The sequence below is a fragment of the Fervidicella metallireducens AeB genome (assembly GCF_000601455.1).
Lineage (GTDB): Bacteria > Bacillota > Clostridia > Clostridiales > Caloramatoraceae > Fervidicella > Fervidicella metallireducens.
This window is the reverse complement of the sequence record NZ_AZQP01000008.1, coordinates 1-57,671: the sequence shown is the minus strand read 5'-3', so window position 1 is coordinate 57,671 and position 57,671 is coordinate 1. Positions and strand designations below refer to the sequence as shown.

At 32.0% G+C, this 57,671-nt stretch carries 53 protein-coding genes, 1 tRNA gene, 5 pseudogenes and 2 riboswitches (1 of these 61 running past the window's edge); of the genes and pseudogenes, 17 read left to right on the top strand and 42 right to left on the bottom strand.

Annotated features, from left to right (window positions below):
* Window positions 1-499, bottom strand: partial view of an NCS2 family permease gene (locus Q428_RS04020; protein WP_035378427.1) — the start only. 875 nt of this gene lie to the left of the window's left edge; only the first 499 of its 1,374 coding nucleotides appear in the window; it begins with the start codon at window positions 497-499; its stop codon lies beyond the left edge, outside the window.
* 108 nt (window positions 500-607) lie between these two features.
* Window positions 608-709, bottom strand: a riboswitch (purine riboswitch).
* 741 nt (window positions 710-1,450) lie between these two features.
* On the opposite strand from Q428_RS04020, the gene Q428_RS04015 reads away from it, so the two are divergent.
* Genes Q428_RS04015 through Q428_RS03990 form a run of 6 tightly spaced genes read left to right on the top strand, consistent with a single transcriptional unit; the run spans window position 1,451 to window position 6,312 of the window.
* Complete coding sequence (locus Q428_RS04015) at window positions 1,451-3,145, top strand: NADH-quinone oxidoreductase subunit 5 family protein (protein ID WP_201769243.1); 1,695 nt, start codon at window positions 1,451-1,453, stop codon at window positions 3,143-3,145.
* A complete protein-coding gene (locus tag Q428_RS04010) occupies window positions 3,142-4,023 on the top strand; it encodes a respiratory chain complex I subunit 1 family protein (RefSeq protein ID WP_035378423.1) in 882 nt (293 codons plus the stop codon). The genes Q428_RS04015 and Q428_RS04010 overlap by 4 nt, the downstream gene beginning before the upstream one ends.
* A gap of 17 nt (window positions 4,024-4,040) precedes the next feature.
* Window positions 4,041-4,505 (top strand): NADH-quinone oxidoreductase subunit B family protein, encoded by a 465-nt coding sequence (locus Q428_RS04005; protein ID WP_035378421.1) that lies wholly within the window; start codon window positions 4,041-4,043, stop codon window positions 4,503-4,505.
* The gene (locus tag Q428_RS04000) at window positions 4,505-4,870 is read left to right on the top strand and encodes an NADH-quinone oxidoreductase subunit C (protein ID WP_051514909.1); all 366 of its coding nucleotides are present in this window, start codon (window positions 4,505-4,507) and stop codon (window positions 4,868-4,870) included. Before Q428_RS04005 ends, Q428_RS04000 begins: the two co-directional genes overlap by 1 nt.
* Window positions 4,871-4,884: 14 nt before the next feature.
* On the top strand, window positions 4,885-5,961 hold the full coding sequence (locus tag Q428_RS03995; protein ID WP_035378420.1) for a hydrogenase large subunit: 1,077 nt from the start codon (window positions 4,885-4,887) through the stop codon (window positions 5,959-5,961).
* Between the two features lie 15 nt (window positions 5,962-5,976).
* Window positions 5,977-6,312: a 4Fe-4S dicluster domain-containing protein gene (locus tag Q428_RS03990; protein ID WP_035378413.1), complete on the top strand. Its 336-nt coding sequence runs from the start codon at window positions 5,977-5,979 to the stop codon at window positions 6,310-6,312.
* A gap of 101 nt (window positions 6,313-6,413) precedes the next feature.
* Here Q428_RS03990 and Q428_RS03985 read toward each other — a convergent pair whose 3' ends face one another.
* The 4 genes from Q428_RS03985 to Q428_RS03970 form a co-directional block, all read right to left on the bottom strand.
* Window positions 6,414-7,256, bottom strand: coding sequence for a PRD domain-containing protein (locus tag Q428_RS03985; protein ID WP_035378411.1), 843 nt, complete (start codon window positions 7,254-7,256; stop codon window positions 6,414-6,416).
* A gap of 185 nt (window positions 7,257-7,441) precedes the next feature.
* On the bottom strand, window positions 7,442-9,145 hold the full coding sequence (gene ptsP / locus Q428_RS03980; RefSeq protein ID WP_035378409.1) for a phosphoenolpyruvate--protein phosphotransferase: 1,704 nt from the start codon (window positions 9,143-9,145) through the stop codon (window positions 7,442-7,444).
* A gap of 19 nt (window positions 9,146-9,164) precedes the next feature.
* On the bottom strand, window positions 9,165-9,425 hold the full coding sequence (locus Q428_RS03975) for an HPr family phosphocarrier protein (protein WP_035378408.1): 261 nt from the start codon (window positions 9,423-9,425) through the stop codon (window positions 9,165-9,167).
* A 13-nt stretch (window positions 9,426-9,438) separates the two neighbouring features.
* Window positions 9,439-9,918: a PTS sugar transporter subunit IIA gene (locus tag Q428_RS03970; protein WP_035378406.1), complete on the bottom strand. Its 480-nt coding sequence runs from the start codon at window positions 9,916-9,918 to the stop codon at window positions 9,439-9,441.
* A gap of 579 nt (window positions 9,919-10,497) precedes the next feature.
* On the opposite strand from Q428_RS03970, the gene ptsG reads away from it, so the two are divergent.
* A complete protein-coding gene (ptsG, locus tag Q428_RS03965) occupies window positions 10,498-12,003 on the top strand; it encodes a glucose-specific PTS transporter subunit IIBC (RefSeq protein WP_084478092.1) in 1,506 nt (501 codons plus the stop codon).
* 287 nt (window positions 12,004-12,290) lie between these two features.
* Here the strand turns inward: ptsG and Q428_RS03960 are convergent, their stop codons facing one another.
* From Q428_RS03960 to Q428_RS16275, 11 genes and pseudogenes are all read right to left on the bottom strand, one after another.
* Window positions 12,291-13,199 (bottom strand): transposase, encoded by a 909-nt coding sequence (locus Q428_RS03960; protein WP_035378404.1) that lies wholly within the window; start codon window positions 13,197-13,199, stop codon window positions 12,291-12,293.
* A gap of 262 nt (window positions 13,200-13,461) precedes the next feature.
* Window positions 13,462-13,908: a flavodoxin domain-containing protein gene (locus tag Q428_RS03955; RefSeq protein WP_035378402.1), complete on the bottom strand. Its 447-nt coding sequence runs from the start codon at window positions 13,906-13,908 to the stop codon at window positions 13,462-13,464.
* Between the two features lie 57 nt (window positions 13,909-13,965).
* Entirely contained in the window at window positions 13,966-14,427 is a 462-nt protein-coding gene (locus Q428_RS03950; protein WP_035378400.1) for a GNAT family N-acetyltransferase, read from the bottom strand.
* A gap of 110 nt (window positions 14,428-14,537) precedes the next feature.
* Window positions 14,538-15,245 carry a CPBP family intramembrane glutamic endopeptidase gene (locus tag Q428_RS03945; protein ID WP_035378399.1) on the bottom strand — a complete coding sequence of 236 codons (708 nt, stop codon included), beginning with the start codon at window positions 15,243-15,245 and terminating at the stop codon, window positions 14,538-14,540.
* A 177-nt stretch (window positions 15,246-15,422) separates the two neighbouring features.
* Window positions 15,423-16,340, bottom strand: a complete 918-nt coding sequence (locus Q428_RS03940) for a GNAT family N-acetyltransferase (protein WP_035378397.1) — start codon at window positions 16,338-16,340, stop codon at window positions 15,423-15,425.
* Between the two features lie 76 nt (window positions 16,341-16,416).
* On the bottom strand, window positions 16,417-16,626 hold the full coding sequence (locus tag Q428_RS03935; RefSeq protein WP_423219574.1) for an EAL domain-containing protein: 210 nt from the start codon (window positions 16,624-16,626) through the stop codon (window positions 16,417-16,419).
* Window positions 16,627-16,741: 115 nt separating this feature from the next.
* On the bottom strand, window positions 16,742-17,617 hold the full coding sequence (locus Q428_RS03930) for a hypothetical protein (RefSeq protein WP_242847762.1): 876 nt from the start codon (window positions 17,615-17,617) through the stop codon (window positions 16,742-16,744).
* Window positions 17,618-17,664: 47 nt separating this feature from the next.
* Window positions 17,665-18,155, bottom strand: a pseudogene (locus Q428_RS16500) (flavodoxin domain-containing protein).
* 33 nt (window positions 18,156-18,188) lie between these two features.
* Window positions 18,189-18,605, bottom strand: coding sequence for an FMN-binding protein (locus tag Q428_RS03920; RefSeq protein WP_035378393.1), 417 nt, complete (start codon window positions 18,603-18,605; stop codon window positions 18,189-18,191).
* A gap of 3 nt (window positions 18,606-18,608) precedes the next feature.
* The gene (locus Q428_RS14380; RefSeq protein ID WP_051514906.1) at window positions 18,609-19,205 is read right to left on the bottom strand and encodes a TetR/AcrR family transcriptional regulator; all 597 of its coding nucleotides are present in this window, start codon (window positions 19,203-19,205) and stop codon (window positions 18,609-18,611) included.
* 176 nt (window positions 19,206-19,381) lie between these two features.
* A complete protein-coding gene (locus Q428_RS16275; protein WP_278244863.1) occupies window positions 19,382-19,513 on the bottom strand; it encodes a hypothetical protein in 132 nt (43 codons plus the stop codon).
* A 250-nt stretch (window positions 19,514-19,763) separates the two neighbouring features.
* Between Q428_RS16275 and cbiM the strand changes: the two are divergent.
* The 4 genes and pseudogenes from cbiM (at window position 19,764) to Q428_RS03895 (ending at window position 23,544) form a co-directional block, all read left to right on the top strand.
* Window positions 19,764-20,731, top strand: a pseudogene (gene cbiM / locus Q428_RS03910) (cobalt transporter CbiM).
* 211 nt (window positions 20,732-20,942) lie between these two features.
* Window positions 20,943-21,731 carry an energy-coupling factor transporter transmembrane component T gene (locus Q428_RS03905; RefSeq protein WP_035378392.1) on the top strand — a complete coding sequence of 263 codons (789 nt, stop codon included), beginning with the start codon at window positions 20,943-20,945 and terminating at the stop codon, window positions 21,729-21,731.
* A 4-nt stretch (window positions 21,732-21,735) separates the two neighbouring features.
* Window positions 21,736-22,461 carry an energy-coupling factor ABC transporter ATP-binding protein gene (locus tag Q428_RS03900; protein WP_035378391.1) on the top strand — a complete coding sequence of 242 codons (726 nt, stop codon included), beginning with the start codon at window positions 21,736-21,738 and terminating at the stop codon, window positions 22,459-22,461.
* A gap of 225 nt (window positions 22,462-22,686) precedes the next feature.
* Window positions 22,687-23,544: a tetratricopeptide repeat protein gene (locus tag Q428_RS03895; RefSeq protein ID WP_035378389.1), complete on the top strand. Its 858-nt coding sequence runs from the start codon at window positions 22,687-22,689 to the stop codon at window positions 23,542-23,544.
* 57 nt (window positions 23,545-23,601) lie between these two features.
* On the opposite strand, the gene Q428_RS03890 is transcribed toward Q428_RS03895, so the two are convergent.
* The 3 genes from Q428_RS03890 to pepV form a co-directional block, all read right to left on the bottom strand.
* The gene (locus tag Q428_RS03890) at window positions 23,602-24,024 is read right to left on the bottom strand and encodes a (deoxy)nucleoside triphosphate pyrophosphohydrolase (protein ID WP_035378387.1); all 423 of its coding nucleotides are present in this window, start codon (window positions 24,022-24,024) and stop codon (window positions 23,602-23,604) included.
* A 39-nt stretch (window positions 24,025-24,063) separates the two neighbouring features.
* A complete protein-coding gene (locus Q428_RS03885) occupies window positions 24,064-25,455 on the bottom strand; it encodes an MBL fold metallo-hydrolase RNA specificity domain-containing protein (protein WP_035378385.1) in 1,392 nt (463 codons plus the stop codon).
* A 199-nt stretch (window positions 25,456-25,654) separates the two neighbouring features.
* Window positions 25,655-27,046: a dipeptidase PepV gene (gene pepV / locus Q428_RS03880; protein WP_035378383.1), complete on the bottom strand. Its 1,392-nt coding sequence runs from the start codon at window positions 27,044-27,046 to the stop codon at window positions 25,655-25,657.
* A 200-nt stretch (window positions 27,047-27,246) separates the two neighbouring features.
* Between pepV and Q428_RS03875 the strand changes: the two genes are divergently transcribed.
* From Q428_RS03875 to Q428_RS03865, 3 genes are all read left to right on the top strand, one after another.
* Window positions 27,247-27,534: a hypothetical protein gene (locus Q428_RS03875; protein WP_035378382.1), complete on the top strand. Its 288-nt coding sequence runs from the start codon at window positions 27,247-27,249 to the stop codon at window positions 27,532-27,534.
* Between the two features lie 149 nt (window positions 27,535-27,683).
* A complete protein-coding gene (yidA, locus tag Q428_RS03870) occupies window positions 27,684-28,490 on the top strand; it encodes a sugar-phosphatase (RefSeq protein WP_035378380.1) in 807 nt (268 codons plus the stop codon).
* Window positions 28,491-28,777: 287 nt separating this feature from the next.
* A complete protein-coding gene (locus Q428_RS03865) occupies window positions 28,778-30,508 on the top strand; it encodes an alkaline phosphatase (RefSeq protein WP_051514904.1) in 1,731 nt (576 codons plus the stop codon).
* A gap of 30 nt (window positions 30,509-30,538) precedes the next feature.
* Here Q428_RS03865 and pstA read toward each other — a convergent pair whose 3' ends face one another.
* From pstA to Q428_RS03840, 5 genes are all read right to left on the bottom strand, one after another.
* On the bottom strand, window positions 30,539-31,396 hold the full coding sequence (gene pstA, locus Q428_RS03860) for a phosphate ABC transporter permease PstA (protein ID WP_035378379.1): 858 nt from the start codon (window positions 31,394-31,396) through the stop codon (window positions 30,539-30,541).
* Window positions 31,393-32,310, bottom strand: coding sequence for a phosphate ABC transporter permease subunit PstC (gene pstC, locus Q428_RS03855; protein WP_084478088.1), 918 nt, complete (start codon window positions 32,308-32,310; stop codon window positions 31,393-31,395). Before pstC ends, pstA begins: the two co-directional genes overlap by 4 nt.
* 70 nt (window positions 32,311-32,380) lie before the next feature.
* A complete protein-coding gene (locus Q428_RS03850) occupies window positions 32,381-33,289 on the bottom strand; it encodes a phosphate ABC transporter substrate-binding protein (RefSeq protein ID WP_051514901.1) in 909 nt (302 codons plus the stop codon).
* A gap of 348 nt (window positions 33,290-33,637) precedes the next feature.
* On the bottom strand, window positions 33,638-34,546 hold the full coding sequence (locus Q428_RS03845) for a transposase (protein WP_035378376.1): 909 nt from the start codon (window positions 34,544-34,546) through the stop codon (window positions 33,638-33,640).
* A gap of 124 nt (window positions 34,547-34,670) precedes the next feature.
* On the bottom strand, window positions 34,671-35,399 hold the full coding sequence (locus Q428_RS03840; protein ID WP_035378374.1) for a ZIP family metal transporter: 729 nt from the start codon (window positions 35,397-35,399) through the stop codon (window positions 34,671-34,673).
* Window positions 35,400-35,747: 348 nt separating this feature from the next.
* Between Q428_RS03840 and asd the strand changes: the two genes are divergently transcribed.
* Both asd and Q428_RS03830 read left to right on the top strand, forming a co-directional pair.
* Window positions 35,748-36,833 carry an aspartate-semialdehyde dehydrogenase gene (gene asd, locus Q428_RS03835; RefSeq protein ID WP_035378371.1) on the top strand — a complete coding sequence of 362 codons (1,086 nt, stop codon included), beginning with the start codon at window positions 35,748-35,750 and terminating at the stop codon, window positions 36,831-36,833.
* Between the two features lie 77 nt (window positions 36,834-36,910).
* Window positions 36,911-37,372 (top strand): hypothetical protein, encoded by a 462-nt coding sequence (locus tag Q428_RS03830; protein ID WP_035378369.1) that lies wholly within the window; start codon window positions 36,911-36,913, stop codon window positions 37,370-37,372.
* Window positions 37,373-37,435: 63 nt separating this feature from the next.
* On the opposite strand, the gene Q428_RS03825 is transcribed toward Q428_RS03830, so the two are convergent.
* From Q428_RS03825 to Q428_RS03760, 15 genes and pseudogenes are all read right to left on the bottom strand, one after another.
* A tRNA-Ser gene (locus Q428_RS03825) sits at window positions 37,436-37,526 on the bottom strand.
* A gap of 84 nt (window positions 37,527-37,610) precedes the next feature.
* Complete coding sequence (locus tag Q428_RS03820) at window positions 37,611-38,054, bottom strand: hydrogenase maturation protease (RefSeq protein ID WP_051514900.1); 444 nt, start codon at window positions 38,052-38,054, stop codon at window positions 37,611-37,613.
* The gene (locus Q428_RS03815) at window positions 38,055-39,467 is read right to left on the bottom strand and encodes a nickel-dependent hydrogenase large subunit (protein ID WP_035378367.1); all 1,413 of its coding nucleotides are present in this window, start codon (window positions 39,465-39,467) and stop codon (window positions 38,055-38,057) included. It lies immediately after the preceding gene.
* Window positions 39,468-39,479: 12 nt separating this feature from the next.
* Window positions 39,480-40,385 (bottom strand): hydrogenase small subunit, encoded by a 906-nt coding sequence (locus Q428_RS03810; RefSeq protein ID WP_051514898.1) that lies wholly within the window; start codon window positions 40,383-40,385, stop codon window positions 39,480-39,482.
* A gap of 80 nt (window positions 40,386-40,465) precedes the next feature.
* Window positions 40,466-40,894, bottom strand: coding sequence for a cytochrome b5 domain-containing protein (locus Q428_RS14375; protein ID WP_051514897.1), 429 nt, complete (start codon window positions 40,892-40,894; stop codon window positions 40,466-40,468).
* 184 nt (window positions 40,895-41,078) lie between these two features.
* Window positions 41,079-42,185 carry an ABC transporter substrate-binding protein gene (locus Q428_RS15870; RefSeq protein ID WP_423219573.1) on the bottom strand — a complete coding sequence of 369 codons (1,107 nt, stop codon included), beginning with the start codon at window positions 42,183-42,185 and terminating at the stop codon, window positions 41,079-41,081.
* Window positions 42,162-42,925: pseudogene (locus Q428_RS15865) on the bottom strand (ABC transporter permease); the annotation flags it as partial. The gene Q428_RS15870 and the pseudogene Q428_RS15865, both read right to left, overlap by 24 nt.
* Window positions 42,919-43,743, bottom strand: a complete 825-nt coding sequence (locus Q428_RS03795; protein ID WP_035378363.1) for an ABC transporter permease — start codon at window positions 43,741-43,743, stop codon at window positions 42,919-42,921. The pseudogene Q428_RS15865 and the gene Q428_RS03795, both read right to left, overlap by 7 nt.
* A 3-nt stretch (window positions 43,744-43,746) precedes the next feature.
* Window positions 43,747-44,787 (bottom strand): spermidine/putrescine ABC transporter ATP-binding protein, encoded by a 1,041-nt coding sequence (gene potA, locus Q428_RS03790; RefSeq protein WP_035378361.1) that lies wholly within the window; start codon window positions 44,785-44,787, stop codon window positions 43,747-43,749.
* Window positions 44,788-44,811: 24 nt separating this feature from the next.
* Window positions 44,812-45,351, bottom strand: coding sequence for a helix-turn-helix domain-containing protein (locus tag Q428_RS03785; RefSeq protein ID WP_035378359.1), 540 nt, complete (start codon window positions 45,349-45,351; stop codon window positions 44,812-44,814).
* A gap of 1,100 nt (window positions 45,352-46,451) precedes the next feature.
* Window positions 46,452-47,378 carry an ABC transporter permease gene (locus tag Q428_RS03780; RefSeq protein WP_035378356.1) on the bottom strand — a complete coding sequence of 309 codons (927 nt, stop codon included), beginning with the start codon at window positions 47,376-47,378 and terminating at the stop codon, window positions 46,452-46,454.
* The gene (locus Q428_RS03775; protein ID WP_035378354.1) at window positions 47,378-48,436 is read right to left on the bottom strand and encodes an ABC transporter permease; all 1,059 of its coding nucleotides are present in this window, start codon (window positions 48,434-48,436) and stop codon (window positions 47,378-47,380) included. The genes Q428_RS03780 and Q428_RS03775 overlap by 1 nt, the downstream gene beginning before the upstream one ends.
* Window positions 48,429-49,948 (bottom strand): annotated as a pseudogene (locus Q428_RS03770) (ABC transporter ATP-binding protein). The gene Q428_RS03775 and the pseudogene Q428_RS03770 overlap by 8 nt, the downstream one beginning before the upstream one ends.
* A gap of 58 nt (window positions 49,949-50,006) precedes the next feature.
* Complete coding sequence (locus tag Q428_RS03765) at window positions 50,007-51,107, bottom strand: BMP family ABC transporter substrate-binding protein (RefSeq protein WP_035378352.1); 1,101 nt, start codon at window positions 51,105-51,107, stop codon at window positions 50,007-50,009.
* A 22-nt stretch (window positions 51,108-51,129) separates the two neighbouring features.
* Window positions 51,130-51,700 (bottom strand): annotated as a pseudogene (locus tag Q428_RS03760) (xanthine phosphoribosyltransferase).
* 96 nt (window positions 51,701-51,796) lie between these two features.
* A riboswitch (purine riboswitch) is annotated at window positions 51,797-51,898 on the bottom strand.
* Between the two features lie 315 nt (window positions 51,899-52,213).
* On the opposite strand from Q428_RS03760, the gene gltX reads away from it, so the two are divergent.
* Window positions 52,214-53,677: a glutamate--tRNA ligase gene (gene gltX, locus Q428_RS03755; protein ID WP_035378349.1), complete on the top strand. Its 1,464-nt coding sequence runs from the start codon at window positions 52,214-52,216 to the stop codon at window positions 53,675-53,677.
* Between the two features lie 79 nt (window positions 53,678-53,756).
* Here the strand turns inward: gltX and Q428_RS03750 are convergent, their stop codons facing one another.
* The 3 genes from Q428_RS03750 to Q428_RS03740 form a co-directional block, all read right to left on the bottom strand.
* The gene (locus Q428_RS03750) at window positions 53,757-55,469 is read right to left on the bottom strand and encodes an ABC transporter ATP-binding protein (protein ID WP_035378347.1); all 1,713 of its coding nucleotides are present in this window, start codon (window positions 55,467-55,469) and stop codon (window positions 53,757-53,759) included.
* Window positions 55,470-55,646: 177 nt separating this feature from the next.
* Complete coding sequence (locus Q428_RS03745) at window positions 55,647-56,480, bottom strand: hypothetical protein (RefSeq protein WP_035378344.1); 834 nt, start codon at window positions 56,478-56,480, stop codon at window positions 55,647-55,649.
* 120 nt (window positions 56,481-56,600) lie between these two features.
* Window positions 56,601-57,236, bottom strand: a complete 636-nt coding sequence (locus Q428_RS03740) for an undecaprenyl diphosphate synthase family protein (RefSeq protein WP_035378342.1) — start codon at window positions 57,234-57,236, stop codon at window positions 56,601-56,603.
* Window positions 57,237-57,671: the final 435 nt, after the last annotated feature.

Here is a 57,671-nt window from a genome sequence, read left to right as displayed (position 1 = left end):
CTATTATATTTCCACCCTTAAGACCAATAAGGGCAATAAACAAACCTATACCACCTGAAATAGCATATTTAAGATTTGTTGGGATTGCATCTACTATTTTTTCTCTTAAGGATGTAAGAGTTATTATAATAAACAATACCCCTGAGATAAATACTGCTGCAAGTGCCTGTTGCCATGTATAACCCATTCCCTTGACAACACTGAATGTGAAAAAAGCATTAAGCCCCATGCCAGGTGCCTGTGCAAATGGAACATTTGCGTATAATGCCATTATAAAAGTACCTACTGCCGCTGAAATACAGGTTGCTGTGAAAACTGCCCCCTTATCCATTCCAGTAGCACTTAAAATGTTAGGATTAACAATAACTATATAAGCCATTGCTAAAAAAGTTGTAATTCCTGCAATAACTTCTGTCTTTACATTTGTTTTTCTCTCAGAAAGTTTAAAAAACTTGTCTAATGATGATAGTAATCCTCTGTCCTTTTTGGATAATTCCATTTTACACCCTCCTTAAAGTAAGTCCTGTAGTAAGCCAGGTAGTTTTGAAACCACTTTTTAAATAAAAAACACCACGGAATGAGTAAATCCGGGTGGTCTTATAAGTAAGTTCCTAATGGATTTACCCATAGTAAGAAGATTATCGGTCTTCTTGTAGAAACTCCCGAACCATATTATCAGGATTATATGGATAGCAAATTATTTATATTGTACATTTCTTACACACTTATAATAACATCACCCTAGTATATAGTCAACATATTTCCATAAAATATTTTTATATTTCGTTATATTACGATATTTGAAGTTATTTATCCTTTTTATAATTCGTATTTGCTTTTAGTTCAAAATAATTTTAAAAAAAATTACTTTTTTTTCATAATTTATTGTTTTTTAGTATTTTTGGTACTATAATCAGATAGTAGTGGCTTTTTTGTTTCATTTTATAGGATTATGTATTTTTTTGTTTTAAGTAATACTCACACAGATTTTTGACATCCTGAAAACAGCCTTATGAAACATTGATTTACAGTTAATTAATGTCATAGGACTTTAAAAGTTTAAAATTTTTAAAGTCCTATACTTTATTTTTATCTAATTTATTTTATTTATAATAAATTTTTGGGGGGCTTTATTATGAAAAAAGTATAGTGTTCTAAAAAATTTCCTCATATACCGGAATTTGCTTTGATTATTCATAATATTTTAAATTTTATGGACAGGAGGAGTTTTATGGAACAGATAGTCTTATTACTATTACTAATACCTTTAATCTTTTCTATTGTTTTTATTTACAGCAATAAAAAACTTTACAAACCCTTATCATTTTTAATGTTTTTCATTTGTTCTATACTTTCTATTTTTTTAGCTTATAAAGGTTCATTAAGCATCCGACTAACAGGGCAAATATTTAAAATATCAGAAGGAATAATAACCCTTTCTGAAATTTTAATGATTCTCTATTTATTTAAAATCTCAGTAAAACATCACAAAATAGGAATTTTTATTCTTACTGTGATACAAACAATTATTACTTTATTCACAATATTTACACCAGATAAATCTGAAATCTTAACTGTTGGAATAGACAAGTTTTCTTTAGCAATGCTCTTGATAATCAATATTGTTGGTACTCTGATTGTTATCTTTGCAAATGGATATATATCTGAGTATGAACATCATCATGGTATTGAAAGCAAACAAAAGTTATTTTATCCAATAATTTGCCTGTTTTTATCTGCAATGAATGGACTTGTGGTAAGTGACTCTTTATCAATGGTTTATTTCTTTTGGGAAATAACCACAATTACTTCATTTATTCTTATCTCCTATAACGGAGATGATGAAGCATATAAAAGCGGATTTAGAGCACTATTTCTAAATCTTATTGGTGGTATATGCTTTGGCGTTGGAAATATACTTTTAAAAAAGATGCTGGATATAGATACCCTTTCAGGTATAATCCAACACGGTAGTATAAGCCTTAGTCTTATGTTACCTGTTTTCCTTTTATGTATTGCTGGCTTTGTTAAATCAGCACAAATGCCATTTCAAAGCTGGCTTTTAGGTGCCATGGTAGCACCAACCCCTGTGTCAGCTTTATTACACTCAAGCACAATGGTAAAGGCTGGTGTATATCTGATTGTCAAACTTTCACCTGCATATGCTGGCACCAGACTTGGAACTGTTATAGCTATTTACGGTGCTTTTACATTTTTCATCTGTTCTGCAATTGCAGTTGCACAAAGAAATGCAAAAAGAATTCTTGCATATTCTACAATAGCTAATCTAGGTCTTATTATATGCAGTGCTGGTATTGGCACTGGAGTTGCCGTTTCTGCTGCAATTATTCTCATTATATTTCATGCAATATCAAAGGCTCTACTTTTCCTTTGTACTGGTCAGATAGAGCATACAATTGGCAGCAGGGATATAGAGGATATGACTGGACTTATCCGTATTGCACCGGTTCTTTCAATACTTACATCCTTCGGAATAATTTCTATGATACTTCCTCCTTTTGGTGTCCTTGTTACTAAATGGATGTCAATTGAGGCTGCAGGCAGCAATCCTTTTGTTGCAAGCTTTTTAGTTTTAGGTAGTGCACTTACTACGCTTTATTATACAAAATGGCTGGGCTCAATATTAGCCTATCCGGTAACTGAACTCAAAGCCCAGGATAAAAAAGATTTCTGTATTTTCTTTCCTCTTTGGGCCCTTGGTTTTGGAGTATTGATGACAAGTATATTTATAACACCTATATTTAACAATTTCGTTTCCCCTGAAGTAAATAAGTTACTTAAAAAGAGTACAGACATGTATATAAAAAGAGGAGAAGTTGTTTCTAAACTAGGGACATTTAACGAAGCAATGGTATTTATCGCTTTAGGTCTTGTTGTTTTATTTGTAATTTTGATGAGAAGGTTAATGATCTCTTCTGCAAACATTAAAAGTATTTATATGTGTGGTGAAAACAATTTTGCAGAGGGAGAAAATTATTTCAGAAGCTGGAATGGCAAGTATGAAAAAGCTAAGGTTTCAAATCTTTATTTTGACAATATTTTAGACGAAAAAGCTCTCACAACCTTTGGATATGTTGTTTCATCTTCAATAATTATCATCTGCTTATTGGGGGGACTCAAATGATTACGTTAATTAATTTAAAAATCTTAATAAAACTTCTTTTGATTTTAATTTTACCACCTGTTATTGGTTGCATTCTATCTGGTATAGATAGAAAAGTGACAGCTCATCTTCAAGGAAGAGTGGGCCCTCCACTTTTGCAGCCTCTATATGATGTAATTAAGCTTTTTAATAAAGAGAATATTGTAGTTAACAAATATCAAAACGTCTACGTAATAACCTACTTTATATTCGTTGTATTAAGCCTTTTTATGCTTTTAATGAAAATGGATTTTCTAATGATTATATTTGTTTATACAATAGCAAATACATCTCTGATTGTAGGAGGTATGAGTACCGGTTCTCCTTACAGCAGAATTGGAAGTGTTCGTGAGACAATTTCTATGCTTGCATATGAGCCTATACTTTTATTTTACATAATAGGTATGTATATGCTCACTGGTTCATTTAAAATTTCAAAACTTGCCTATACAAATAAGCCTCTTTTATATTATTTACCTTTAATTTTTATAGCCATGCTTTTTATTATGACTATAAAATTCAAAAAATCACCATTTGATTTTTCAACATCCCATCATGCTCATCAGGAGCTTGTAAAGGGTATGTTTACCGAATACTCTGGACCAGCACTGGCTATAATTGAGGTTGCTCATTGGTATGAATATGTATTTCTATTGGGTCTGATTTTTCTATTTTGGTACACAAGTCCAATAATAGGTTTAATATTAGCCCTAATAACCTTCTTCCTTGAAATAGTCATTGATAATATTTGTGCAAGACTTTCCTGGGAATGGATGCTGAAATTTACCTGGACTATCATCATCGGTTTATCAATAGCCAATATTTTATTTATTTATCTGTATAACGTTAAAATACTATAGAAAAGAGGTTTTTGAGTATGGCTGGAATATCAAAAAACATAATGTCAAAATCACCTTGGGTTGTTCATGTAAACTGCAATAGCTGCAATGGATGTGATATAGAATTTCTTGCCTGTCTAACCCCAATATATGATGCCGAACGTCTTGGAATAATTAACGTAGGGACTCCAAAACAGGCAGATATTCTTGTGGTTACAGGATCTGCTAATTACAAAAATATTGACGTTCTTAAGAATATATATAATCAGATGCCAGAGCCTAAGGTTGTGGTTGCAGTTGGGGCATGTGCCTGTACAGGTGGAGTTTTTCATAGTTGCTACAACGTTATAGGTGGAATTGATGAGATACTTCCTGTTGATGTTTATGTACCTGGTTGTTGTCCAAAGCCAGAATCAATAATAGATGGACTTATTGAAGCCTCAAGAATACTGGAGGAAAAAAGAATAAAGATTAAAAATCCAGATAAAGGAGTTGCAATATAATGCTAGACAGAATGATTGATAATGTAACAACAGTTGAAAAGAAAAACCTCCTTGAAGCTGTTAATAATATGAAACTAAAAGGATATAGATTCGCAGCAATGACATGTGTACAGGAAAATGATATCTTCGAACTTGACTATCACTTTGATTTAAATTTTGAAATGGAACATATTAAAATTGTAGTAAATCAAACTGATGAAATTACAAGTATATCAAAAATTTTTCCTGCAGCATTTTTAATAGAAAATGAATATCAGGATTTATATGGACTAAAGTTTAAAGGACTGATTGTTGATTATAAGGGAGCCCTTTATTTAACTCCAAATAGTCCAAAAACACCAATGGTTAATAATAAGGCAGAATAGAAAGGAGCATAATTATGGCAAAGACAGTTATTCCCTTTGGACCTCAACATCCAGTACTTCCAGAACCTCTCCAACTTAAACTTGTCCTTGAAGATGATGTAGTTGTAGAGGCTATCCCAGCAATAGGCTATGTCCATAGGGGACTTGAAAAATTAACAGAACTTAAGGATTATGAACAAAGTGTATATATAGTTGAAAGAGTCTGTGGAATATGTAGTTTTATGCACTCCATGGCCTATACCAGAGGTATAGAAAGTATTATGAATATACAGATACCCCAACGTGCCGAATACATTAGAACAATACTTGCAGAAATTGCCCGTGTTCAAAGCCATCTGCTGTGGCTTGGGCTCTTAGCAGATTCATTTGGTTTTGAAAGTCTGTTTATGGAAACATGGAGATACAGGGAAGATATATTAGATATTATGGAAATGATTACAGGTAACAGGGTTATAATTTCAGCAAACAAGGTTGGTGGGGTAACCAAGGATTTTACTGATGAACACATCAAATTTATTTTAGATACCATAAACAGATTAGAGGAAAAAATTAAAGATGTAGAAAATGTATTTTTGAATAATTACACAGTTAAACAAAGACTTGCAGGTATAGGGATATTAACACCTGAAGATGCCAGAGAACTTGGAGCTTTAGGCCCAATAGCAAAGGGAAGCGGCATTCCACTGGATTTGAGAACCACAGGATATAGTGCCTATAAATACCTAGACTTTGAACCTATTGTGGACAACCATTGTGATTCATACGGAAGAACAGTAGTTAGAATAAAAGAGATTTATCAATCATTCCAATTGATACGTCAGGCTATTTCAAAGTTACCTTCCGGCGAAATTTTTATACCGGTAAAGGGATTACCAAATGGAGAAGTTATTTCAAGATTAGAGCAGCCCCGGGGTGAAGCTATCTACTATATTAAAACTAATGGAACCAAAACATTAAGCAGATTAAAAATAAGAACTCCAACCTTTGCAAATATACCTACTTTATTAAAGATGCTGCCAGGAAGCAGACTTCAGGATGTTCCTGTTATTGTACTTACAATTGATCCTTGTATCAGCTGTACTGAGAGATAGAAAGAAGGTGTTTTCATGGCCAATATGCTTAACATAGTATTAAAAAACTTTTTAAAGAAGCCAAAGACAAGACTCTATCCATTAAAAGAAAGGGACTCCTTTGAAAGAACAAGGCATAAGATACATTTTGAAACAGCAGATTGCATCCACTGTGGTATTTGCCAGCGTAAGTGTCCCGCCGATGCTATAAAAGTAAACAGAGCTGAAAAGATATGGGAGTTAAATGCCTATCGCTGTATAATCTGCGGCGAATGTGTAAATGTGTGTCCTAAAAAATGTATCACTATGCTTAATAAACGCAGGGACGTTGCTGAGAACAAAAAATACATCTCTATAAAAAAGGTTGATTAATCCTTCCAAGTTTCTTTCCCTGAAGACACAATAATCACCTTCATGCCTGTCTTGCATTAAGGACAAGTATGAAGGTGATTTTATATTCCTTGTTTATTTCATTATCTGTCAACACTGTTTAATAATCTGTTTAAATGTACCGCAATATATCCAACCTCATCCTCAGGAACATCTTTATTTATCTTTTCTGATATATATTGGCATATCTTCTTTGAAAGTTTATATTCCTTTTTTAGCTGACGTTTAACTGAAGATAATAGGATGTTTTCAAGAACTTTTCCGTTTTCTATTCTATAAAGGGCATATTTAAGATGGGAAATAAGCCTTGCATAATCAAGGGATTTTTCACTAAGGCTGATTCCTATCTCATTTTCAATAAACACCACTATATCCTTTATTAGTTTTGTATATTTTAAGCTGTCATTTACACTCTGGTTAACCCTTCCTGAATATATATGAAGGGTAATGAATCCCGCCTCACTCTCAGGTAATCTAATATTAAGTCTTTTTTCAATGAGTTCACAGGCTGATAAAGCAATTGCATATTCATTGGGGTACATTGTCTGTATCTCAAAAAGAAAAGGATTAACTATTTCAATGCCTTCTTTAATTCTATACAGAGCAAAATTTATATGATCTGCCAATGCAATATGTATATGGGTATTTAATTCTTCTCCAAGCCTTTTAGTTGCAAGGGCTATTATTTCCTCAGAAACTGCAACAATTTCTCTATCGATATCCTTAAGAATTCTTGTATAATTTTCCTTATCCTCATCTTCAATTGCAGCAAATCTCTGTTCAATTGTATCCTCATCAGTTATAAAATCACCCTTTTTCTTAGCAAATCCAATACCCTTACCTATAAGCACATATATTTTATTCTTTCTCTCAGTTATAACTACATTGTTACTTAAAACCTTGGATATAACATATTTTGACTCCATAGTAAGTACCTCAATATCTTTAAACTTTATGTTACTTAATAATATTATATCAAAAATAAAAAGAAATCATTATTATTATCAAAAATTTATATTCAGACAAAACAAATATTTCAAAAACGTTATTATTTAAGGACTAATAATTAATCCTCCTACTACAAATTATTAGTAAGAGGATTAATTATTATTTATACATTTTCTTCAATATATTTTTTTACTTCATCTCCTGAGCTTAACTTTAACACATCTTCAACCATTTTCTTTGTATCTTCATAGTTTAAACTTCGTATTAATTTTCTTGCTTTTAAAATTGAAGAAGCACTCATACTAAATTCATCTAACCCCATTCCTAAAAGCAGAGGAATAACCCTGAGGTCACCTGCCATTTCCCCACAGACACCAACCCATTTTCCTGCCCTGTGTGCATTGTCAATTACCAACTTTATCAGCCTTAATACCGCTGGATTAAATGGATCATAAAGGTATGAGATTTTTTCATTCATTCTGTCAACAGCAATGGTATATTGAATTAAATCGTTAGTACCAATACTGAAAAAGTCAACTTCTTTAGCTAAAATATCTGACATTATTGCTGCTGAAGGTATTTCTATCATTATTCCAATCTCTACATCATGACTATATGGAATATTTTCATTATCAAGCTCCTTCTTTACCTCATTGACAATTTTTTTAGCTTCCATTATTTCATTGTAGCCTGAAACCATTGGGAACATTATCTTCAGCTTTCCGTAAACGGAAGCCCTGAAAAGTGCCCTTAGTTGTGTTTTAAATATGTCCTTCCTATCAAGACATAATCTTATTGCCCTGTAACCTAAAAATGGATTCATTTCATCATCAATGGGCAGATAGGATAAATGCTTATCTCCACCAATATCTAAAGTCCTTATAATAACTGGGTTCCCTTTCATCTTAAGAAGGGCTTCCTTATATGCTGTAAACTGTTGTTCTTCTGTAGGCAATGTATCACTGGACATATAAAGAAATTCCGTTCTAAAAAGGCCAACTCCCTCTCCTCCGTTTGCCATAACCCTTTCTGCATCCTGTGGATTGCCTATATTCCCTGCAATTTCAACAACCCTGCCATCAACTGTTACAGATTCCAGCTCCTTAAGTAATTCCAGTTCTTTTTTTGTCTTTGCTATTTCTTCTTTCTTTTTAGTATAATTACTTATTGTTTCTTTATCAGGATTTATGATTATTTCACCATTTTCTCCATCAATAATCAGCATATCTCCGTGATTAATTGAAGCTGTAACCCCCTTTACACCAACAACTGCTGGAATTTCAAGGGATCTTGCCATGATTGCTGAATGTGATGTTCTTCCCCCTATTTCAGTAACAAAGCCAAGAACCTTTTCTTTATCCATCTGTGCTGTATCTGAAGGAGTAAGGTCTTTCACAATAACTATACATTCTTCATCAATCTCTGAAATTGAAGGATTGTTTCTATTTAAAAGTATGTTTAATAATCTTCCTCCAACATCCTTTATATCCGCTGCTCTCTCTCTCATATAGTCATTATCCATACTTTCAAAGATTGCTACAAACTGAGCTACTGTCTCATTTACCGCATATTCAGCAGCAACCTTTTCGTCGTCAATCTTCATCTCAATCGCATTTATAAACTCTGGGTCTTGGAGCATAAAAAGGTGTGCCTCAAATATCTGTCCCTTATCAGCTCCTAGTTTTTCTTCCGTTCTCTTTTTTAATTCCTCAAGATAATCAGCTGCAGTTTCAATCGCCTTCCTTAATCTGCTCTTCTGGTTATCTATATCCGTAATTTCAATTCTTTTAATATCTACTTTCTCTTCTTTAATTACATAAGCCCTTCCTATAGCAATTCCATGGGATGCCGCTATACCCTTTAGCATCTACATATCCCCCTTTAGATTATTCTAAACCTGTTAGTATTAGTTCAACCACTGCTGAAAGAGCTGTTTCTTCATCTTCTCCATTTGCCTTTACGATTATTTCCTCTCCCTTAGCAGCTGCCATAGTCATTATACTCATAATGCTCTTGGCATTATATTCCTTTTCACCCTTGATTAAAGAAATATTTGATTTAAATTTTGAAGCCTCTTTCACAATTAATCCTGCAGGTCTTGCATGTATACCAGTTTCATTTTGAATTACTATCTTTTTTTCTATCATCTTAATTCCTCCATTACTTTAAATTTATTGATGCAGCAATAAAATTTTTGTCTGCATTTCCATAATTGAAATTAATATCTTCAACAACATCCATATTAGTTATAACCATTGGTGTTACTGTTGATTTAGCCTTTTCCTTTATAAGTTCAATGTCAAAGGATATGAGCTTTTGCCCTGCCTTTACCTTGTCTCCAATCTCAACAAAGCTCTCAAAACCTTCCCCCTTCATCCCTACAGTATCTATACCTATATGAAGAAGTATTTCAAGTCCCTCTGCTGTTTTAATTCCTACTGCATGGTTTGTTGGAAATTTTTGAATAATCTCTCCATCAACAGGAGAATATAAAGCTCCCTCTGATGGTTCAAATGCCATCCCATCTCCTAACATTTTAGATGCAAAAACTTCATCAGGAACATCAGTTATTTTAACTGCTTTACCTATTACTGGAGATATGATATCTATTTTTTTCTTTTTCTTAAATAAACCAAACATCACTATTCCTCCCTGTTTAATTATTATGGAATACTTTTCTAGTATTTATTTATAAATTGAAAAAAGCAAACAAAAAAGCATGAGCAAAACCAGGATATAAATCCTAGTTTAAGCTCATGCCTGATCGTATCAGTAACACGCCTTTTTTATTTATTTTCATTTTATACTATTAATTTATAAAATTCAACATGTTTTTATAAATTTCTACACATTACAAATTTTATATTTTTTCTGTTAATTTTTTATCATGACACGAATGATATTATATTTTTTACATTAATTCAAGTTACAAATTTTTAACTATCCCTACAGATATTGATTTATCTAATTTTGCAGGTATTGAAATTTGATAATTTTTTGAATATTAATTATTGTGTTGCATTTACAGAAACCATTTGATATAATTCAAATTACTTCGACAAATAAATACAAAACTAAACTTATTTACGTGTTACTGATTAGATCAGGCATGAGTAAAAGGTTGAATAAAATGAGTATCATAAGAATATAATACTGTTCTTATGCATCCATTTTTCCACCTTTACTCATGCCTTTTTATTTTAACAAGGAGGTAAAAACATGAAAAAAACATTCGGTACACTTCAAAAAGTAGGTAAATCACTAATGCTTCCTGTTGCATTACTGCCGGCAGCGGGAATCCTTCTAGCCTTTGGAAATATGTTTCAAAATCCAAGTTTCCTGGCTAAAGCACCTTTATTTAACGCAACTTGGATTCAGGCCCTTGCCAGAGTAATGGAAAACTCGGGTGGAATTATTTTCAGCAATCTTCCTCTGTTATTTGCAGTAGGTGTTGCTGTCGGTCTTGCAGGTGGTGAAGGTGTTGCAGGTCTTGCAGCTATAGTTGGCTTTTTAATTATGAACACTACATTAGGACTTGTAACAGGTATTACAGCTGACATGGTTAAAGGTAATCCTGCATATGCTAGTGTTCTTGGGATTCCTACCCTTCAAACAGGAGTTTTCGGAGGTATTATAGTTGGTATCATGGCAGCTTATCTATATGGAAAATACTATGATATTGAGCTTCCTCCATACCTTGGTTTCTTTGCAGGTAAGAGATTCGTTCCAATTGTTACAGCTGCTGCATCAATAATTCTTGGAGTTGTAATGGTATTTGTATGGCCACCAATACAACATGGACTTAATTCATTTTCTCATTTAATGCTTGATAAAAACCAGACTTTAGCAGCCTTTGTATTTGGATTAATCGAACGTTCTCTAATCCCATTTGGATTACATCACATATTCTATAACCCATTCTGGTTCCAGTTTGGTGATTATGTAAATTCAGCTGGACAGCTTGTTCATGGTGACCAGGCAATATTCTTTGCTCAGCTAAAGGATAACGTACCTTTTACTGCAGGTACATTTATGACAGGAAAGTTCCCATTTATGATGTTTGGTCTTCCTGCAGCAGCATTAGCTATGTATCATGAAGCTAAACCAGAAAAGAAAAAAATGGTTGCGGGTATAATGCTTTCAGCAGCACTTACATCATTCTTAACAGGTATTACTGAACCAATAGAATTTACATTCTTATTCGTTGCACCAGCTTTATTTGCTGTGCATGCAGTATTTGCAGGACTTTCATTTATGTTAATGCAGATATTAAATGTAAAAATTGGTATGACCTTCTCAGGTGGAATTATTGACTTTATTTTATTTGGAGTTATACCAAACCGAACAGCTTGGTGGCTTGTAATACCAGTTGGTTTAGTTTTCTCCGTAATATATTATTTAGGCTTTAGATTTGCAATTAGAAAATTCAACATAAAAACTCCTGGACGTGAAGATGATACAGTTGAAGAAACTGATGCTGCATCTGGAAACGAACTAGCTGTTTCTATTCTTGAAGCACTAGGTGGCAAGGAAAATATTAAGCATCTTGATGCTTGTATTACTCGTCTTCGTGTATCTGTAAAGGATATAAAAAATGTTGATAAGAATAAATTGAAATCTCTTGGTGCCGCAGGTGTACTTGAAGTTGGAGACAATATTCAGGCAATCTTCGGACCAAAGTCTGACCAGATTAAGGAACAAATCAGAAAAGTTTCTGGACTATAAATTAAATACCCCCTTTACTGTTAATATAAAATCCTCCAAAATGTTTTTCATTTTGAGGATTTTTGATTTATGGGACATATACTTACTGTAATTGCATAGCCAAATGTATTTTATTAAATATCTCCATATGTCACTTTAAATAAAGTTTTGTAATTTCTTAATTTAGTATGACTTTATTTTCTCTTTTTGCTCAATTATTACTATGCTTGTCCATTTTTCATACTTTACTAAGATATTTGTTACTTTATCTTTTTTAAATACAATTGTTGAACTTGTTTTTTTAAAAATTAAGCATACTGTTCCATAAACTCATAAGTAATATTTTTATATTTCTCCTCATCTAAAAGCTTTACCCCAAGACTGCTGAGCTTTGAAACCCTGCTTTGGGTTATGTTTCCAAGGACGCGGCATATTTCACTGCATTTTAAGTTGCAAAGGCTTCTCATTAAAAGTACAGCCAGTGCCTTTGCTTCAACTATTTCTCTACAGTGTTTTGTATGTAGCTTTATTTTTTCAATTCCAAGTTTTGATGCGATAAATTCTAAAATCTCTTTAGTTTTAATGTTTCTTATTAATATCTTTCTTTCACTTCTGTATTCAGTTCCTTCACTTAAAAATTCAACTTCCTCTTTAAAAACCTTATCAGAACATTTATATACTAATTTCATATAGCTTTCTCTGGCTTTTTTAGGATTTTTGCTGAACATTCCCATAATAAAACCATCATCAACTAGTTCATAGGGGTCATGTCTTAAGCCTAGGTATATTGAAAGACTTGAAAACTCATATTTTTCTGGGCAGTCCTCATATCCCTTTATATCACAAGGGTTGTTGTGAACATATGCCGATAAGGCATAAAGATACATTTCGCTCTTTACCATTTTACTTTTAAATCTGTCTTGAAAAAGATGTCCATGTCTTCTATGTCTGTGGTTAAAATATTGTGCGTAGGAGAAATTTATGCTGTGCATTATCCTTGATATATCTGCTCCGTTGGCATCTATTATCAGATGCAGATGGTTATCCATAAGGCAGTAGCCATATACTCTGAATTCATAGGTCTTTTGATATTTTTTAACTAAAGATAAATAGTTAAGCTTATCCTCATTATCTTTAAATAAATCAACTTCACTAATACTTCTTGCCATTACATGAAAAATAGCGTCTTCCTTCTTTTGCCTTGCTAATCTTGGCATAAGAAAACATCTCCCTTCAAAGTTTACTCTGCAATTAGTATTTCCTTTGAAGAGAGATGTTATTCATTGCTTTATAACACTACTTATGTGTCCCTGAACATACAGTTAAGGATAATTTTTGAATATCTGAAATTAAAGATGGTACACTTGCCATAATCTGACCTCCTAATTTATGAATTTGACTTAATTGTCGCATACCCCAAAAATACATCAAATTTCAACTTTAAATTAAAACATAGCCTATTAAATTAATCCTAATTTATCATATTTGGTTTAATTTCTCAGCAAATGTTCTTGCTTTTTCCATATCTTTATTACTAGGATGTCCCTTTGAAATCCCTCCAATATACTTGAAAAAGCCATAAGTATCATAACCTTTACAAGAAAAATTTCCAACAATATCTGCATTATTATTCTTTAAAACATTAATTAGTTTATTATTATATTTTATATTACCTGTTCCACTAGTTGAAAAAACAAAAGTTTTTTTATTCTTAAAATCTGTACTTTCCGCTATATTAAAAATATTATTATGATGCTTACCATGGAAAATTCCTGATCCCAAACCAATTATATCATAGTTATCAAAACAAATTTGCTTTGCTTCAACAGCACTACAAATATCACAGTTCAATATTTTTTGAAATTCATTAACAATTTTTTTAGTATTCCCGTGATGAACTGATTCAAAAATAACTATACTTTTCAAAAAATCAACTCCCGTTCCACTCAAAAAATTATATTTATAATATTTAAGCTAAATATATTACCATAATTCCTTCAACATTCTTAATTCTTTAAAGGTTGTATCCCCAACCTTATATTCAAATGAATTCTTTTTATTAAATCCATATTTTTCATACAATTTAATAGCCACTTCATTATCTATTTCTACACTTGTATATAAATTTGCATTTGGAAATTTATCATGAAAATAATCTAAAAACTTTTCTAATGCTTTTGAACCAAATCCCTTGTTTTGATGGTTAATGTCAATCATGAATCTTGACAATGACCATCCCTTTAATTCTTCATCGTAATCATATAATAAAAATCCTACCATTTCATCACCATTATATATTCCCAATGGATATAATTCATCTTCATAAGAAGCTTGCACCAATGAAAATACATTACTTGCAACATAATTAGTTTGATTCTCTCCTACCTTTAAAGACACGCAAGTGTTATAATTTGATTTATCTATTTGTCTAAAATTAATATCCATATTCCACCTCTTAAATTTTCTTTTAAGTCAGTTTAAAAATAAAAATTCTTATGATTAAAAGCTGAAACAACCTCAATTTATTAGTAAAACGAATTGTGTTCACAATTAATTTATACCCTCTTGTTGAGTAATATAAATCCAATTATAGTTATAACTCCATTCAAAAGATTATGTGCAAATATAGAGCCAACTATGCTCTTAGTTTTAACCATTAAATACCCATAAAAGATTCCAAATATAAATACTGTAATCTGCTGAAGATAATTTATATATGTGATTCTAAGTGGTAAATATGAAAAGTTAATATGATCAAACATAAATATCATTGTTGAAACAAGCACAGCACATATATAAAGATTTCTTTGTTTCAAAAATAGATTTTTCCAAATATACAATACAGATGTAATCACTAAAGCTCTAAACACTATCTCTTCACTTGTACCAGATAGAAGTATCTCAAACAAAAAATATCCTATGAAATTTTTTATATTTAAAGGAAAAGTAAAGGCACTAGGTATATGCATTATCTTAACTATAATTATACCTCCTATGGTTTGAATTATTGTCCAAATACCTGTAAATATTAATACCAATTTTATGCTTACACCAAACTGATTAAAATTAAAACCAAATTCTTTAATTTTTATTTTGCAAAGTAGTGAAATCCCACAAATAATAGAAAAAGCAATAAATGCCTGCATTATATGATGTATTACTATTACCATAAAAGCATTATCTGAATCAAAGCTTTTAAATATAGGATAAATCCAATATGCTGTCTTAAATGAAATTATATTGATTGACTTTACAAATAACATAAAGAATATTGTAGTAAATGATATAATTAAAAATCTCTTTATAAATATCTCTCCCTTTATTCATTTACATATAAAATAATATGATGAGTATTGGTTATATAACTGTATTTGTTTTTAAAGCAAATCTATCTACAAACTATTTTGTACTTACCTATGCAGCTTATTATTACGCATAATTTATTTTGACAGTTCATAATAGAATCTTTTCACTTCATTTTCATGTCCAAGTTTTCCATATAAATTTATTGCAATCTTGCTCATTCCAGTTATATAGGCTTTTTCGATACCGTGCTTTGCAAGTTCCTGCATACACTTTATCAAAATCTTTTTTGCAAAACCATTTTTCCTATATTGACTATGGGTACAAACTCTCTCTATTTCGGCAGTACAATTATTATAATCAATAAATGCTTCACAACCACAAACATGTTCTCCATTTTGATTCATTATATAAAAATCGAATTCAGGATTATATATTGGACTTTCACGTACGTAATCAAAAACAAGTATATCTATTTTATTAATAATATTTTGATTTCTGAATGCATTTAGTCTCATTTTAGCCTGACCCATTGGATCGAACTTTTCTTTCATATTTGAATAACAAAAGCCCTGTGGCAATTCTGTATTTTTACTTAATGCATTTGAGCAATTAAAAGCTCGTGTTACTTCGCAAACTCCCTTAGAGTAAAAATTATTCTTTTCAAGCACTCTCATTTTATATTCTTCATTCTCAACAATTTCTGTATAAAGCAAACCTTGTCTATTATTCCAATTAATTTTAACCCAATTCAATATTTCTTCATATAAAAATGGATATTTATTATTTGTAAAAATGTAAAACATATTATCCCCATTTTCAGAAATCGCAAATCCAACCAAATTTTCATTATAATCAAACCATAGTTGTGCATTTTGGCTAAAAAAACTTGGTATATACTTTTTTTCGCTCCACAGTCCATACTTCCAATCAACAATTCTTCCTAAACTCCATGAAAAACAATCTTTCTTATAAGAGTTTTCTTCGATTATAAATTGGATCATCTTTTTAAAATTACTACTCTCGTTATTAAAGCTTCTATTTATCAATCTCATATTTTAAATTTCTCTCCTTTAATATTATATTTAGACAAATTTTAATTACATCTAGTGCTTTGTATAATTCACATATTCATAAACAAAGAATAGAATTATGCTTTTTTATATCTATTAACAATTTATCCATTTCTTTTGGCTTAGAAATATAATATCCTTGAAATTTTTCAACTCCAATTTCTTTTAAAGTGTTGTATTGTTCCTTATTTTCAACACCTTCAGCAATAACTTCGATTCCCATCTTACTTGCAATATTCATAATCCCTTGTACTAAAATCCATGAAATTTTTTCTTTATCTACTTGCCTGTTCTTCTATAATTAGTATTTTGAAAATTTGCTAAAATAAAAAGAGTAGAAAGGTAAAGGTATATTAAGCTTATCTATTCAATCATTTGAAAATCTAATTCATTTCTATATGATTCTTAGTATTTTTTAAAAGAAGGACTAAGCATATTATTGAAACTAAATTAAACAACGGAAAAATTGTCACTTCAACTATACTCATCTTTACGCCATTTAAAGCTTGATTTAATATCATTGCTGAAATTGAGGTTAACATTGTAATGCCCTTAATTATTATTACAGATGATAATAAATATCCTAATGGTTTTCTTTTTATAAGAAATATTCCTGATAATAAAGCCGTAGGAACAATAATTCCTAAATCCATCCCTTGAATTACTAAAGTAGTGTAATGCTCCAATCCAACAGGTACTTTATCCTCAATAATTGAAGGTAGAATTTTGCCAAGCCATAACATACCAATAATTACAGCAATAAATATTTGATAGCCTCCTAAAAATTTTGCCGGTAATTTTTTACTGAAATGCAATTTTATATTTTCTAAATCAAATGAAGTAATAGATAGTATAAAAGCAAATAAGCTTGCTGACATTAACATTACATAAACTATAAAAAACTTATTATACATCCACAAAAAAGTATATGACATATAAGTATAAAGGAAATAACCTAACGTTCCTGTTAATAATATTTTTCCTTTGAATGATTCTTTTGTTGAAAAATATAGAGATAGGATTAATAATGGAACTGCCATAATAAGCGTAACAAAATCAGAAGCTTTACCTTGAGCTGCAATAGATACTGAATCATTTTTATAGAGTCCATAACCATAGATTTTTACTATTTCGTTATTTATACTTTTGTATTCATATCCCCCTGTCCCCCCCTTTGATAATAAACCAAAAAGACATGATACAGTCGAAAGCACTGCGATAAACCATACGAGGGAAATAATATACCGTTTTAATTTCATTTTCAATACCTCCACTTAATAATTTTATAATAAAATATATTTATAATTTAGAAATTGATAATATGTCTATTTATTTCCTCCGCAAATTGGTTTATGTTATTGACTAAAATATTTGATGTATCTTTTTCTATTTTAGTTACCTTCTTAGCTATAAATCTGTCTATAAAATTCATTTTTGTATATAATAGTTCCCACCCAAAAATACCTTTTGCAATAGCATTATTTAAAATTTCCTTTTGAAAAGCATCTTCAAGCTGCTTAAAAGCTATATCTTCCTCTCTCATACAACATATAAAAACAGCTGTTTTTTATGTTTCAATATATCTAAATTGCTCCTGCAAAAATTCATTACCTCATTTCTAATTTTTCCAGCATAGATTGATCCGCCGACAATCACCAAATCATATTCATTCAAGTTAATATTTTCATCCTTTTTTAAATTAAATAAATCAACGGTTCCATTTAATTTTTCTGATAATATTTTTGCACATTTTTCACAGCATCCGTATTTAGTGCCATAGGCTATTAATATTTTCATAAAAATCCACCACCCTTTTTATTATAGGCAAAATTATTTAATACCTTTATTAAGCCCCCTTTCTATTGCTTTTAAAATTACCTTGCTGCTTCCTGTTGCTCCAGTAACGGTATCTACATTCAAGCTTTGTTCAGCTTTTACATCGCTAATTATGTTTTCAGCTTTTTTTCCAAGTCCACATTTATGTTCTAAAATATCGATACTATTTATTGTTTTATTTTGAACACTTATCCTAACTTTAGCTCCGACATCTTCGTTTAAATAATATTCTCCTATATATATTCCATCTTTAACCTTTGATAAATCTACATTACTGATTTTTATCCTGTTAATCTCTTCGCTAAAATTATTTAACTTAACTTTTAATCCAATGAGAAACAACACTGTTATACTCAAAATTATACTGAAAAATACAATTAATATTTTTTTAATATTATGCTTTTTTTTCATATTTCACCTCTTTATTTTCATTAAAAATTCAATTTCTGACTTTAATTCAAGCAACATATCATCTGCACTCTTTACATCTCTTTTATTTACTAAAAATACTAACTTCCCGTGTATTGAAGAACCAAGCAAATTATATATTACATCTATGTTTTCTTTCTCTATATAACCTTCTTCCGCACATCTGCAAATACATTCCTTTAAAAGTACTCCTATGGATAGCTTCTTCTCCCTTTTTAGTAACTCAATAGGAATATTGCCTAAATCCTCAATAAAAATCAATTGAAACATATCTGGTTTTTCAATAAAATATTTAAAATATGCATCTGTATAAACTATTATTTGATCAATACAATTTAGATTTTCATTTTTAAATCCTATCATATATTGATAACAATCTTCTAAAAAATCGAAAACACAATAAGCTAGCAATTCCTTAATATCACTAAAATAATTATATATTGTTGCATATGAATGACCTGCCCTATCACCTATTTTTCTTGCCGTAAGCCCTTTTACACCTTCTTCCTTTATGATTTCTTTTGCAGCATCAATAAAAAATTTCATAATTCTTTTTCTTTGAATTTCCTTTTTATTACTCATTAACTTTCTCCTGCCTTTTGATTTTCATTAACAACGTTATAAAATTAACAATGTTAATTTTATTTTAAGATGAATATTTTCTCTTGTCAATTATTTTCTTTTCTCAAAAAAATAACCAGTTAAAATGAATCTCCATCATTCTAACCGACTCATCATCATAAGGCTTAATAGATTTTTTAACCAAGATAAAAAAAGCTTAATTTATCTTTATCCTCCTTTAACAAATCAACTTCCCTTAACCCCTTGCCATTACATGAAAAATGGCATCTTCCTTCTTTTGCCTTACTAGCCTTGGCATAAGAAAACATCTCCCTTCAAAGTTTAATTTGCAATTACTATTTCCTTTGAAGAGAGATGTTATTCATTGCTTTATAACACTACTTATGTGTCCCTAGTTAGATACCTTGAAAAATCAATTTAAAAATAGTATAATTACATTGAATTTAACATAGAATGAACTAAGGTCACGAAGGCCAGTCATTACTATTAAAAAGATACCACGAAGGTAGCGTTTTTTGCGTTACCTTTTTTTATTTTATTTTTCGGAGGTGTTAAGTTATGCATATTCCTGATAATTATTTAAGTCCATCAACCTGTGCTGTACTAGGAGCCGCTATGGTGCCTGTATGGAAAAAAGCTGCTACGAAAGTTAAGACAGAAATAACACGAAAAAAATGCCTCTCCTTTCAGTTGGGGCAGCCTTCTCATTTTTAATTATGATGTTTAATCTTCCACTTCCAGGTGGAACAACCGGTCACGCAGTTGGGGCTGCACTTATTGCAATCCTTTTAGGTCCTTACGCTGCATGTATTTCTGTTACTATTGCACTTGTAATCCAAGCTATTTTTTTCGGGGACGGAGGAATATTAGCCATTGGTGCAAATACCTTTAATATGGCCTTTGTAATGCCCTTTGTTGCATATTTTTTATTTAACTTTATAAAGGGAAATAGCCAAAGTAAAAAAAGAACTTATCTAGCTGCCTTTATTGCTGGCTATGTTTCCTTAAACATAGCAGCCTTGTTTACAGCTATTGAATTTGGAATTCAGCCACTGTTGTTTAAAGATGCTTCAGGACTGCCACTATATTGTCCTTACCCAGTTTCAGTTGCAATTCCTGCTATGCTTGTTCCACATATGCTGGTTGCTGGTTTTGTTGAAGGTTTTGTAACTGTTTTAGTATATGGCTATATAAATAAAACTTCTCCTGACATAATAGATAAGGGTGAAAATTTCAAAACTAAACCACTATATGGATTATTAGCTGCCATGATAGTATTGTGTCCAATAGGACTTCTAGCAACTGGAACAGCTTGGGGTGAATGGGGTAGCGATGAAATAAGAGAACTTATTGGATTTATTCCTAAAGCTATGGAGAATGGATTCAACTTTAATTCTTTGATGCCAGACTACACTATTTCTAACATTCCTGAAGTTGCTGGTTATATAATCTCTGCAGTATCTGGTATTATACTTATATTTATTACCTTTAAGTTTATAAACAGTTTCAAAAGAAGTTCTGAGTAAAATCAATGTAATTAGGTTGATATTTGTATGACCTGAAAGTTGTGATTATTTAGCAGAAATTTTTATAAACCTTACAAATATTTCTTGTAGAATATATTTGGCCTTTTGGTTTGCATAAAAAAGAACAGGGTATGTATTTTAACATACTCTGTTCAAAAATTATTTATTTATTTCTTAACTTAATGAGATTTGAATAAAAGTAGGTGTTTTTGTGGATTGGTTGTTTAAGGAAGATGATTATGTTCCTGTTAAGGATAACAGTAGATATTTAGGCAAAAATATATTTATTTTTTCAGAAATTATCTCAAAAATAATTAATGGAGTTAATCTAAGGCAAAGTAATTCAATACTTTCTGCCAATCCCTTAATGAGATTTATACTTCTTATATCAACAATTATATTGCTTTCCTTATCAACAAAAGTTACCTTTGTTCTATTAACAGATGTTCTTATTGTTTTTACAGTGTTAGCAATAGTAAAAAATAATCATATATTAAAGGCAGCCTTTACTTTCGCTTCCTTTACTTTAATAATGTTAATACCTTCAATCCTTAATGGAAACAAGCTAAACGCCATTATTATTGTTCTTAAAGTCTTTGGAGACATATGTTCTGTAAGCATATTAACCTCAACTACTCCATGGAATGATATTATTAAGGTTTTAAAATTCTTTTTAGTACCAGATATATTTATTTTTGTATTGGAAAACACTTTAAGATTTATATATTTGTTAAGCAACATATCTTTTGAAACCCTTTGTGCACTTAAATTACGCTCAATAGGAAAAAACAATAAAAAATATACTAATATGTCATCTATAATAGGCAATATGTTTCTAAAGTCAAAAAATATGTCTGAAGAGATGTATTATGCAATGGAATGCAGAGGTTTTACAGGAGAATATGAAATTAAAACAAGGTTTCACTTTAGCATTGCAGATCTCTTATTTGCTACTTTAATTGTTGTTGTATTTATTTTCTATTTTACTATGGGCAGGTGACATAATGATTGAAATTAACAATATAACATTTGAGTATAATGGTCTGAAGGCCATTGATAATATAAGCATTAAAATTGAAAAGGGTGAATCCATTGCTATAATCGGTCCTAACGGTAGTGGAAAATCAACCTTTCTTAAAATACTTAATGCCTTAATCTTTCCCTCAAGTGGAGATTACATTTTTAACGGCGAGAAAATTACTCCTTCATCCATGAATAACCAGATTTTTTCAAAGAAATTTCATAAAAAAATAGGATTTGTTTTTCAAAACTCAGATTCACAACTTTTCTGCTCCTCTGTTTATGATGAAATAGCCTTTGGTCCTAGACAAATGGGACTTAGCGAAATAGATGTTAAAAGAAGATGTGAGGATTGTTTAAGACTTTTAAATATTGAAGATTTAAAAGACCGTGTTCCATTCAATCTCAGTGGAGGAGAAAAGAAAAGGGTTGCAATAGCCTGTGTTCTTTCTTCTAACCCTGAAGTTATTGTTCTTGATGAACCTATGAACGGACTTGATCCAAGGACTAAAAGATTTTTTAGGGAGCTGCTTATAAAACTAAATCAATCAGGTAAAACAGTTATCTGCGCTACCCATGATTTTGAATATGTTAAAGATGTCTTTAAACGGGCAATCGTTTTCTCTAAAAATCATAGAATTATAAGAGATGACCATTATGATAAGGTTATCAACGATAGTGTATTCTTGTTTGAAAATAATATAATATAAAACCAACTGTGCACATTTTTATGTTATAAGCAGTCTTGTCTCAAGGCTGCTTTATTTTTTTTATTCCTTTATTTCTGTTCAAAACAATTTTATTTTCTTGATTAATGCCCCAATGAAAAATAATATTCCTGAGGTTTAATAAAGTATGTATGTACCACTATATAATTTTAAGTAATTAAGTGGTATAATTGACAAAAGAATTTAATACAACCTGAGGTGTTTTTAATGAAAAAAGAAGCTGTAAAATATTTTTATGAAGGTTTATCTTTTTTTGATAAAAAGGAATATAAACTTGCTTTGTTTTATTTTGATAGATCAATTGAAACAGATCCTAATTTTAAAAAACCGTATATATACAAGGCTGAATGCCTTTTCGAAATAGGAGAACATTCCTCAGCAATCAATGCTATTAACAAAGGGCTTCTTATGAATTCAAATGACAAAAGTCTGCTTTTAGCTAAGGCAGAAATTCTATCAAAACTTGGTAAGAATAAAGAAGCTTTGAAATGCATTGACACTGCAATAATGAATGATAAAAATTCTGTGTCAGCATATAATGCAAAGGCAAATCTTCTAATCACTATGGGGGAATATGAATCTGCAATGTATTGGCTGGATTCAGCTCTTGAAGAAAATCCCTATGCCCTTGATTGTCTTTATAACAAAGCCCTTCTTCTTCAAGGGCTTGAAAGATTTGATGAAGCAATAGACATAAACAAGAAAATAATTGAAATTGAAAAATCATCACCCTTAGCCTTTTATAATTTAGCTGTTATTTACTATAATCTGCAAGACTATGAACAATCTCTATATTATTATGATAAGGTTTTAAAAAGTTCTTCCCATCTTGACAATAAAGACCTGGCTGTTATATACAATAACATAGGATACATCCTGTTTATATTAAAAAAAAACAGAGAAGCCCTTTTAAATTTTGAAAAGGCAATTAAGCTGGATTCTGAAAACGTCTTTTATAAAAAGAACAGAGAAGACTGCTTGAAAAAATTAAAGTCAGCTTCTCGTAAAAGTAATAAAAATGGCAGAATTATTTTTATGAAAAATTCTAATCAGAAAAAGCGATAAAATAATTTATGGACGGATGCCTTTATAACAAAGAATATCCGTCCATTTATTATAACTTCATTTTAAGCCCTGACCTTTAACTAAGGATAAATATTGATTGTATATTGGTATATCAGCCTCTGCCCAATCTAAATTCTTTAAATTTAAAGGAAAGTCCCAAAGTACTGCTTTATGCTCTTTTAGAATTATATCACCGCCGGCTATACTGCAGACAAAGGGTATAAGCTCAATTTTTCTGTTTCCATAACAATGTGTGTTTGATTTCAGCATATACTTTATATTTAAATCTATACCTAATTCCTCTTTGATTTCCCTCAATATACATTCCTCTGGTTTTTCAAGATTCTCAATCTTTCCACCTGGAAATTCCCATTTCAATGGCAGGCTCATTTTTTCACTTCTCTGGGCTGCTAAAATTTTACCATCCTTCTCTATAATAGCACAAGTTACCTTTATAGCAGTTATATTTTCTGTATCCATTAGAGTCATCTCCAATTAAAAGTTTATACTATATGTTTTTCATATTTTGTACTCTTCATTCATATTAGGAATAATAACCTCTGCCGCAGTTAATTTTTCTATCTCCTTTTTGAGATTTTCCGCTGCTTCCTCCTCACCATGGGTTATAAAAATCTGTTTTGACACACCATGTCTGATATTCTTAACCCAATTTAAAATCCCGTTTAAATCTGCATGCCCAGATAAAGATTCTATTCTATAAATTTTTGCTTTAACAACCATTTCTTCACCAAAAATTTTAATTTTTTCTGCACCATCCAGTATCTTTCTTCCAAGAGTACCCTCTGCCTGGTAACCTACAAATACCAATGAACAATCCTCACGCCAGATATTATGCTTTAAATGGTGCTTTATCCTTCCTGCCTCACACATACCGCTGGAGGATATTATAACTACTCCATTTTTCTTGTTCAACTCCTGTGATTCCTCTGGGCTCTCTATTATTTTAAGATTACTGAAATCAAGGGGATGGGTATCCTTTAAAAATAATTTTACTGCCTCATCATCATAACACTCCATATGTCTTCCAAATATCTCCGTTGCACTCTTAGCAAGGGGACTGTCCAGATATACTTCTACATTCTTTATCTTTTTTCTTTTTTCAATATCAATATAATAATTTAATAAATACAATAATTCCTGTGCCCTTCCAACTGCAAAGGCAGGAAGTATAACGTTTCCTCCTCTTTTTACTGTATTTACAATGATTTCATATAAATCATTAGCCTGATTATCTATTTCATGCAGCCTGTTGCCATATGTTGATTCCATAATTAAGTAATCTGTTTTTTCTATATATTCATAGTCCTTAATTATAGGTATATTAAAATTACCTAAATCACCTGTAAATGTAATGATTTTTTTCTGACCATCTTCATTTATTTGAATCTGAACTATTGCTGAACCTAAAAGATGTCCTGCATCCTTTAATGTAAAACTTATATTTTCATCTATTATTTCTGTTTTATCGTATGAAACTGGGTAGATATATTTCCCTGCTAACTCAGCATCGACAATAGTATATAATGGTTCAACAGGTTCTAAACCCTTTCTAAGCCTTTTCTTTGTTTTCTGCTGTGCCTCAGTTTCTTGAATATGTGCGCTATCTTTCAGCATTACCTGGGCTAATTCAGCAGTTGCAGAAGTACAATATATACTTCCTTTAAATCCGTTTTTAACAAGGATAGGAATTCTTCCCGAATGATCTATATGTGCATGGGTAAGTATCATAAAATCTATTTCTGCTGGATTAAATGGAAATGGCGAAGTGTTCAAATCATGTACACTTCCCTGAAACATACCACAATCTACTAGGAACTTTCTTTCTCTGGTTTCTATTAAATAGCATGATCCCGTAACGGTTTTTGCTGCCCCGCAAAATTTTATCTTCATTGCCATCACCCCTTATCTCTTTTTTTAATTATATAATTTGTCGGAATATTTTAAAAGTTAAATTTGCAGGTATAATAAGGAAAAGAAATACAAAGATAACTTTAAATTACCTTTTAAATTTATCAAATAGCCCCATAAAGTACTTATAATAAGTACTTTATGGGGCTATTTTTAAGAAGTCTAAGAGAAAATTCTTATTTTATTTAGCTAGTTCGTATATTGCCTGTGCATAAATTTTTGTACATAGCATAAGGTCTTCAACTTCTATATATTCATTTGCCTGGTGATCAAGGTCAGGTTTTCCAGGAAAAATAGGACCAAATGCAACAATATTAGGCATCTCCTTTGCATATGTTCCTCCACCGATTGCAAGAAGTGTTGCCTCCTGACCAGTTTGTTCTGTATATACCTTTTGAAGAGTTTTAATGAGTTCATGATCCTCTGGAAAATAAAGGGGTGCCTGATGTTCAAAGTTTTCCACCCTGATTCCGCTTCCATCTAGCCTTGCGTTAAATGGATTTACCATATCTTCCATTTTAAATGTTACAGGATATCTTAAATTTAGTTTCATTGTTATTTTATCTTCATTCATTTCAACAACACCAACGTTAAATGAAAGTTTTCCTGAGGCCTTATCCTCAAGACCAACACCAAATCTTGTTCCAAATACATCCATACCAACATTCTCATTCATAAACTCTATAAAGTCTGCTATATCTGACTTTCCAAGATTAATCGTACCTAAAAATGCAAAGAGCTGCATTATTGCATTTTTTCCATGCTGTGGTAAACTTCCATGGGCTGATACTCCAAAGGATTTAATGATAGTCACATCATCCTTTATTTCAGCTTTTATATCATAACCAGTTACTTTTGCAAAATTTTCTGCTGAGCCTGCAATTGCAGCTGAATCCTTTGAAATAATACCTGCTTCACAGTAATCTGGCACCATGTTTGCTCTTTGTCCACCTTTTATGTATTTAATAACAACATCCCCTTGGGGTTTTACATTTAAGTCCTTAACAATATCAAAAACTGTCAATCCTTTTTCTGCATATATTATTGGAAACTCTGCATCAGGGGTAAAACCAGAAACTGGTGGCTTCTCAATTTTTAAATAATGTTCCATCTCTCTGCTTCCTGTTTCTTCATTTGTTCCAAATATTATTCTAACTCTCTTTGAAAGCTTTACACCTGAATCCTTTATTGCCTTCAAGCCATAAAGTGCTGCCATAATTGGTCCTTTATTGTCAAGTGCTCCCCTTGCATATATTTTTTCATCATGTATCTCTGCAGCATAAGGTGGATAAATCCATCCGTCTCCCTCTGGAACAACATCAAGGTGTCCTAAAACTGCTACATAGTCTTCTCCCTCACCATATTCAGCATAACCTATGTAGCCATCCAAATTAACTGTTTTAAAACCAAGTTCTCCTGATATATTGAGTGCGCAATCCAATGCCTTTGCTACTCCCTCACCAAAGGGCATTCCTGACTTTGGTTCACCTTCAGTACTTTTAATTTTAAGTATTTCTTGAGTTGATTTTATAATTTCATCCTTCATTGAATCGATTTTTGAATTAAAATTCATAATGTTACCTCCTTCAATAACCTTCAAAATATTTTTTAGGTTATCTATTCTTCAAAAATTATATCATAGAACTATTGTATTTTGAACTAAGGATAAGTAGGAATATATAATTAAATGAAAAACCTTTACTTTTATGTGTCATAATTTTTAAAAAACACATATATTATAAATGTAGGTTAAAAATTATATGAGGTGAATTTATGGATTATAATTCTAAAAAGGCAATGAACCGCCATATGTGTCCAAAGGAGAAAATGATGGAGATGCCTAATATGATGCCAATATGCCCTATGATGGCAATGAATCCTATGATGATGCAATGGCAGGGAATGATGCCTGTATGTCCTTATATGAATATGTCGTCAATGATGCCAATGGAAAACGTAATGCCGGGAGGAAACATGATGGCAAAGAGCGGAATGTATGCTATGCCTGGAATGTATCCTATGGCTGCTATGCAGGATATGGATGAGGATGATGATGATTAATTTTAATTTTTAGTCTAGTTTTTTGATGGAGGTGATGTTCTCAATAATCACCTCTTTTTTTTTTCAAAAATTGTTATAGTTTTCACAAATCCTTACTGATATAATATATTTTAGATTAAAAATTAGCTGGAAGACATGGGGGTTATGATATGTATAAATTAGTTGCAATTGATATGGATGGAACGCTTTTAAAAGAGGATAAAACTATATCTATTGAAAATCATAAAGCTATAAGAAAGGCAAAGGAAAGGGGAGTTAAGATTGTTTTAGCCACTGGAAGGCCATTAAACGGTATTAAAAGATACTTAAAGGAACTTAATTTAACTGATGAAGGTGATTATGCTATTGCCTTTAATGGTGCAGTAGTTCAAAATACAAATACAGGTGATGTTGTGGCTCAGACTTTAATGTCAATTGATGATTTAAAATTTCTATACAACCTGAGTAAAAAATTAAAGGTAAATATTCATGCCCTTACTCCTAAAAGTTGTATTACTCCTAAAATCAGTAAATACTCAAAGCTTGAGGCAGACCTTAACCATATTCCTCTTGAAGAGATTAGTTTTGAGGATATTGATGAAAATACAACCATAGTAAAAGTTATGTTTATAGATGAGCCTGAATATCTTGAAACTGTAATTAAAAAAATTCCAAAAGAAATATATGAAAAATATACAGTTGTAAGAAGTGCTCCTTTTTTCCTTGAATTTTTAGATAAAAATGTTCATAAAGGTGCAGGAGTTGAACTTTTAGCTAAGGAATTAGGTATTTCAAAAGAAGAAATCATATGCGTTGGAGATGCTGGAAATGACCTTCATATGATTAAATATGCTGGTCTTGGAGTTGCCATGGGAAATGCTTTCCCTGAAGTTAAGGCAGCTGCAGATTATATAACTAAAACCAATGAAGAACATGGTGTTGCCCACGTTATAAATAAATTTATTCTTTCAAAATAAAATTTAGAGCCAGCTGTTTAAATAGCTGGCTCCTATACATAAAGGGGGGGAAATTTATTTACTTTTAATTTTAACTTATCTCTTAATTATAATTGTAAACAAATAATTTTATAAATAAACTTATTTTGTGTTAAAACGAAGTTAAAACTCATGTTTTTAAGTTATAATCTTAGTTCCTCCTTTTAAAATATACTTAACCAAATCTACACATTCCTTAACAGTTCCATATAATGGTTTTAACATTCAAATATTACCATTAACTTATAAACCTTAAAGGAGGAATTCACATGTTCAAAAATTTAAAAAAAGGATTAAGTACCCTGCTTTTGTCCTGTTTACTTGTTTCAAATCTATTTACTCTACAAGTTAATGGTCAACAGAAAAATGTTACTCCAAAACCCACTGTTACAGCAAAAAAGGTCACACTTAAAAACACACCAGCAAAACCAGCTAATAAGCAACCTGTTCAAAATCCTAATCAAGCTAAAAATGTAATTATTTTTTTAGGTGATGGTATGGGCGTATCACATACAACCCTTGCTCGCTTGTATAAAGGTTCCAATCTCTATATGGATGAAATCGCCACTGGTTTAGTAAAAACATATTGTTATAATTCAATAATAACTGATTCAGCACCTGCAGCTACCGCCATGGCCACTGGTTACAAATCAAATGATGGCTACATTTCTGTATATCCATCTGAAATAAACTATCCTTCTTTACAAAGTGTAAATGAAAAAGATGCATATAAGCCCCTTGCAACTGTATTAGAAGCAGCAAAATTAAAAAATAAGGCAACAGGAATAGTATCAACCTCACAGGTTTCCCATGCATCTCCAGCAGGCTTTACTGCTCATGTTCCAAATAGAAATCAATACTTTGAGATTGCTAAACAACAGGTATATCAAAATTTAAACGTAGTCTTTGGTGGAGGAAAAAAATATCTTTTACCTGGTGAAAAAGGTAGACAGGATGGACTTAATTTAATTGACGAACTTAAAAAAATGAATTATCAATTTGTAGAAGATACAAAATCAATGAAATCAGCTAATGGTGAAAAGATATGGGGAATATTTGCTGATGATGCTATGTCACATGATATTGATAGAGATCCTGAAAAAGAACCTAGCCTAGCTGAAATGACAAGAAAAGCAATAGAATTACTGTCTAAGGACAAGGATGGTTTCTTTTTATTTGTTGAGGGAAGTGAAATTGATTGGGCATCCCATGCTAATGACCCAAAGGGAGTTATAAGTGATGTATTAGCATATGACGAAGCAATTAAAGTTGCTTTAGATTTTGCAAAAAAGGATAAAAATACATTGATTATAGCTGCTGCTGATCATGACAATGGTGGTCTTTCTATAGGAAATAAAAAAACAGATTCAACCTATACTACTTTAAAGGCAAATACTTTACTTGACCCACTAAAAAAAGCAACCTTAACAGGTGTCGGCGTAGAAAGTAAGTTAAACCCTGAAAGAGACAATATAGTAGAAGTAATGAGAGATTATTATGGAATAACAGATTTGACTGCAGAAGAAATCGAGGCAATTAAAAAGGCACCTGCTGGAAAGCTCAATTATGTTATTGGTCCTATGCTCAGTTCAAGGTCAGTAATTGGTTGGACAACAAATGGACACACAGGTAGCGATACTGTTCTTTATGCATATGGTCCTGGTAAACCATCAGGAGTTATAGATAACACTGATATTGCTAAAATAGCTGCAAAAGCAATGGGAATTTCATTAAATGATGTAAATGCTGATTTATTTGTAGAATTAGAAGAAGGTCTAACATATTTACCTAATGCAGAGGCCGAACTTGATGTTACTGATATGGCAAATCCAGTTCTTATTATCACTAAAGGTAAAATAGTAGCAGAATTGCCTATAAGTACAAATATTATTAAAATAAACGGTAAAGTGAAATATTTAAATGGTCTAACTATATTAGCCAAAAATGAGCGTATTTACCTTCCAATACAAGCTTTAGACATTATATTTGAAGCAAAATAAAGGAGCGGCCAAATGGCCGCTCCTTTATTTTTAAACCCCCTCAAAATTTCTTTTTATATATTTGTTTATTAGTTTTATAACCATATTAAATATCAATATTATAACAATAAGCATTGCTGCTGTTCCTGCTGATACTCTATCAGCATCTGGTATCAATCCAATTGCCTTAACATACCACAAATGAACTGATAAGGTTTCCCCTGCTGCCATTGGATTGAACTGGGGAAAAACCCTTGAAATGCTTGTTCCCGCTGTATATATTAAAACAGCTGATTCTCCAATTGCTCGTCCTGCTATTAAGTTTATTCCTGTTATAATATTAGGTAAAGCTATTGGAAGTATAACAGAATAGATCGTCTGCCATTTTGTTGTTCCTAGAGCATAACTGGCTTCTTTATAGATATTTGGTACAGAGGTTATTGCTTGTTCCGTTACCCTGACCATTACAGGAAGATTTAATAATGATAGAGCAGCAGCACCACCTAAAATACTAAATCCCATTTTAAATTTTACCACAAATACAATCATTCCAAAGAGACCAAAGACTATAGATGGCACAGATGCTAGGCACTCAACGCTAAGCTTTATTACCCTTGTAATAATATTGTCCTTTGCATACTCTGCAAGATATATTCCTGCTCCTAATCCTATGGGAATTGTAATTAGCATAGATAATAAAAGAATATAAAATGTATTAAATATTTCTGGACCTATACCTCCCCCTTCCAACATTTCTTCTGGTCTTCCAAAAATAAAATCCAAGCTTAGAACAGGTAGTCCTTCTGATAGAATCATAAATAAAAAACAGCATAGTAATAAAAAAATTATTACCCCACTAGCCCAAAAAAGCATGGTGATAAAGTTGTCTTTTAACTTGCTACACTTCATCTCATACTCCTCCTATTAAGTTTTCTTGCAAATAAAATAAATATTATAGATATTACTAAAAGAACTGTTGCCATCATAAATAAAGCATTATTCCATGTGCTTCCAAATTCAGTGTTGGCAATATCCATTACAATAGCTGTTGTCAATGAACTTGTTGGCTCAAGAAGTGAATTGGCAAGCTGAGGAGTGTTTCCTATAACCATTTGAACTGCCATAGTTTCACCTAAAGCCCTTGCCATTGCCAAAATAATACTTGATATTATTCCCGGAAAAGCACATGGCAATATTACTCCAAATATTGTTTGAATTTTTGTTGCCCCAAGGGCATATGATGCTTCTTCAAAAGATATATCAACCGAATTTATGCTGTCCTCAGAAATGGTTATCACCGTTGGCATTATCATTACAGACAATATTAAAGATGCTGGGAGTATTCCAAATCCCACTGAATTTGAAAATATTCTACGTATTAATGGGACAACAACAGTAAGCCCAATATAGCCATAAACAACGGATGGTATCCCAACAAAAATTTCAACTGTAAATCGAAGGATATTTTTTATGAATTTAGGAGCAAATTTACTTATAAAAATGGCACAACCAACTCCTAAAACTCCTCCTATTAGAGTTGATAATCCTGTTAAAAGCAAAGTTCCCTTTATAAACGTAAGAATTCCAAACTGTTCTTCAAATGGCGACCAGTAGGAGCTTGTAAAATATTCTATTGGTGACACCATTTTAAATGTCTCTAGACCCTGTTTACTTACAAAGGTAATAATTGAAAAAATCACAATAATCATAAATATTGCACATGCCGTTAAAAGCATCTTTATAATTTTTTCAATCTCCTTTGCTGTTTTAACATTTTTAAATGTCAAGTACGTATTTTTTCCTCTTATAATTTTACTTTCCATTAAACTACATCCCTTTCTCTCTAATAAAAATCACCAGACTTCCTATCCGGTGATTTTTGTTTTTCTATTTCTATTTTTTTCTTTTTACACTTGGTTTTATTGTGTTTTTATTGTTTGATGAACTGGATCCTATTTTGATCTTGTTGACTTTATCCTTTAACTCCTTTGTAACTGGAGCGAATTTATAATACTGTAAAACCCTATTTTGAAAAGTTGTACCTTTTATATATTCTATAAAGGCCTTTGTTAATTCATTTGGCTGCCCCTTTGTATACATATGTCCTATGGAAACTAGAGTGTATTTACCATTCTTAACATTTTCTAAATTACATTCTACGTTATTGTATTTCAAAGCTTTAACCTTTGAATCGACGTATGCAAGGTCTATATATCCTATTGCACCTGGAGTATTTGCTACAGTTGTTTTAACAGAACCTGTACTATCCTGAACTATTGCGTTTGTTGTAAAGTTTTCTTTTCCCATAACTATTTGTTGAATCGTCATTCTAGTTCCTGAAGAAGCTGGTCTCATTACAACTACTATTTTCTTATCTTCTCCTCCAACTTCCTTCCAATTTGTTATTTTTCCTGAAAATATTCCTTTTAGCTGATCATTTGTTAAACTAGAAACCTTTACATCGTTATTTGCAATAAATAAAAATGGAATTACAGCTATTTGATTATCTACAAGTCCGCTGTTTTCTGGTGCAAATACATCAGAATTTCCAATATCAACAACACCATCAGTTACATTCCTTATACCTGTTCCTGAACCACCACCAGTTACTTCAATTGAAACCTTCGGATATACCTTCATAAAATCTTCAGCAGCCTGTTTTACAATAGGAAGAAGTGCAGTTGAACCTGAACATTTTATTGTTCCTGCAAGAGTCTTTTTGCTGCTAGCATAACTAACAGTTGTTGCTAAGCATACGATTGCACAGATAAACATTACCAATACATTCCTTATTTTTTTCATACATTTACCTCCTATGAATTTTTATTACAATTAAATTTTAATATAATTAATTTCATAATAAATTAAACTAAGGTTAATTGATGGAAAAATATGTTATATGAATGTTATGTCTTTGTTACAGAAAAGCACAGAAAAGGGACATATACTTGTTGTAGTAAAATATATATGTGTATTTTTAAAATAACTCTCTATCTATCTCTAGATGAAATTAATAATTTTATACTTTTAATATAACTTTATTCTTATTTTTCTTTAATTTTTTCTATGCTTGTCCAATTTTTATGCTTAATAAAAAGAGTTATTTTTTTAATTCTTTAAAATTAGACTTTAACTTTTTATTTTTAAAAATTACGCATACTGTTCCATAAACTCATATGTAATGTTTTTATATTTCTCATCATCTAAAAGCTTCACCCCAAGGCTGCTGAGGTTTGAAACTCTGCTTTGGGTTATGTTTCCCAGGACACGGCAGATTTCACTGCATTTTAAGTTGCAAAGGCTCCTCATTAAAAGTACAGCCAGTGCCTTTGCTTCAACTATTTCTCTGCAGTGTTTTGTATGTAGCTTTATTTTTTCAATTCCAAGTTTTGTTGCAATAAATTCAAGTATTTCTTTGGTTTTAATGTTTCTTATTAATATCTTTCTTTCACTTCTGTATTCTGTTCCTTCGTTTAAAAACTCTACTTCTTCTTTAAAAACTTTATCAGAGCACTTATATACTAATTTCATATAGCTTTCCCTAGCTCTTTTAGAATTTTTGCTGAACATGCCCATAATAAAGCCATCATCAACAAGTTCATAGGGGTCATGTCTTAAGCCTAGATATATTGAAAGACTTGAAAACTCATATTTCTCTGGGCAATTTTCATATCCCTTTATATCACAAGGGTTGTTGTGAACATATGCCGATAAGGCATAGAGATATATTTCACTTTTTACCATTTTACTTTTAAATCTGTCTTGAAATAGATGCCCATGTCTTTTATGTCTGTGATTGAAATATTGTGAATAGGAGAAATTTATGCTGTGCATAATCCTTGAAATATCTGCTCCGTTGGCATCTATTATCAGATGTAGATGATTATCCATAAGGCAGTAGCCATATACTCTGAATTCATAGGTTTTTTGATATTTTTTAACCAAAGCTAAATAATTAAGCTTATCCGTATCATCTTTAAATAAATCAACTTCACTTATACTCCTTGCCATTACATGAAAAATGGCATCTTCTTTCTTTTGCCTTGCTAATCTTGGCATAAAAAAACATCTCCCTTCAAAGTGTACTCTGCAGTTAGTATTTCCTTTGAAGGGAGATGTTATTCATAGGTTCTAAACAACACTTATATGTCCCATTATTTACAACACTTATATGTCCCATTATTTAGATATGTTGAAGTAATACAACAAATATTATCCCAAATATCAATGAGAATATGGTACTATGGTTTGTTGTTTTACTACATGATTCTGGAATAAGTTCGTCAGCACATATATAAATCATAAGTCCTGCCGTTATTCCTATTATTAATCCTATGTATGTATAGGAAATATTTTTAAATAAAAAATAGGCAATTACAAAGCCAATCAATATTGGCAATGCTGTTACTGAAGAAAGTAAAAAGGATTTTAACCTTTTTTGTGTGCACATATAGTAGGGTGCAGATGTACATATTCCTTCTGGAATGTTATGTATAGCAATTCCAAGTGCTATTGCAATACTTATTTTAGAATCTGATACTGTTCCTATTGCTATTGCCATACCCTCTGGTAGATTGTGCAGCATTATTCCTATTATAAGAAAGACAGCTGTTTTTTTTAGATTTCTTCCTTGTTCCTGTGCACATAGTTCAGGATGTATATGTGGAATTAGTTTATCAACAGCAAACATCAATAATGTACCTAATGCTATTCCTAGTACGCAGACCCATATAGAAGAAAATTTTATGCTCTCTGGAATAAGCTCAAGAAATGATATTGCAAGCATTACCCCAGCTGCAAAGGAAAGCATATTATACATAAGGGTTTCTGATGGTTTTTTCCATACACCAATAAGTGAACCTATTATTGGTCCCAGTACTGAAATAACTAAAATTGTTAAAATCGTATCCATTATGCTCCCACCTTAATAATTGTTACCATTGGAAATTGAAAATAGTTATCACTTATAATATATACCTATACAAATTCAAAGTCAATTAAACCACAATAAAAAAACAGTTAATAATTGCTTGTCGCAATTGTTAAGTGTCCCTACTACTAAAGTAATTAATTCTTTATTCATTTGTCATAAATTACTGTTGATTAATATAATAATGTTAAGGATAATATATGTAACAGATTAAGTTTTAATGTTTTTTTATTTTCTTTCGCTATATTTGTATTAAGATGTAAGCAGACTAATTTAATAAGTGTAACTTAAATAACTAAAAATTCATATAGTAGTTTGGAGGTTGATAATATGAATAGAAAATTAAAGGTTGGTGTCCTTGGAGCTACAGGATTTGTTGGTCAAAGACTTATAACACTTCTAGATAATCATCCATATTTTGAAATTGCAGTTCTTGCAGCAAGTGAAAGATCTGCTGGTAAAAGTTATGAAGATGCTGTTGGTGGCAAATGGAAGCTTAATATTCCAATGCCTGAAAAGGTTAAAAATATGGTTGTTAAAAATATAAATGAAGTTGAAGAAATAAGCAGCCTTGTTGATTTTGTTTTCTGTGCTGTTAATATGCCTGCTGATGAAATAAGAAAAATTGAAGAAGCATATGCAAAGGCTGAAACACCAGTTGTTTCTAATAATTCAGCACATCGTAAAACTCCAGATGTACCTGTTATTATTCCAGAGATTAATGCTGATCATTTAAAAATAATCGATGCTCAGAAAAAACGACTTGGAACTAAACGTGGATTTATTGTGGCTAAACCTAACTGTTCTATTCAAAGTTATGTTCCTGCTATAAACGCACTTATGGAATTTAAACCTAACAAGATACTGGTTTGCACCTACCAAGCCATTTCAGGAAGCGGAAAGATATTCTCAGATTGGCCAGAGATGAATGATAATATTATTCCTTATATTGGTGGAGAAGAAGAAAAAAGCGAACAAGAACCTTTAAAGGTTTGGGGACATATTGAAGGTGATAAAATAGTTAATGCTAATGAGCCAGTAATAACCGCCCAATGTATACGCGTACCTGTATCCGATGGACATATGGCTGCTGTCTTTGTTTCCTTCGATAAGAAACCTTCAAAGGAAGAAATACTTGAAAGATGGAAGACATTTAAGGGTAAACCTCAGGAATTAAATCTTCCAAATGCACCTGAGCAATTTTTAACCTACTTTGAAGAAGAAAATAGACCTCAAACAAAGCTGGATAGAGATATAGAAAAGGGTATGGGAATAACAGTGGGAAGATTGAGAGAAGACAGTTTGTTTGACTATAAGTTTGTTTGTCTATCTCATAACACCCTACGTGGTGCTGCTGGCGGTTCTGTTCTTACCGCTGAACTTTTAGCTGCTGAAAGATATTTTAATTTAAAATAATACACTTCTATTCTCTTAATTCGTTAACATAGTGTATAATATTTATGGTAATAAACTTTTTAAAGGAGTTTAATATTATGGAAAAACTTTTAGAACAAATTTTAAATAAATTAAGCAGCATGGAAGAAAATCAAAATCAACTTCAGACTCAATTAACGAGTATTCAAAGTCAGGTAAATGATATCCAGGCCAAAGTGCGCAATATACAAGCTGAAATGTGCAACATACAAACTGAAATGCGTGATATGCAAGCTGAAATGCGCAGTTTGCAAACTGAAGTATCCAGCTTAAAAGATGGGCAGAAATTACTTCATGCTGATATTACTGAAATTAAAATGGTTCAAAAAGAGCATAGTGAACTGCTTCTTTCACTTAAAGATCAGCTGAATGAACTTGATGCTAAAAACGCAACTAATCACACATTAACAATTGAGAAAATCGATGTTCTTTCAAATGATCTTGATTTTTTAACTCATAAAGAAATACAAACCGAGAAAGAAGTGTATACCATTAAGAAGAAACTCCAAATTATTAAATAGGCTTCACTACTATTGAAGCCTATTTATTTTAAGCATAAAAAAAGCTACACATTGTGTAGCTCCTGGCGGAGAGAGTGGGATTCGAACCCACGGTAGAGTCACCCCTACGCCGGTTTTCAAGACCGGTGCCTTAAACCAACTCGACCATCTCTCCAAGACATGTTTTATTATATCAGCCTCCTAAAAACATGTCAACATTTTTCGACTCAATTTATGATTTTCACATATCAATAAACCCTCACTTTAGAAAAACTTTTTTTGTAATGATTTTTTCAACCTGTTTTTCTATTTCGCCAAGCTTTTTATTTATTTCATCGCTTAAATTAAAATCAAATTTTATTTCCTTTACCTCTATTCCTATAACAAACCCATTGATGCTATTGTTGTATAGTAATACCAAATCTACCAAACTGCATCCGTGTTGTGATAATCCGGGGTACAGTTTGCTTTTCAAGGGAAATATAGTTATTTCCCCTACCTCTTTTCCACTGTTTATTGCATCAATTATAAATATAAAATCTCCATCTTCTATATTTGAAAGGCAATATTCAAAATCCGTTTCACCAATAATTACCTCTATATTATTCTTTGCTAAGCTATCCTTTATATTCTCACAAACCCTTACAGCAACTCCATCATCACACATTAAAATATTTCCTATGGCAATAACCTTTGTTCCCATTTAAATTACCCTTATATCAATTGGCTCAATTGATTTCCCAATAAGATGTGTTGCACAGGAAACACATGGATCAAAAGATCTTATAATTCTTCCAAGTTCAATAGGATTTTCTATGTCATCTATTTTAGAATTTATAAGTGCCATTTCTCCTGCCCCATGAACACCATTTTCATCCATAGGTGATAGATTCCATCCTGTTGGTGTTATTATGTCATAGTTTTTTATCACCTTATTTTCAATACTAACAAAGTGTGCTAAGCTTCCCCTTGTTGTATCTATTAATCCTGATCCTATACTACTGTCAGGTATGTTATATACTTGTTGATTATTGTCTTTTATTTCAACCCTTGCTGCTATGTTTCCCATAATGTCCAATACTTTCTTTGTTTCAAGGGCTCTGGCAACATTTCTATCCATACATGATGCTCCATTTGTATACTCTCCTGTTAACATCAGCCTTGCAAGAGGACCTACCTGCATAGGAAGCCCTCCATAACGTGGTGCCTTTATAAATGTATATGCATTTTGCTTTGATAAATTAATATCATCTTGAATCTCTATTCCTGGTTTTGTTGTTTCAAGCTCCCTTACATACCATGAATATCGGATATTTTCAGTTATTTTGTTTTTATCAAAGTAATATTTCTTACCTTCTATCATAACCCCTGGCTTTACATATATTAACTCAGGATCAGTATATTTATCAAATACTCCAAAACTCATATAATTGGAATAAGATATTCCCTTTTTAAAATAATCAGGATAATACTCAGCCAGAGTATTTACATCCTCAAGCATATCAGTATTAACAAATCCTTTTATCTGATCTATTATAGACTTAACCTGCGATATTTTATAGGAATCTATGTTTACAGTAACTCCTCCAACAAATATTCCATGGTTATGGGGTGCCTTTCCTCCTAGTGTGGCAAGACCTTGATGCCCAAGTCTGCTGAATTCTATGCTCCTTACATAATTTCTGCTTACTCTTGCATTTAAACGCTCTGGCAGCCTGTAATCCTTGTATGGCTGTGGAGATATAGGCCTTATATCTGGTATTTTTACATAGTCGGGAATAATAAAATTATAAATATGTCTAATATGGTTCTGTATGAATTCAAAGCCATGTATCAAATCCCTAAGGTACATATCATTTAACGTGACTTTTACATTAAGTGCCTCCTCTAAGGCAAGGGTGGACGCTGTTGAATGTGCTGTTGAACATATTCCGCATATTCTTTCAGTAAAATATATAGCATCAAAGGGAGACCTTCCTTTTAGCATTTTCTCAAATCCCCTATATAAAAGTCCACTTGTTTTGGCATTAGTAACTACATTATCCTTAGTTTCAACATCTAACTCTAAAAAACCGCTCATTCTTGTTATTGGGTCAATTATAATCTTTTTACCCAAGTTACTCACCTCCTAATACCTGACAAAAGGTTCCATGCCATCAGGGAAAAATGGCTGGGCACATCCAATACATGGTGTATTATCTCCAATAGGCCAGTTTACATATCCATTCCATTTTCTTCTTGGACAATCGGTTTTAGTTACCGGTCCCCTGCAGCCTAGCCTTAACATACATCCATCTTCACCTAGCTTTGATGCAAATATCTTTTTCTCAAAGAAGCCTCTCCTTGTACAAGTATCATGTATAGTAACCCCATAGAAAAGAAGTGGTCTACTTTCTTCATCCAATGCTGGCATACCAAATCCCACAAGGTGGGCTATAGTACCAACAACCCAATCTGGATGGGCAGGGCATCCAGGAAGTCTTATTACTTCCCTGTTTAAAACTTCTTTAACACTTTTACTTCCTGATGGATTGGGACTTGCAGCTGAAATTCCTCCATAGGATGAACAAGTTCCAACGGTTACAACATATTTTGCCTTTTCCCCCGCCATTTTAACTGCTTCTAAAGCTGTTATATGCTTGCCTTTATAACTTGCAACAATATTGTACCTTCCATCCTCCTTTGTAGATACTGCCCCATCTACAAGCAGTATAAATTCAGTGTTTAACGTATTTAAGAAATCTTCAAAAGCAGCTTCACCCTCAGCCCCCATCAGGGTATTGTTATATGTCAGATTGATTATCTGTGTTAAACTAAATATGAGTCCTGGATTTTCTCCATTTAAAAAAGAAATAATATTACCTGAGCAACCTGTAGCTTCAAGCCAAATGGCATTAAGCTTCTTTACCCTGTTTTTTTTAATCTTTTCAACTACCTCCTCTGCAATTGCCCTGGATGTTGATTCCTTATAGTTAACTAGAGGACATCTAGCCTCATTTTTCAAATTAATCCCCCCTGAAAATTTAAAATCCATTATCCCTTTACAACATCCTAAAATGAAATCTAAAGGAATTTAATCCTTCCCATTGCATTTTATCCATGTCACCACAATAATTATATGTTTTTTAACACTCCTACCCTTTGGAGTTTTGCTAGTACCTGTTCCTTGTGGCAGGATTTAAATTCCATGGTTGCATCTGTTCCTGCAACTACTCCAAAGTGAGTTCCCCCACCCCATGCTGGATTATTGCTTACATCGTAAACAACCCCATCAATTGCTATATAAGCTGGTTTTCCATCTGCTCCATTAAAACCTGCTAATTCCTCAAGGGTAAACTCCCTTTCCTGCCTAAAAAAATTTTCATCAAGTTTTTTTCTGATAATACTTATTAAATAAGCAGCATGTTCTAGCTCATTAAGCATAAGCATTTGGTATCTTTGCCTCTCAATAAAACATGGTGTTTTTTTAATATAATTACCATACATTCTAGCCATCCTGCAGCTCTTCTCAAGTTCCATTATTTCTTTTTCACATATTTTCAAGTTAAACAACTCCTATAAAAATTCTCACACTTAAATATATGAAAATAAAATAGATAATTGCATACAAAAATACCCATATTATCTAAATTAGACAATATGGGTGTGGGTGATATTAAGGACAGTTACTAATTATGTTAAAATATTTTTTTACAAATATATTCAATACTTAAATGTCCCTCTCTTTTTATTTTGCTGCTTTGACTTCTGTCCAAATACGATCATATTCCTTTATCATATCTGTTAGATCTTCATAGACTTCGCATCTTTTTATAACCTCAGCATCTGGATATGCCACAGGGTCATTGGCTGTTTCCACTGGCAAATTATTTTTAGCCTCAGTTTGGGGCGTTGAGTAGCCAATATATTCAGTGTTTTTCAGTGCAACATCTGTTTCACACATAAAGTTAATAAATATCTCTGCTTCCTTTTTATGCTTTGATGTTTTTGGAATAACCATTGCGTCAAAGAATATGTTACTTCCTTCCTTAGGGACTACATATTCAAGATCTGGGTTTTGCTCCTTCATAAACACTGCATCTCCTGACCAAACTACTGCAAGTGCTGCTTCTCCTGCAATCATTTTATCCTTTATTTCATCCCCAACATAAGCAAGAACTAAAGGCTTTTGTCTGATAAGCTCCATTTTTGCAGCTTCTAATTCTTCTTTATTCCTTGTGTTTAAGGAGTATCCAAGTTTCTGAAGAGCAACACCTACCGACTCTCTTTGACTATCAAGCATCAGAATCTGCTTTTTATATTTTTTATCCCATAGAATATCCCAGCTTTCAACGGGCTCCTTAACCATTTTTTTGTTATATATAATTCCTACTGTACCCCACATATAAGGTACTGAATATTCGTTATTAATATCATATTTAAGGTTTTTAAAGTTACTATCTATAAGACTATAGTTTGGAACATTGTTTAAGTCTATCTTTTCAAGTAATTTTTCCTTAATCATTTTACTTATCATATAATCTGAAGGGAAGGCAACATCATAATTTGTGCCACCGGATTTAATCTTTACATACATGTCTTCGTTTGTTGCAAAGTTTTCATAGTTTACCTTGATGTTATAAGTATCCTCAAACTCTGATATTACCCTTTCATCTATGTAATCTCCCCAATTATAAACGTTAAGTGTAACTTTTTCCGAACCCCGTCTGTAACCTGTTAAAACAATAATTATTAATATTGGTAATAATGCTGCTGCCATTTTAAAGGCAAAACTTCTTTTTCTTTGTTTGTTTCTGACCTTTGTTTCAGCTGTCTTACCTGTTCTTCTGTTTATTGCAAGCAATAGAAATAAAACTGTCAGAAACAAAAGGGTTGAAAGTGCATTAATCTTTGGATTTATTCCTCTTCTTGCCATTGAATAAATTGTAATTGAAAGATTAGAAACTCCTGAGCCTGTTGTAAAAAAGCTTATAACGAAATCATCCAAAGATAATGTAAATGCCAACAGTGCACCTGAAATGATTCCTGGCGTTATCTCAGGAAGAATAACCTTTCTAAAGGCATACCAAGGTTCTGCACCTAAATCAAGGGCTGCTTCATAAAGGTTATTGTTTAGTTGCTTAAGCTTAGGTAAAACAGATAAAATAACATATGGTATTTCAAAGGTTATATGAGCCAGAAGCATCGTTATAAACCCAAGTGGCAGCTTTATTGAGATAAACAAAATCATAAGAGCCACACCAGTAACGATATCCGCATTTAAAACCGGCAGATACGTTATATTCATTGCAATTTTCTTTTGCTTTCTTTTCATATTGTGAATTCCAATAGCCGCTGCAGTTCCAAGTATGGTAGCTACTGCTGCTGAAATAAGAGCTACAGTTAATGTATAGTATAGTGATGTCATTATTTGTGAATCCTTAAATAAGGCACTATACCACTTTAGAGAAAACCTCCCCAGTTTCCACGGGAACGGGAATTATTAAAGGAAAAAATAATTAAAATAAGGATTGGAGCATATAAAAACAAATATATTAAAAATGCATAAAGTCTTTTCAGAAATCTATTTACCAAAGCCCAACTCCCTCCTTATCCTTATCGTATTTAGACATTATCGCCATACTTATTAAAATTAAAATCATCATAACAATGGAAATTGCAGAACCGAAGTTCCAATCTCCAACATTTAAAAACTGCTGTTCAATAAGATTTCCTATTAAAGTGAACTGTCCTCCTCCAAGAAGCCTTGAAATAACAAAGGTAGTAATTGCCGGCATGAATACCATTGTTATTCCGGAAATTACTCCTGGCAGACTTAAAGGAAAAATCACCTTTCTAAATACTCTTAATTTATCAGCCCCCAGATCATAGGCAGCCTCTATTAGGCTCTTATCTATTTTAATAAGAACTGTATAAATAGGCAGTACCATAAATGGGAGAAAATTATATATCATTCCAATAATCACTGCTTCATTTGTATATAACAGGTTTAATTGCGGAAGGTGAATAAGCTTTAAAAATCTATTAATTAATCCATTTCGCTCAAGCAGTGTCATCCATGAATAGGTACGAAGAAGAAAATTCATCCACATTGGTATAACAAACATAAGTACCATTAAATTTCTTCTCTTCAGCTCAGCCTTTGCTAAAATCATCGCCATAGGATAGCCAAGAATTAAACATGCAACGGTACTAATCAGTGCAAGTACTACAGAATTCCAGAGAACATTTAAATATAGGGGGTCTAAAAATCTCTTATAGTGTTCAAGTGTAAAACCAAATCCAACCCCTTCCTTATAGGTGATACTGTATGACAATACCAAAATTACTGGAACAAGTATAAACATTATCATCCATAAAATGTAGGGGTATGCAATCCACTTCTTTTTCATGTTTTATCTCACCTTCTTCATGATATGAATATCATTAGGATCAATCCTTAGTCCAACCTTTGTCCCAACCGGTTCCATCTTTGTACTGTGAACTTTAAATTCCTGCTTATCACTTTTTATCATCATTTCATAATGAACACCCTTAAAAGTAACCGACTCAACTATACCCTTTAACATACCCTCCTCAAGAGAAACCAACTTTATATCCTCAGGTCTTATAACAACATCAACATTTTCATTATTATTAAATCCCTTATCAACACATTCAAATGAAGTTCCTGAAAACTCAACTAAGAAATCTTCAATCATTATTCCATCAACAATGGTACTTTCACCAATAAATTCTGCAACAAATGCATTTTTAGGTTCATTATATATATCTTCCGGTGTTCCAATTTGTTGAATCATTCCATCCTTCATTACTACAATTGTATCTGACATAGTCAGTGCTTCCTCTTGATCATGGGTTACAAATATAAAGGTAATTCCTAATTTTTGCTGCATTTTTTTAAGTTCAATCTGCATTTCCTTACGAAGCTTTAAATCCAGTGCACCTAAAGGCTCGTCCAAAAGAAGAACCTCTGGCTCATTAACTAGAGCCCTGGCAATTGCTATTCTTTGTTGCTGTCCTCCACTTAAAGAATCTATGTATCTATTTTCAAAGCCCTCAAGATTTACAAGGGAAAGTATTGCTTTAACCTTTTTTTCAATTGTATCCTCATCAATCTTCTTAATTCTTAGTCCAAAGGCAATATTTTCATATACATTCATATGTGGAAATAAAGCATATTTTTGAAATACTGTGTTAACCCTGCGCTTATATGGTGGGAGGTCTGCAATATTTTTACCTTCAAACAATATTTCTCCTGATGTTGGGCTCTCAAAGCCTCCAATGAGCCTTAAGGTTGTGGTTTTTCCACATCCACTGGGCCCAAGTAAAGTAATAAATTCATTTCTTTTTACATAAAGATTTATATTCTTTAAGGCATTATGTCCTTCGTATTCCTTATTTATATTCTTGAGTTCTATTATATTTTCTACCATACTAACAACCTCCCATAACAGTTTTTAAAATGATGGCGGTGTACATATCCAAAGCACCTCTGCTTTAGTCCTTCCTTCATTTGAAATATAGTGGGTTAAGGTTGGTTTAAAATAAAAACTCTCACCCTTCTTTACCCTATACTTTTTGTTTCCAAGATGAACATAAATTGTACCACATAAAACATATCCAAATTCTTCACCCTCATGGGGCTCCTCCTGAGCTGAACTGCCTCCGCCATTAAGATGGATTAAAATCGGCTCCATTAAATTTTTCTGTGAGTTTGGAACAATCCAGTGAATTTCATTTCCTGAATCAGGATTTTCCTTAACAAAAACATCTTCCTTTGAGAAAACAATTTTCTCTTCAATTTTTTCATTAAAAAAGTCATTTATATTTGTTCCAAGTGATTCCAATATGTCTACCAAAGTTGCTATTGAAGGTGATGTTAAGTCCCTTTCTAACTGGGATATAAAACCCTTTGAAAGTTCACACCTTGCTGCAAGCTCTTCCTGAGTTAATCCATTTTTTATCCTTAAGGTTTTTATCTTTTCTCCTATTTTCATAGCTGCATCCAGTCCTTATATTTAATATATTAAACTTTTTGTTTAGAATTACTAAACTTTCAATGAAATTATATAATTAATATATCTATAAATCAATAACTCTTTAGAATATTTTTCTTGTTTTTATAAATTTTAATCAAAAGAGCTTTTATAAACAAAAAATCTTGTCTTTGGAATTATCTCTATTGTAAAGATAGGCATGTAGAAATATAATAAAAAAGAAAAAAGCAGAAAACTGCCTTTTTTAACACATGTTATTTACAAATAAAAGTTTCAATTAATTGAATTTGTAGAGACTCGAAATTATAAATAAATTTATCTATCCTTAATTTGAAAAAAACGTATTTCACTTATTTTATTATTTTCTCCTATGTTTTTAATTAACAATCCGGAACTATTGTCCTTCCAGTTTAATCTTAAGGATATTACAGCCCCTAACTCAGCCTTTTCAATTAATAGGGTTTTTCCTTTTAGACTGCTACCAATAATCTTAGCAGCATATATGTCCTTCTTTCCAGGTTCAGTAACAATTTCATAGACTAATTTCCTTTTATCAGGAGATAGGTTATAAAACGGACACCATTGTCCCTCAGAATCCTTCCCTCCAGATACAACCTTTGAGATTGTTTTTTTATCAAGGTCACATATGAATATTCCTGTTTCAGCTTTATAGCTTCCGTTAAAGATAATGCTCTTTCCATCATTTAATTTATTTAACTCACATATATTTACATCTTCTAAAAGAATCTCAGCTTTGCTGAAATCATTTATATTTGTTTTAATCAGATCAATATTTTTATCTCCATTAGTATAATAATTAGTGTAATAAATATTATTGTAACTGTCTATATATAGAATGTTTGTTAATAAATACTGCTGCGGAAGTTTTGTATAGCTGCCTCCTTCTTTAATTTAGTATAAAAGAACTTAAAAATAAAGATATTGGATGATATGCAACCTATATAATATTTCTAAATTTTAAACTTCAACAATCTCTTGAAAAATAGAAAAACTTGGGATAAATGTCCCAAGTTTTCTTTCCATAAAACTTTAAAACGTCTCCAATCTCAATTAAAAATTAGTTAACAGTTGCAACACCCTCATCTTTCTTCCCTGAAGTATGGAAGTCCTAGATGTTTTGGTGGAGAATTTTTTCTGGATTTCTTTGCAGAAAATACTGTCAACGCTACTATTGTACCTAAATAAGGAAGCATATCTAGGAAATATTTTGAAATAACTGCATTTTCCAATCTGAATCCAATTATGTCTAATCCTCCGAAAAGATATGAAGCAATTATTGCTTTGTATGGGTTCCAAGAAGCAAAAATAACTAATGCAACCGCAATCCATCCTCTTCCAGATGTTATGTTTTCCTGCCATGTTGGAACATATACCAGGGATAAATATGCTCCTCCAAGACCACAGATTGCTCCACCAAGCATTAGATTTATATATTTATATAAATTAATATTGATACTGGCTGCATCTGCAGATGATGGATTTTCACCAACGGCTCTGAGATTTAAACCCACTGATGTTCTATATAGATAAATTCCTAGTGCAATGGCTATTATAATTGATAAATATACCAATATATCATGGCTGAATAAAATTTTCCCCAAAAAAGGTATATTTGAAAGTACAGGTATATTCAAAGGCTTAAAGAAATTCTTGACGTTATCTGGCACAACCTGTCCTACATATTTCTGTCCCAAGAAACTGGATAAACCAGTTCCAAAAATAGTTAAGGTCAATCCTGTAACAACCTGATTAGCCCTTAATGATACAGTTAAGAATGTATAAACAAGGGCACCAGCTGCTCCAGCAATCATCGCCATACCTATTGAAAATAACGGACTACCTGTTGTATAAGCAGATATAAATCCTGCAACTGCTCCAATGAGCATCATACCTTCAACTCCAAGGTTTAGATTACCTGATTTTTCAGTTAATATCTCACCAAGTGTGGCATATAGCAGCGGTGTCCCAGCAACAACAGTTGCAGATAAAAATGATACCATATCCATTATGCAGCCCTCCTCTCATTTGCAGCAATTTTATATTTTACAAACAACTCACTTCCAAGAATAAAGAATAAAATGAAGGCCTGTAATATCAGTGCAACTGATTTTGGAATACCAGCAGCAGTCTGTATATATGAGCTTCCCTGTAAAAGTGCAGCAAATAATATGGAAACTAAAAGCATTAAAGGTTCACTTAAATTAGATAACCATGCAATTATTATTGCTGTATATCCTACCCCTCCAGCAACTTCTATTGACAAAGTCTGACTGACTGCTGATGATTGAATGAATCCAGTAAGTCCACAAAGTGCACCGCTTAAAAACACAGCTGTTAAAATTGTTTTATTTATTCTTATTCCTGCATATCTAGCTGTATTTTTACTTTCCCCAAGTACCGTAATCTCATATCCCATCTTTGAATGTTTCATAAATAAATATCCAATAACAACTATTATAAGGGCAATTATTAAGCCGATATGAATTCCTCCAATAGATGGAAGTATAGCATTATCCGAAAAATTAGGTATTTTGGGAAAACCCATTGCCTTTTTGTCCTTCCATGGGCCATATTGAAGATAGGTTATAAATTTTAATGCAATATAATTAAGCATCAGCGTAATTATTGTTTCATTTGTATTAAAATACACTTTCAGAATTCCTGATATTACCGCCCAAAAACCACCTAAAATTACAGCTGTTATAAACATAACAGTTAATAACAGTGGTTTATACATATCTGGAAAATTTAAGGCTATGAGCGCAGCGCCAAAGGCTCCAATTAATATCTGGCCTTCTCCACCAATGTTCCAATATTTCATTTTAAATGCAATTGAAATGCCTATTGATGTTATAATCAGTGGAATTGCCGTTATAATGGTCTGTTTAATTCTATATGATGTATTAAAGGCTCCAGATAACATGCCTCTAAAAACCTCAATTGGATTATAGTTTAAAATCAATAAAAATATGCTTATTGCTATAAAAGAAAAGAAAAGGAACAGCAATCTTATTCTTATATTTGTACCTTTATCTATATTCTCTCTTTTTACCAGTCTAAGCAATCTCTATTCCCTCCTTTACTCCTAGCATCATAAGGCCTATTTTTTCCCTTGTTGCATCTTTACTGTTTATCACCCCACTAACTTCTCCATGGGATAAAACCATTATCCTGTCTGAAAGCTGCATCAATATATCTAAATCCTCACCTACAAATATAATTGAGGTTCCCTTTTTCTTCTCTTCATTTATCAGATTGTAAATAGTATAACACGTGTTATATCCAATCCCCTGACTGGATATGCCATTATTAATAATCTTGGCTTAAGCCCAAGTTCTCTACCTAAAAGTATCTTTTGAATATTCCCACCTGATAAGTTTTTAATTGGATAATTTATGCCTGGTGTTTTTATATCCAGTTTTTTAACAAGCTCCAGAGCCTTTTTTGCAAGAGGCTTCCTGTTAATGAGAATTCCATCCTCAGTCTGGTATGATTTTAAAAGAAGATTATCTACCATATCCATTGTTCCAATGAGCCCCATTCCCAGCCTATCCTCTGGTATAAACCCTAGGCTTATCCCTCTTTTTATAAACTCCCTTGGATTTTTACCCTCTAAATGTTCTCCATCAAAAACTATTTCACCATGTTTTACCCCTCTGACACCTGCTATTGCTTCACAAAGCTCCCTCTGACCAGAGCCTGCAATACCTGCAATTCCTAGTATTTCTCCTTCCCTGACACTGAAGGATATATCCTTTATTACATTTGTGCCATCATCGTCATTAACCTTTAAATTACTTATCTTTAAAATCTGTCTTCCGATTTTTGCATCAACCTTCTTTATTGATAAATCTATTGCTGCTCCAACCATAAGCTCAGTTAATTCCTTTGGATTAGTTTCATTCTTAATGAGAGTCTTAACTGTTTCTCCCTTTCTTAAAACAGTTATCCTATCGCTTATCTTCATTACTTCATCCATTTTGTGAGAAATAAATATAACAGCACAGCCTGCCTTCTTCATTTTTCTCATTATATTGAAAAGTTTTTCAGTTTCCTGTGGTGTAAACACCGTTGTTGGCTCATCTAATATTAAAACCTTTGCCCCTCTAAAGAGTACCTTCAGTATTTCTAAATTCTGCTTCTCCCCAACAGACATATCTTCTACATGTTTATCAAGTTCTAACTCAATACCATATTTACTGCATAACTCTGCTATCTTTAAATCAACATCTCTCATTTTTCTAAAACTTATTTTCTGCCCAAGTATTATATTTTCCCTTGCTGTCATTGCATCAACAAGTTTAAAATGCTGATAAATTGTACCTATACCATATTTTATTGAATCCTTTGGTGATGAGAGTTTTATTTCTTCTCCCATTAAAGTTATACTCCCTCTATCAGCCATATAAACGCCAGAAAGTATGTTTATAAGGGTACTTTTCCCAGCACCGTTTTCGCCTAAAAGAGTATGAATTTCACCTTCATAAATTTCTAAATTTATGTTGTTACATGCCTTTACCGTGCCGAAACTTTTACATATATTTTTTACTGATATTAATGGTACTCTCTCTTTCATAACTACCTCCACCGATAAATTAGAACTGAAGAATTTCTTCTTCAGTTCTATAATAAAATTAGTTCTTAGGGATATTTCCCTCTACTCCTTCTACGAACCAATCCATATTCCAAATTTCATCGTCAGTCATTATCTTTCCTGCCTCAACCTTTAATGCTCCTGTCTGATCCTGTAATGGTCCTACAAATATCTTATTCTTTCCGGATTTTATATCTTCCTTGGCAGCTTCAACCTTTTCCTTAGCACCCTCTGGAGCTAAATTTGTCAAAGGTGCAATATCCACAACGTTATCTTCAATACCGCCCCAATATTTTTCCGCCTTCCATGTACCATCCATTATTGCCTTGATTTGTTTTACATAATATGGTCCCCAGTTCCATACCGCTGATGTCATATTTGCCTTTGGAGCGGCCTTACTCATATCTGAGTTATAGCCTATTGAAAAGGCTCCCCTAGATTCTGCCGCCTGCTGTGGACCTGCAGTATCCTGATGCTGAGCAATAACATCTGCTCCTGCATCTAAAAGTGCTATTGCTGCATCTTTTTCCTTTGCTGGATCGTACCATGTATTTGTCCAAACAACCTTAACTTTAACATTTGGATTAACAGATTTTGCTCCTAAAGTAAATGCATTGATACCTCTTATAACCTCTGGAATTGGGAAAGCCCCAACATATCCGATGATATTTGATTTTGTTTTCATGCCAGCTACTATACCAGTTAAATATCTCATCTGCTCTATCTTTCCAAAGTATTGTCCCATATTTTCTGCTGTTTCATATCCTGAACAATGCATAAATTTAACTTCTGGATGTTTCTTAGCTTCAGATAACATACCCTCCTGGAAACCAAAACTTGTACCTATAATTACGTTGCAGCCTTGATCAATCATTAGTTCTATTTCCTTTTCAACTTCAGCCTTATCTTCCTTTACAGATTCTTTAGAAATAGTTTCTACCTTAAGTTCATTTTCAAGATAAATTCTTCCTTGATCATGTGCATAGGTAAAGCCACCATCACCTACTGGTCCTACATATAAAAATCCTACCTTTATCTTCTTTTCGCTGCTGTTTCCCCCTGTTGTCTTACTGCCGCAGCCCGTTAAAACAAACATCAAAGCCACAGCTAATACAAAAAACTTTCTAAACATATTTTTCATCCTTATCCCTCCTGAAAATTAATTATTTAAAATAAACTTTATTGTTTTTCATTTCATCAATAATAACCAGTGATTCTATTCTGACTCCTCTTTTTTCAAGCTCTTTTCGGCCATTTTGAAAACCCTTTTCTATAACAATACCAACACCAATAACCTCTGCCCCTGCCTCAGTTAAAATGTCCAAAAGCCCATGGGCAGCACATCCATTTGCAAGAAAGTCATCTATAATTAAAACTTTTTCACCTTTTTTTATATAATCTTTGCTGATTCTAATGATGTAGTCCTTGTCCTTTGTAAAGGAATGAACCTTTGATGAGTAAACATTATTATCCATAATCAAAGATTCACTTTTTTGCAAAAACCACAGGCACAAAATCAAAATATTGAGATGTAACAGCTGCAACACCTATACCTGAAGATTCAATGGTTATTATCTTATCAATCTCTACACCTTGAAATCTCTTTTTAAACTCTTTTCCTATTTCATTAAAAAGCCTTATGTCTATTTGATGATTCAAAAAATTATCGACCTTTAATATCCTGTCCCCTATTACCTTACCATCTTCTCTTATCTTTTGTTTTAATAATTCCATCTCTAACATCCTTTCTGCAAAAAACAAAATTCCTAGTCACATGACTAGGAATATATAACTCAATAAAATATATAGCACAGCCTTAATAACTATATATTTAAAGAACCATATACTCGTAGTCAGGTAGTTTACGGCTTCCTGGTAGAAACGCTTGAACCATATTATCAAGCATATACGAGTCGAATATTTATTTGTCTTTACTTTTTAATATTCGTTATATTACCTCTTGTTTATTATATTACATTATTATCGTACGAAAATCAACTGAAATTTAGTATATTATTCTCAATTTCACAAAATTTAATGATACAAATGTTAACCGTCCCTTTATTTTAGTTTAGATTGAAAAAATAACCTTTTATGTATTATACTATATTAATGTAGATAATTCATATATCTATTGCCCTTTTACGTCATAATTGTATATAATAAGCATTAATAAATCATATTTTACAAATTTTATAACTGACGTATATCTAATGACTTTTTAAATAAATAGTAAGGAGTGATTTCATGGCTGCAAGTAAAATAAGAACAAGATTTGCCCCAAGCCCTACTGGTTATATGCACATTGGCAACCTTAGAACGGCTTTATATGCTTATCTAATAGCTAAACACGAAAATGGAGATTTTATTCTAAGAATTGAAGATACTGATCAGGAACGTTACGTTGAAGGTGCTGTTGATGTTATATATAAAACCTTAAAGGATACAGGACTTGTTCACGATGAAGGTCCAGATATCGGTGGACCTGTTGGACCTTATGTTCAAAGCGAAAGAAAGGATATTTACGCTGAATACGCTAAAAAACTTGTAGAAAAAGGCGAAGCATACTACTGCTTCTGTACTAAAGAAAGACTTGAAACTTTAAGGCAAAAATCGGAAGATTTAAAAATTCCATTTAAGTATGACAAACACTGTCTTCATTTATCAAAAGAAGAAATTGAAGAAAAGATTAAAAATGGCGAACCATATGTTATAAGACAAAATAATCCAAAAACTGGTACAACAAAGTTTGAAGATGTTATATATGGAACAATCGCTGTTGATAACTCAGAACTTGAAGATATGGTACTTTTAAAATCTGACGGACTTCCAACATATAACTTTGCAAACGTTGTTGATGACCATTTAATGGGTATTACTCATGTAGTCAGAGGAAGTGAATATCTGTCTTCATCACCAAAATATAACAGGTTATACGAAGCCTTTGGTTGGGAAGTTCCTGTTTATGTTCACTGTCCTCCAATAATGAAGGATGCACAGAACAAATTAAGTAAAAGAAATGGGGATGCTTCCTATGAAGATTTAATCTCTAAAGGATATCTAAAGGAAGCTGTTCTTAACTATATATGCTTACTTGGCTGGAATCCAGGAACTACACAGGAAATTTTCTCCCTTGAAGAATTAATAGAAAAATTTGATTACAGAAACATAAATAAATCCCCGGCTATATTTGACCCTGCAAAACTTAGATGGATGAATGCTGAATATATAAGGGCACTTCCACTGGAAGATTTCCATAGATTAGCTATGCCTTATTATCAAAAGGCTCTAAAGAAGGAATATAATCTTTTACTTATAAGCAAACTCCTTCACAGCAGAACTGAAGTCTTAGGAGAGATTCCAGAACAGCTGGATTTCTTTGATGAGCTTCCTGAATACTCTATCGAACTATACATCCATAAGAAAATGAAGACTAATTATGAAAATTCACTTGAGAGTTTAGAAAAAGCCCTTCCTGTTCTTGAAGGTCTTACATCATGGACCCATGATTCTCTACATGATACCCTTTCAGCATTGATAGAGGAAATGGGAATCAAAAACGGTTTAATGCTATGGCCATTAAGAACTGCCCTTTCAGGTAAAGCCTTTACCCCAGGTGGAGCATACGAAATAGCAGAAATACTTGGTAAAGAGGAATCTCTTAGAAGAATTAAAATAGGTATAGATAAGCTCAAAAATGATCCTAGATAATATCATCTGAATAAGTAAAAATACAAAAAAGAGGCTGTGTCATTAGCAAGTGAAAAATACTAATAGCACAGCCGTTTTTTTATTCAAACTGGGTTTTGTATAATTCGTAATATATACCTTTTTTATCCATTAACTCCCTGTGGGTACCTTCCTCTTCAATTCCATTTTCATTTAATACAACAATTCTTCTTGCATTCTTTACAGTTGCAAGTCTATGGGCAATTATAAAGGTTGTTCTATCCTTTGATAGTTCTTCAATTGATTTTTGGATTATAGCTTCACTCTGGTTATCCAATGATGATGTTGCTTCGTCTAGTATTAGAATTGGTGGATTTTTTAGAAACATTCTGGCTATGGATATCCTTTGTTTTTGACCTCCTGAAAGTTTAACACCTCTCTCGCCAATATAGGTGTCATATCCATCCTCAAGTTCCATGATAAACTCATGGGCATTTGCCGCTTTTGCTGCAGCAATTATTTCATCCCTTGTAGCATCTAACCTGCCATAGGCTATGTTTTCATATATTGTTCCTGCAAATAAAAATACATCCTGCTGTACTATACCTATATTTTCCCTTAAAGATTTTATTTTTATATCCCTTATGTCTTTACCATCTATAAATATACTTCCACTATCAACTTCATAAAATCTTGGAATAAGGTTACACAAGGTTGTTTTTCCCACTCCCGATGGGCCAACAATTGCAATACTATCCCCTGGCTTTACTTTAAGGTTTATATTTTCAAGAACACTGGATTTTTCGTTATAACTGAAACTTACATCCCTAAATTCTATTTGACCTGATACATTTTTTATTTCCTCAGCATTTTCCTTATCAACAATATCAGGCTTTATGTTTATTATTTCATAGAATCTCTTGAAACCAGCCATTCCCCTTTGGTACTGCTCAACAAATTGTGCTAATCTTTTTATTGGTTGTAAAAACTGCCCTATGTAAATAAGGTAAGCAACTAAATCCCCTACCTTTATTTCTCCCTTAGCAACAAAATAGCCTCCTGCCACCAATGCAAACAGTGTAGATATATTGGAGAAAAAATTTATTCCTCCATGGAGAATACCAATATATTTAACAGACTTTGTCCTTAAGTATTTAAACTCATTATTTCCCTCATCAAATTTATCTATTTCATATTCTTCATTTGTAAAGGATTTAACAACTCTTATTCCAGATAATGAATCCTCCAGTCTACTATTGACGTCTGCTAAACTTTCTCTTATCTGTCTAAAATTTTTACGCATTTTCCCATTATATTGAACAGTAAAATAAATCATAAATGGAATAATAGTAAATACAATCAGAGTTAATCTGACATTAATATTTAAAAGCAGAAAAAAAGATCCAATTATCATAAGTCCGGATATGAATACATCCTCAGGTCCATGATGGGCAAGCTCCGATATTTCATTTAAATCATTAACTATTCTAGACATGATTTGTCCAGTTTTTGTATTATCAAAATAACTAATTGGAAGTGTTTGAATATGTGAGAACATGTCCCTTCTCATGTCATATTCCATCCTGACACCTAAAACATGACCATAATATCCCACTATGTACTCAAGAAGCATACGTAAAAGATAAAGGAAAAACAACACTATACCAATCTGGAAAATTAAACTTATATTTTTATCTGGAATAATGTTGTTTATGAAACGTCTTGTTATCATTGGATATACCAGATCAGTTGCCGCAATCAATATCGCACATACCATATCCAAAACAAAAAGCCCTATATGGGGCCTATAATAGTCAATGAATTTTTTTAACATAAAACCACCCCCTGTAAAATCAATTATAACCAATTTATCCCTAGTTTTTCAAAGGTATTTTTTATTTAAATACTGCCATTTTGTTTTGATATATAAAAAACTGTTATGCAATTATTTTATTTCATTGCATAACAGTCTTTGAAAACCCATTTTTTATTGCAAGTTAAACAAGGCTATTTATATATTTTCAACCCTTCCTCGTCTAAAGCTTATTTCCGCTTTATTTGTATGGAGCTGCCACATATGCCAGAATAAATATGGAACCATTATAGCAAAGTTAACAATTCCCCAATATTTCATAAATACATCATTATGCCATGCCGATGCATCCATGAGTGTTGGGAAAAGTAGTGGGAAGCATGCACGAAGAAGCAAATGTGTAGCTAATGTGTACACTCGGGCTGTTATGTAAAGCTCTGGTCGCTTTTTTATTATCGGGTATATCTCTGCTGCCATAAGTATACATAATGAACTTGCAAAATATTTAGGTCCCTCAGCATAAACAAAACATGCATTCCATGTTGTATATAGGAAGTTCCACCCGATTGTAGTGTATGCTATTAAATCGCCATACTTTTCTTCAGATATTTTCCAGTATTTAGGTGGAAATGGTATTGTTACACATAATAAAAAACCACACAGAGCATTAAATATATTCCCCATTGTAAAGTCTTTTATTGTAGCCTCCATTATGTTTAAAAATAAAACACCATATAACACCCATAAAGCCCAGTCTTTACGAAGGCTATTCCAAATCTTTCCCTCTCGTTTCTCGTATTTTGCAATTCTAACTGAACCCATAAATATAGTCGGAATTATTACACTTAAAATTTTAGCCCATCTAAACCAGCCCACTACACCACCCATCAACCAAATTGGAAAAGTTAACAAGGATGCCGTCCAAAACCAGTTAGCAAATCTGTAATGTTTTCGCATGTACTCTACTATAAACATAAGCAATACAAAATATCCACCCATAGTAAGTACGTACTGCCAAATAGGAATATTCATATCCCTTCCCCCTTTTAAAAAATTTTTCATTTAATTAAAAAATTTACAAAACATACCCCCATATGTTAATTAAATTTTAGTATATTTTTACTTTATTTACAATTATTTTTATAAAAATTTTTATCCTCCCAATGTTACATCTTGTTTATCATACCACTCTAAAGCTTCATAAAAATGCTCAGGTTTAAAATCTGGCCAATAGTCATCTATTATATAAAAATCGGCATAAACAGCTTGAACTGGCAAAAATCCACTTAACCTTCTTCTCCCACCCCATCGTATAATTAAATCTATTCTTGATATATCAGAAGAATAGATGGAGGACATAATATTTTTTCTTTTTCCTTTACCTAAATTACTTAAATCCCAATCCCATCCGTAATTCACAAGAAAATTTACCTTTATTCCACCTTTACCAAATACGTGCCTTTTGGTCAATGGAAGAAGTTCTTTAGGAAACATTTTAGATTCCGTATCGCCAATTACAAGAAGTTCTGCATTTTCAGTTGAAAGCAATTTTACTGCATCTACACAACATTTAACAAACTCATTAGTTTGTGCTGAAGGCCTTTTTGTATTATCTACTGTAAAACCGTAAAAAGTAAGCTCCTTAACCCCAATTTTCTTACACAATTTAAGAAGCTCCAATCCCGGATTTAAACCATGACTATAACCCATCTCTTTAGATAACCCATTTTCTGTTGCCCATCTCCTATTTCCATCTGGAATAATTCCTATGTGTTCTGGTATCCTCACATCAATCCCTCCCTGATATGGAATTTGATGTTATTATGCCCATTTTTAATTATCCAATGCAAATTAGAATAATAACCTATCCCCTTTTCCCAATTTTGAAATATACTTTTTAAAAAATTCTTAATATTGACATGATTATGTCATTCTAAGATATTACTATTGTGATTTTATTATAATTTATTTAACGGTTTAGCACTGCATTTTACTATCATTTATTAATTTTTCTTTAATACTTCATTCTACACTTTATCAACTTCCTTGAGTTTTCAAGAAAATCAGGAAATCTCTAAGCTTTAATTAGTTATAAAGCGATTTCAGCAGGTATTAATATGTAACCAACTATTATTCATGATATATAGTATATTTTGTCGAATTTTGCTGTTTGAATGAAAGTTTTCTTTCATGTACTATGTTCCGTGTGCATTTTTGAATTGG

Bases quoted from the DNA above. Each gene is read 5' to 3' on its own strand.
- Q428_RS03750 (WP_035378347.1), bottom strand. From the start codon at position 55,469: ATGTTAAAAAAATTCATTGACTATTATAGGCCCCATATAGGGCTTTTT.
- Q428_RS03850 (WP_051514901.1), bottom strand. From the start codon at position 33,289: ATGAAAAAAATAAGGAATGTATTGGTAATGTTTATCTGTGCAATCGTA.
- Q428_RS03745 (WP_035378344.1), bottom strand. From the start codon at position 56,480: ATGAATATTCCTATTTGGCAGTACGTACTTACTATGGGTGGATATTTT.
- gltX (WP_035378349.1), top strand. From the start codon at position 52,214: ATGGCTGCAAGTAAAATAAGAACAAGATTTGCCCCAAGCCCTACTGGT.
- Q428_RS04010 (WP_035378423.1), top strand. From the start codon at position 3,142: ATGATTACGTTAATTAATTTAAAAATCTTAATAAAACTTCTTTTGATT.
- Q428_RS03765 (WP_035378352.1), bottom strand. From the start codon at position 51,107: ATGAAAAATATGTTTAGAAAGTTTTTTGTATTAGCTGTGGCTTTGATG.
- Q428_RS03895 (WP_035378389.1), top strand. From the start codon at position 22,687: ATGAAAAAAGAAGCTGTAAAATATTTTTATGAAGGTTTATCTTTTTTT.
- Q428_RS03985 (WP_035378411.1), bottom strand. From the start codon at position 7,256: ATGGAGTCAAAATATGTTATATCCAAGGTTTTAAGTAACAATGTAGTT.
- Q428_RS03950 (WP_035378400.1), bottom strand. From the start codon at position 14,427: ATGGATATTAATTTTAGACAAATAGATAAATCAAATTATAACACTTGC.
- yidA (WP_035378380.1), top strand. From the start codon at position 27,684: ATGTATAAATTAGTTGCAATTGATATGGATGGAACGCTTTTAAAAGAG.
- Q428_RS03810 (WP_051514898.1), bottom strand. From the start codon at position 40,385: ATGGATTTTAAATTTTCAGGGGGGATTAATTTGAAAAATGAGGCTAGA.
- Q428_RS04005 (WP_035378421.1), top strand. From the start codon at position 4,041: ATGGCTGGAATATCAAAAAACATAATGTCAAAATCACCTTGGGTTGTT.
- potA (WP_035378361.1), bottom strand. From the start codon at position 44,787: ATGGTAGAAAATATAATAGAACTCAAGAATATAAATAAGGAATACGAA.
- Q428_RS03890 (WP_035378387.1), bottom strand. From the start codon at position 24,024: ATGGATACAGAAAATATAACTGCTATAAAGGTAACTTGTGCTATTATA.
- Q428_RS03945 (WP_035378399.1), bottom strand. From the start codon at position 15,245: ATGTTATTTGTAAAGTCAATCAATATAATTTCATTTAAGACAGCATAT.
- Q428_RS03875 (WP_035378382.1), top strand. From the start codon at position 27,247: ATGGATTATAATTCTAAAAAGGCAATGAACCGCCATATGTGTCCAAAG.
- Q428_RS03930 (WP_242847762.1), bottom strand. From the start codon at position 17,617: ATGAAATTAAAACGGTATATTATTTCCCTCGTATGGTTTATCGCAGTG.
- Q428_RS03785 (WP_035378359.1), bottom strand. From the start codon at position 45,351: ATGAAAATAGGAGAAAAGATAAAAACCTTAAGGATAAAAAATGGATTA.
- Q428_RS03885 (WP_035378385.1), bottom strand. From the start codon at position 25,455: ATGAAGATAAAATTTTGCGGGGCAGCAAAAACCGTTACGGGATCATGC.
- ptsG (WP_084478092.1), top strand. From the start codon at position 10,498: ATGAAAAAAACATTCGGTACACTTCAAAAAGTAGGTAAATCACTAATG.
- Q428_RS03990 (WP_035378413.1), top strand. From the start codon at position 5,977: ATGGCCAATATGCTTAACATAGTATTAAAAAACTTTTTAAAGAAGCCA.
- Q428_RS03840 (WP_035378374.1), bottom strand. From the start codon at position 35,399: ATGGATACGATTTTAACAATTTTAGTTATTTCAGTACTGGGACCAATA.
- Q428_RS03830 (WP_035378369.1), top strand. From the start codon at position 36,911: ATGGAAAAACTTTTAGAACAAATTTTAAATAAATTAAGCAGCATGGAA.
- ptsP (WP_035378409.1), bottom strand. From the start codon at position 9,145: ATGCTAAAGGGTATAGCGGCATCCCATGGAATTGCTATAGGAAGGGCT.
- Q428_RS03995 (WP_035378420.1), top strand. From the start codon at position 4,885: ATGGCAAAGACAGTTATTCCCTTTGGACCTCAACATCCAGTACTTCCA.
- Q428_RS03780 (WP_035378356.1), bottom strand. From the start codon at position 47,378: ATGGATATGGTATCATTTTTATCTGCAACTGTTGTTGCTGGGACACCG.
- pstC (WP_084478088.1), bottom strand. From the start codon at position 32,310: ATGGAAAGTAAAATTATAAGAGGAAAAAATACGTACTTGACATTTAAA.
- Q428_RS14380 (WP_051514906.1), bottom strand. From the start codon at position 19,205: ATGAGTAATAAAAAGGAAATTCAAAGAAAAAGAATTATGAAATTTTTT.
- Q428_RS16275 (WP_278244863.1), bottom strand. From the start codon at position 19,513: ATGTTTTCTTATGCCAAGGCTAGTAAGGCAAAAGAAGGAAGATGCCAT.
- Q428_RS03975 (WP_035378408.1), bottom strand. From the start codon at position 9,425: ATGATAGAAAAAAAGATAGTAATTCAAAATGAAACTGGTATACATGCA.
- Q428_RS03865 (WP_051514904.1), top strand. From the start codon at position 28,778: ATGTTCAAAAATTTAAAAAAAGGATTAAGTACCCTGCTTTTGTCCTGT.
- pstA (WP_035378379.1), bottom strand. From the start codon at position 31,396: ATGAAGTGTAGCAAGTTAAAAGACAACTTTATCACCATGCTTTTTTGG.
- Q428_RS03960 (WP_035378404.1), bottom strand. From the start codon at position 13,199: ATGCCAAGATTAGCAAGGCAAAAGAAGGAAGACGCTATTTTTCATGTA.
- Q428_RS04000 (WP_051514909.1), top strand. From the start codon at position 4,505: ATGCTAGACAGAATGATTGATAATGTAACAACAGTTGAAAAGAAAAAC.
- asd (WP_035378371.1), top strand. From the start codon at position 35,748: ATGAATAGAAAATTAAAGGTTGGTGTCCTTGGAGCTACAGGATTTGTT.
- Q428_RS03970 (WP_035378406.1), bottom strand. From the start codon at position 9,918: ATGTTTGGTTTATTTAAGAAAAAGAAAAAAATAGATATCATATCTCCA.
- Q428_RS03940 (WP_035378397.1), bottom strand. From the start codon at position 16,340: ATGAGATTGATAAATAGAAGCTTTAATAACGAGAGTAGTAATTTTAAA.
- Q428_RS03900 (WP_035378391.1), top strand. From the start codon at position 21,736: ATGATTGAAATTAACAATATAACATTTGAGTATAATGGTCTGAAGGCC.
- Q428_RS03820 (WP_051514900.1), bottom strand. From the start codon at position 38,054: ATGGGAACAAAGGTTATTGCCATAGGAAATATTTTAATGTGTGATGAT.
- Q428_RS03795 (WP_035378363.1), bottom strand. From the start codon at position 43,743: ATGAAAAAGAAGTGGATTGCATACCCCTACATTTTATGGATGATAATG.
- Q428_RS04015 (WP_201769243.1), top strand. From the start codon at position 1,451: ATGATTCTCTATTTATTTAAAATCTCAGTAAAACATCACAAAATAGGA.
- Q428_RS03845 (WP_035378376.1), bottom strand. From the start codon at position 34,546: ATGCCAAGATTAGCAAGGCAAAAGAAAGAAGATGCCATTTTTCATGTA.
- Q428_RS03920 (WP_035378393.1), bottom strand. From the start codon at position 18,605: ATGAAAAAAAAGCATAATATTAAAAAAATATTAATTGTATTTTTCAGT.
- pepV (WP_035378383.1), bottom strand. From the start codon at position 27,046: ATGAATTTTAATTCAAAAATCGATTCAATGAAGGATGAAATTATAAAA.